Here is a 56,571-nt window from a genome sequence, read left to right on the forward strand (position 1 = left end):
CCGACGATGCCGTCGATCGGGGCAACGATCGAGCGGCGCTTCAACGCCAGTTCGACAGTGGTGAGCGCCAGTTGCGCCGTTTCCTCGGCGATCTGTGCGTCCAGAACCTCCAGGCGCGAGAAACTGCGCAGGTTGCGGTAGGAATCCGCCTTCTCGCGGGCGCTGCGCAGCAGGACCTCGGCCTGATCGCGCAGGACAACCTGCTCCTCGTCGTCGAGCCTTGCCAGAACCTGGCCCTTCTTCACCTCGTCGCCTGAGGAAACGAGGATCTCGTTGATGGTGCCGGTCGCCTGCGGCATGACCGTGACCGACTGGATCGCCTCGCCATCGCCGATGGCCGCAAGCCTGTCATTGACGGTGCCCGTGCCGACGGGGCTGATGGCGACCAGTACAGGTTGGCCGGCATTGCCACCTTTCGGGGTGGCCTGCGCTGCATCGCCCTCGCCCGCCGGCTCGCCGTGAGCCTCGGACGCGGCAGGATTGATCACGGCCACGGCGGCTTCCGGAACGCCCATGGACACCAGGGTGCGGGCGGCATCCGCCGAAAGGTAGACCCACAGACAGAGCCCTCCCAGCAGAACAAATACCGAAAGCAGAAGCTGGTTTCCGAAGCGCATTAAAATCTCCGCATGAACGCGATCCAATCAGCCCGGAGTATCACCGTTTGGCGACGCCCGCGCAACGCTTGGCGGCCAGCGTTACCAATTTGTAATCCAACAGCTTATCACGAAAACGTCACCCCGGACACATTGCGATAATTTCAGTCGGTGGCGGGGGCATCTGCTCGCCTATTCATCCGAACACGGCCACGATTGCATCCTGCTGCCGCGATTAAGGGAATGAAAGCAGAACATCTCTTCTGGCCTTTCGGGTCCGAATCACTACATTGGCCGCATGAGTAACGTTTACGACGACATTCCGTTCTTCGACGAGGAGCCGGAACCGCGCCGCACCAAGCCGTCCGCGCCTGCGCCAGCACCCGCCGCATCCCCTGCAGCCGGGGGGCTTGGCATTGCCGCGCGCGCCATGGCAGCCCGAGACCAGAACCGGCCTGCGCCCGACTATCTCTCCGGCCTCAATCCCGAGCAGCGTGAGGCCGTCGAGACGCTGGACGGGCCTGTGCTGGTGCTTGCCGGCGCCGGCACCGGCAAGACACGCGTTCTGACCACGCGCATAGCTCACATTCTTGAGACCAACCGTGCCTTCCCGAGCCAGATCCTCGCGGTGACCTTCACCAACAAGGCGGCCCGCGAGATGAAGGAGCGTATCGGCGTTCTGGTCGGCGGCGCGGTCGAGGGCATGCCCTGGCTTGGCACCTTCCACTCGATCGGCGTGAAAATCCTCAGGCGGCATGCGGAACTTGCCGGGCTGCGCTCCGACTTCACCATTCTCGACACCGACGACGTGGTGCGGCTGATCAAGCAGCTGATCCAGGCCGAAGGTCTGGACGACAAGCGCTGGCCGGCAAAACAGTTCGCCGGCATGATCGACGGCTGGAAGAACAAGGGGCTGACGCCGAAGGACATTCCCGAGGGCGATGCCCGCGCCTTCGCAAACGGCAAGGGCCGCGAACTCTATGCTGCCTATCAGGCACGGTTGAGAACGCTCAACGCCTGCGATTTCGGCGATCTCCTTCTGCATCCGATCGCGCTCTTCCGCGCCAATCCGGACATCCTGAAGGACTATAACGAACGGTTCCGCTATATCCTTGTCGACGAGTATCAGGACACCAATACCGCCCAGTACATGTGGCTGAGGCTTTTGGCGCAGCGGCCGAAGGGCGTGGCACAGAACGTCTGCTGCGTCGGCGACGACGATCAGTCGATCTACGGCTGGCGCGGCGCGGAAGTGGACAACATCCTGCGCTTCGAGAAGGATTTCCTTGGCGCCAAGGTGATCAAGCTGGAGCGCAACTATCGCTCCACCGAGCATATTCTCGGCGCCGCCGGCCACCTGATCGCCCATAACGAAGGCCGGCTTGGCAAGACACTGTTCACCGACCGGGTCGATCCGGACGACGAGAAGGTGCAGGTGCACGCCGCCTGGGACAGTGAAGAGGAAGCCCGCGCCGTCGGCGAGGAGATCGAGCGGCTGCAGCGCGGCGATGCCGACGGCAAGAAGCATGCGCTGAACAACATGTCCATCCTCGTGCGCGCCTCCTTCCAGATGCGCGAGTTCGAAGACCGGTTCGTGACACTCGGCCTCAACTACCGCGTCATCGGCGGCCCGCGCTTCTACGAGCGGCTCGAGATCCGCGATGCGATGGCCTATTTCCGGCTTGTTTGCCAGCCGGCCGACGACCTCGCCTTCGAGCGCATCGTCAACACACCGAAGCGCGGCCTCGGCGACACGACGGTGCGCAACCTGCACGATTATGCGCGTGCCCGCGACATTCCTATGTTGTCCGCGGCAAGCGACATCATAGAGACGGACGAGCTGAAGCCAAAGGCACGCAAGGCGCTTTTCGACGTCATCCAATCGTTCAGGAACTGGCAGGAAAAGCTTGAAACGGTACCGCATATCGAGCTTGCCGAGCAGATCCTCGAAGAGTCGGGCTATACCGACATGTGGAAGAACGACAAGTCGGCGGAAGCCCCGGGCCGGCTCGAAAACCTGAAGGAGCTGATCCGCTCCATGGAAGCGTTCGAGAGCATGCGCAGCTTCCTCGAGCACGTCTCGCTGGTCATGGATACCGAGCAGAACGAGAACCTCGACGCCGTCTCGATCATGACGCTGCATTCCGCCAAGGGGCTGGAATTCGACACCGTGTTCTTGCCCGGCTGGGAAGAAGGCCTGTTTCCGCACCAGCGGTCGCTGGACGAAGGCGGCCGCTCGGGGCTGGAAGAGGAACGCCGCCTCGCCTATGTCGGTATCACCCGTGCCAAGCATCGCTGCCACATCTGGTTCGTTTCCAACCGCCGCATCCACGGCCTGTGGCAGTCGACCCTGCCGTCGCGCTTCCTCGACGAACTGCCGGCGAGCCATGTGGACGTTGCTTCGTCCGACACCAGCTATGGCGGCTATGGCGGGCGTGGCGGATACGGCCAGTCGCGCTTCGACAAGGCCGAGCCCTTCGCCAACAATTATTCGACCCCGGGCTGGAAGCGCGCGCAACAGAACCAGACCAGCGCCACGCGCGACAACTGGGGTACGCGCTCCGGCCATGCCGTCGAGCGCATTGGTTATGGCGAGAGCGGCCCACGCGGCCGCACGATCGACGGCGAACTGGTGGCAAAGTCAGTGGCGGCCACGCCGTCCAAATTCTCCGCCGGCGACCGCGTCTTCCACATCAAGTTCGGCAACGGCAATGTGGCAAGCGTCGAGGGCAACAAGCTGACGATCGATTTCGACAAGGCCGGCCAGAAACGCGTGTTGGACGGGTTCGTGGAGAAGGTGTGAGGTTGAGCGTGTCCAATCCATCCTGTGTGATCGCCCCTGCCCGCCGGCCCGAGGACATTGACGCGATCGCCACGTTGTTTCGCGCCTACGCTGCCTCGCTTCCCATCGATCTCGGATACCAGGGTTTCGAGGCAGAACTGTCCAGCCTTCCTGGAAAGTATGCTCCTCCGGCCGGTGAGTTGCTGCTCGCTCGCGGTCACGACGGCCAAATTCATGGTTGCATCGCTTTCCGGGCGCTGGACGCGTCAGGCCGCTGCGAGATGAAGCGGCTCTACGTGGCTGAAAGCGGCCGGGGCATGGGCATCGGCAGCGCGCTGGTGGATGCAGCGGTCGACCGGGCAAGGCAGAACGGCTACCGGACCATGGTGCTCGACACACTTCCCAGCATGGAAAGCGCGATCCGCCTCTATCTCAGCCGCGACTTCGTACCGATCGACGCCTACTACGAAACACCTGTTGCCGGCACCATTTTCTTCGAAAAGCAGCTTGGCGACTGAAGGTGGTACGCCAAGGGCTTTCACAGCCAGCGAGGCATCCGCTCCGCTTGGGTGGGCGGACACCAAACTGGCTGGCGGGGCAAGTTCAGAGTGAGGCCTAGGAGACCTCTGTCCACGCCTACACCTCGAGAAACCCCACCACCTCCGTCACCCTTCCGGCCTCATCCAGCCGTGCCACGTCCATCCCGCGCGCGACGGTCTTCTTGTCCGGGGAGACGAGGTTCCAGGAGAAACGGGTGAACCGGCCGTGGCCGTCGGGCGTGCCGGAAAGTTCGAAGCGGTGGCCAGGGAAATGGCTGCGGGCGGCGGCGATCATGGCGGAAATGCCGTCAGGCCCCTCACCTTGCATCAGCGGATCGGCGTAGCGGGCATTGGCCGTCCAGCTCTCAGCAAGGGTGCGGACGCGGGCAGCGTCATCGGCTTCGTTCCAGAGAGCGAGATAAGCGTTCGCGATAGCGAGATTGTCGGTCATGGTCGTATTCCTTTCGTTGATCACGCACCAAGGCTGGCCGAGCCGCGAAGGCAGAACAATTACCTCGCAGGTAATCGCATTCCGCTTTTCCTCTGCTAGGGTCTGTCCATGACCCAGAGGAACACCGCAACCAGCACACCAACCACCAGGACCGCCGTCGGCCACGTTCTGCGCGAATGGCGGGCGAGACGCCGCATGAGCCAGCTCGACCTGGCGCTCGACGCGGAGATTTCGGCACGGCACCTGAGCTTCGTGGAAAGCGGACGCTCCTCGCCAAGCCGCGACCTACTGGCGAGACTGGCTGAGCGGCTTGCCATGCCGCTTCGCGCCCAGAACCGGCTGATGCTTTCGGCCGGTTACGCGCCAGCCCATGCGGAGACCGCGTTCGACGCGCCGGAAATGGGCGAGATCCGCGCGACGGTGTCGGCGATCCTCGACGGTCACATGCCCTTCCCGGCCATCGCCGTCGACAGCCGCTGGACTCTGATGCAGGCGAATGGGGCGGCGGCGGCGCTGTTCGAAGGGATAGACCCTGCCATGCTTGCGCCGCCGCTCAACGTGCTGCGGCTGAGCCTTCATCCGCAGGGCCTCGCACCGCGGATCGTCAATCTGGCGGAATGGCGCCACCATGTTCTGGAACGGCTGAGGGTGCAGGTGGAAGCTTCGGACGATCCCTTCCTGTCCGAACTCCTTGGCGAGCTTGCCGCCTATCCGGCACCGGCTACGTCAACGGCGCATCCCCCGCATTCGCTGCTCGCCGTGCCGCTTGAACTGAAGATGCCGGGAAGCGACCGGGTGCTGCGGTTCATCTCGACGACAACCGTATTCAGCACCGCCACCAGCGTCACCCTCTCGGAACTGGCACTGGAGTGTTTCTATCCCGCCGACGCCGAGACGCGGATGGCACTGATGCAACCACAAGAAAACCGGAGGAGCGACCGATGAGCGTCACCTATCTGATCGAGTTCGACGTAAAGCCGGCCGAGCGGGAACGCTTCCTGCAATTGCTGGGCGGCGTACTGGACGCCATGCGTCACGAAGCGATGTTTGTCGACGCGGCGCTACACGCTGATCCTGCAAACGACAACCGCTTCCTGCTGCACGAGACCTGGAAGAGCCATGAGGACGTGCTCACCGTGCAGCTCGCCCGACCCTATCGCGAGGCGTGGCACGCAGCTTTGCCGGACCTGCTGGCAGGCGAGCGGAAGATTTCCATGTGGCAGAAGCTGCGCGACGACCAGCAGGTCGCTTCCGCCTAGCACCGCGTCTGGCGCGCCGAAAAGTCGGCGCGCGCCTTCTCGATCGTGGCGTGGTGCTTCTCCGCCCAGATCCAGACGCCGCAGAATGCGGCACCCAGGCTACGGCCAAGTTCTGTCAGCGCGTAATCGACATGCGGCGGGATGACCGGGTGGACGGTGCGGGAGACGAGACCGTCGCGCTCCATGTCGCGCAGCGTCTTCGTCAGCATCTTCTGGCTGATGCCGCCCACATGCCGGCCAACCTCGGTAAAGCGGAGCGTGCCGTGCTCCTCCAGCGTTTCGAGGATGAGCATAGTCCATTTGTCTGCCACCTGGCCGATAATGCCGCGCACCAGCTCCTCGATCATCGGATCGATTTCCTCCGGGATCTCGTGGCTTTCCTCGTGACTTTTTTCGCCCGCGATCGACTGGCTCACAGTCACTCTCCTTTGGGTATGTATAGAACTATCAGGTGCCTTCTTCCGAAAGGAGAGCATCGGCAATATCTTGCCCTCACGCAACCCCCGAGAGGACAAGAACCATGAAGACGACCGGCAACACCATTCTCATCACCGGCGGCAATTCGGGCATTGGCCGGGCGCTGGCCGAGGCTTTCCACCAGCTGGGAAACAAGGTCATCATCTCCGGCCGCCGGCAGGACACGCTGGACGAGGTGACGGCCGCCAATCCCGGCATGGCCGCGCTGCCCGTGGACATGGGCGACGCAGCGGGCATCAAGGCCTTCGCGGAACAGGTGCTGCGTGAGCATCCCGGCCTCAACGTGGTGCTTCACAGTGCCGGCATCATGAAACGTGAGGATCTGAGCCAGGCACCGGACTATCTGGCGACGGCGGAGGAGACGATCGCCACAAATCTGCTCGGCCTGATCCGGCTGACGGCGGCGCTCCTGCCCCATCTCGTCGGCCAGAAGGATGCAGCGCTCGTGACCGTCTCATCCGGTCTTGCCTTCGTGCCGCTGGCGACAACGCCGACCTACTCCGCCACCAAGGCCGCCATCCACTCCTATTCGATGGGCATCCGCCATCAGCTGAATGACACGCCCGTCCAGGTGATCGAGATCGCCCCGCCCTATGTCCGCACCGGACTGATGGGCGAGCGCCAGGCGAACGATCAGAACGCCATGCCGCTCGAGGATTTCATCACGGAAGTCATGGCCATCCTCACGAACCAGCCGGAAGTCGAGGAAGTCATCGTCGAGCGCTGCAGGCCGCTGCGCCATGCGGCGGAGAACGGCAAGGTGCGCGACATGTTCGACATGCTCGTCTCGCTCAACCACTGATCCCACAGGGAGCGTTGCGTCTCCGCCCCTCGCGGGCTAGGTCTTAGCTCAACGACACGAGGAGGCCGGCCCGCATGTTCCTGACCAACCGGGATATCATCGAACTCACGGCGTGGCGGCAGAAGCTGCACGCCATGCCGGAAGTGTCCGGCGCGGAGGTGGAGACGGCAGCCGAAGTCACGGCCTTCCTTGGCACCATGGGACCGGACACGGTGATCGCCGGTCTCGGCGGAACCGGCGTGGCGGCAGTCTTCGAGGGGAAGGACGACGGGCCGACCGTGCTTTTCCGCTGCGAGCTCGACGCGCTGCCGATCGAGGAGATTTCAGACCTGCCGCACCGCTCCCGCCTTGCCGGCAAGGGGCACATGTGCGGTCATGACGGCCACATGGCGACGATGGCCGCACTGGCGCGGGGCCTCTCCAGGGAGCGGCCGAAGCGTGGTCGCGTCGTGCTTCTGTTCCAGCCGGCGGAGGAAACCGGTGCCGGAGCCGCCGCGGTGATTGCCGATCCGAAGTTTGCCGGAATCACGCCGGACTACGCGTTCTCGCTGCACAACATGCCGGGCCTTCCCTTTGGCCATGTGTGGCTGAAGGACGGTATCGCCAACTGCGCCTCGCGCGGCCTGAAGATCGTTCTCACCGGCAAGACTGCGCATGCCTCAGCGCCCGAAACCGGCACTTCGCCGATGCGGGCGATATCGAGCCTGATGCCGGCGCTGACGGCCCTGAGCGGCGGCAGCCTCGACGGCGGGGATTTCGTGCTGGCCACCGTCACCCATGCGGTACTCGGCGAAGAGGCCTTCGGCATCGCGCCGGGGCATGGGGAGATCTGGGTGACGCTGCGGACCATGACGGACGGGCAGATGCAGGCGCTGACGGATGATGCGGAAAAACTTGTGCGACAGGCGGCAGAGAATGACGGGCTCGACGTCGAGATGACCTATCACGACATCTTCGGCCATTGCGACAACAATCCCGACGCCGCGAAGATCCTGCGGGCGGCGCTGGAGGCGGAAAACGTATCGCACGAAGCGGGGGACACCTTCCGGGCCTCGGAGGATTTCGGCCGTTTCGGCGCGGTGTCGAAATCGGCGATGTTCTTCCTCGGCGCTGGCGAAAGCCATCCGGCCGTCCACAATCCGAACTACGACTTCCCGGACGATCTGATCCCGATCGGCGCCCGCATCTTCATGCGGACGGCGCGCGATCTTCTGGGCTAGCCGTTGTTACCCTTAAACAGATTGACCAGCAGGTTGTTGCCCCTGCCGGGACGGCGGCCGTCATATTCCGGCACGATGACCATGTGGGTAATCTCGCCGCGACGGTAGGCCGCCAGAAACTTGTCATAGTGCTTGAATGCGACGCAGCCGTGGGAATCCCCCGGTGCAGAGCGCAGCAGGTAGGTATGCGCCAGGAGACCGGTGCGGCCCTGAGGGTGCTTGCCATCGACGGATGTCAGACGGATCGCAGCGACACCATGAAAGGGCTTTTCGCGCATCGACAGCCTGTAGGTACCGGGGGGCGTCGGCCCCTTCATCTTCACATGGGTATATTTCGGGTTGTCGCGCATCTTGCCGATGCCCGAATGGGCTTCGAGCTTCGTTCCGTTCGGCATGTGCACGACGCCGTTGCTGATGTCGTAGATTGCAACCTTCTTGGTGCCCAGATCCGGCCACGGAACGGATTTGGCGGACGGCTTGACCGGGTTGTCGGGCCGCGCGTAGGCCAACACGGTGGGCGCAGGCTCTTCGGCTTCCTCGGCCGGAGCCGGCCGGCCGGGCTTTGCCGGCTTCGCAAGTCTTGCCACAGCCATCGCCTCGAGCGCCTTGGCGGCGGTCTCCGGGCGGGAAACGGGCAGAGGTCCTTCCGCCGGAAGCGTGTCGTCCATCAGGGCGGCAACCTCCGCAGTACGGCCGGCCTCTTCCGCCTCGATGGCGGCGGTTTCGACAGCACTTTCGTCGGAGAGCGCCTCGTCCATCGGCTGGACTGTGGGGATAGATGCCGTCGTGACCTGGATGTCAGCCCTATTCACACGTGGCGCAAGCGCCACCGTCTGGTTCATCGCCGCGTCCAGCATCTGCCTGACGACTGAAGCCTCGGGACGCGCCTCGGCAAGTGCCGCAAACTTCTCGTTCTCGGCAGCGGAGGCGAAAGCGGCACCGAGCGTGGTGGTCAGCACCTGCCGATCCGGACGCTGCGACACCACGGCAGCAAGACTTGCGCCCTCCAGACGGCCTGCCTTGGGAGCGGTCGGCTGCTGGTACAGACGGGAGAACTTGTTGATCCTGAGGGTCGGGTCTTCGGCTTCGGCCGGTTCTGCAGGCTCGGCCTCAGCGACCGGTCCCAGCGACAGCGCGAGATTGAATGACGGCCGCTCCGTCTTGAAGGACGGCGCCAGACTGCTGACGGTTGTGGTTGCCGCAAAGACCCAGATACCGCCGAGCGCGGCGGCGCCGAGGATCATTTTGCCCGCGAAGGCGAAACGGGAGTTCCGCTTGCGGCGCTGGGGCTTTTTTGGAGATGGAAAGACATTATCGAACGTGTCGATCTCTAGCGCCATGATACTCGTTACCCAGTCATTCTGCCAAAGCCGCACGTGCGACCATGTTCACATTCGTTGAACAGCAACCCTCAGGCCTCATGCCGCTCGGCGACTGGATTAGAGAATGACGAAATATGGTAACCAATATCTTTACGCCTGCCCCGAAATGATAGGCGGCCATCTAGATGGCAATGCTGCCGGAAGTTTAGCGGAAATGCGGCGAGGAAGTGGCCTAATGCAAAAAGGTGGTTTCCCCGCACCACATGACGGTGTGAAGAGGTGACCTATGCCACGGACAAGGAGTGCACTTGTCTCGGGGCACCGACACATTATGGTGCCGCCGCATAGTTCTCACATCCCATCATTTCAGGGCCCTTCCTGCGGGCACTCACTTCATACGAAAAACCTTTTTTGAATGCCTGCTTTTCCCCCGCCTTCCTATTCGGCGAAGACCCTTGCTGCCACGGAACAGTTTCCCGACTGTTTGGCATCTGCAGCGCAAGACCTTCTGCAAACCCATCTCGATCTTCCACGCGAGGTCCACTACGTTGCGGACCTACCGCGCTGGATGCTCAGCCAGGTGACCGTGGCCATACATTTCGAGCATCGTCTTGACCCCGCTCGCCCTCCGATTTCACCCAACAACCTCGTGGAGGCGGTGAAGACAGCACGTATCGCAAGCCGCAATACGATTCACGGCTTCCTTCAGGAGATGCGGCGTTACTCTTTCGTCGAGCCCCTGCCGTGCGACGACAAGAGGCGACGGACGGTTCAGGCCACGGCCATGAGCGAACAGCTTATTCGGCGATACTTCGATATTCACCTGCGAGCTCTCGACAGGGTCGACGACGGCGGGCGTTACGCGCTGTCCTGTCAGTTTCCGGACCTGTTGTCTCTCGCCCAGCCTCGGTTCGCACGACTGCTTCTGGCGTGCGAAGGCTGGCACAGGCCGCCTCAGAGTATCGTCAAGTTCGTTCGCTCGGACTCCGGAAGCAGCGTTCTGCACGATCTGGTCAGCACAGTGCCGTCTTTGCCGGATGATGCGAAATCACCTATCTGGGTAGGCAACGTGTCACCAGGTGCATTGTCCGCGCGATATCGCATCTCGAAAACGCACACCGCCCGGCTTTTCAGATCAGCCAAGAGCGCTGACCTGATCGGCTGGGCGAACAGGAGCAACCGGGGCGAATGCTGGGTTTCACCGGCGCTCGTCCGCGCCTACCGCCTTTGGCAGGCGGAAAAGCTTGCGGCCGTTTCCCAGGCCTTCAATGAGACTTGCCGCATCGGCAGCATTGCATCACCGCTCGCGTAACGATGCGACAGTAAGACGGGGCGTTCAGACGCCCCGTCCACCGATCATTCATGGATGGTATACGAACCCATCTCGCAAAGGTTTTCAGTGTCGGTGGTCGTGTCCAGGTCCGATCCTTCCTCGAACTCGAACTTCATATCGTACGTGCAGACAGCGCGACCGTCGGCGATGGTGATTTCGATGCTTTCGCCGGGGTTCAGCACGTCCTGTCCGAAAACGTCGTCTTCCCATTCCTGAACACCGACCGGCGAGGAGTAGAAGTGCGTCAGGACCGAGTTCGTTGCATTCTTCAGCGTGAACACGAGGTCTTCTGCCTTTGCGGGAATTGTTGCGCACAGGAAGACTGCCGACGCTACGACAGCGAACTTAAACTTATTCATGATTTCAATCCGTTGAGAGTTTACTTGGCGAAGCTTCGTGGGTATCCCTAGCGGAGTGTCGCGCAAATCGGAAGCCGTCCGCCGTGCCATTTTTGGGACTATCTGCGTCATGATCCGGTAGCATCCGGATCGGCTTCAGTAAGCTGGGCTGGCACGCATTGCAGATGCAAGCTTGCCCGCCCTCCTGTTGATCGATTGAAGCCCGGAGGCCCTTTGGGTCACCAGCAGCCTATTGATGATCTTGCGATACGGCACTTTTCTCGTCGCATAACCTTGCAACGCTTCTCCGGCAGGGTCTTTAATCCACCCACGGTCCCTGGAAGGAGAAGCCAATCATGAAAGCCCTGTTGCTGGTAGATATCCAGAACGGCTTCTGCCCTGGTGGCAATCTGCCGGTGCCCGACGGCGACGAGGTCGTGGCCGTGGTGAACCGCCTGATCGAGGAAGGCGGTTACGACGTAATCGTCGCCTCCCAGGACTGGCACCCCGCCAACCACGGCAGTTTTGCCTCCCAGCATCCCGGCCGCAGGCCGTTCGAGATGGGAAAGCTTTGCGGCCAACCGCAAATGCTGTGGCCGGATCACTGCGTTCAGGGCACCCCGGACGCGGAATTCCACGCCGACCTCAACACGGGAGAGATCGACTACATCCAGCAGAAGGGCGAGAACCCGGCGATCGACAGCTACTCCGCCTTTCGCGACAACGACAAGGCAGCAGTAACGGCACTGGCAGGCTATCTGCGGGCCCAGGGCATCAAGGAACTCGATGTCTGCGGCCTGGCGACCGATTATTGCGTCAAGTTCTCCGCACTCGACGCCGTGGACATGCTGCCGGGTGTCCAGATCTGCTTCATCGAGGATGCCAGCCGCGGCATTGAACCCGAGGGCGTGAGGGCCGCGATCGACGAGATGCGCGCCAAGGGCGTCGGCGTCGTCAGGAGCGAGCAGATCTTCAAGGACTAGGCAGCGCCCGCTCCGTCCTTCCAGCAGAAGCTTCAGTGGAATCGATCGATACATCAGCGCAATTGAATTGCGCTGATCCCTGCGCATGCCTAAAGGCTGTGACGAGGAAGGATCCCCCATGAACCGTAGCGATTTCAAAGAAGGCCTGAGAGGCGGTGCCATCATCGCGTTGTCCTCGGCCCCATTCGGCGTTCTCTTCGGCGCCGTCGCCATCGACAATGGCCTGAGCTTCCTCGAAACGCTGCTGATGAGCGCCACCGTCTATGCGGGCGCCAGCCAGCTCGTCGGGATAGAGTTGTTCGGCCAAAACGTCGAGCCGTGGCTTGTCGTACTCTCGGTCTTCGCGGTCAATTTCCGCCATATTCTCTATTCGGCGGCAATCGCCAAATACATCCGGCACTACACTCCGCTCCAGAAGGCTCTCGCCTTCTTCCTGCTTGTCGATCCGCAGTTCGCCGACAGCATTCGGCGTGGCGAAAGCGGACAGGGCGTCAGCTTCTCCTGGTATTTCGGCTTCGGCGCGGTGATCTATGTCTGCTGGAGCATCTCGACGATGATCGGCGCCTGGTTTGGGAAGATGATCGGCAACCCCGCCTCCATCGGCATCGACATCCTGCTGCCGGTCTACTTCCTCGGCATGGTGCTGGCATTCCGCAGCCGCTGGGGCTTCTTTCCCGTGGTAATCGCCAGTGCCATCGGCTCCGTGGCCGCCTATCACTTCGTCGGTTCGCCCTGGCATGTGAGCCTTGGCGCCGCCGCCGGAATCCTCGTGGCGACGGTTCTCCCGCTCGACACTTCGAGCACGCGCGAACTGCCGCAGGAAAGCGAGGGCTGACCATGGGGGAAACGCTCGATACAGGGACCGTCCTGCTGATTCTGGCCGCCGCTGTCGCCACCTATCTGACACGCATTGGCGGCTACGTGCTGATCACGCGGATGAAGGCGATCCCCCAGCGCATGGAGGCGGCGCTGAATGCGGTGCCGGCCGCAGTTCTCACGACGCTCGTGGCGCCGGCATTCTTCAACGGCGGTTGGGACGTGAAGATCGCGCTGCTGGTGGCGCTTGCAGTGGCTATGCGCCACCCCGGCCTGATCATGCTCGGCGCAGGCTGGGCGGCAGTCATGGTCTGCCGCCACCTGTTCGGCCTCTAAGCCGTATCGACTAGGCGAGCGGCTCCGTCGCCCGCACCAGCCAGTCGCGCACCGCCGCATCCTCGATCAACGGCGTCAGCTTCTCGCGCGTCTTGGCGTGATAGGCGTCGAGCCATTCGCGTTCCTCGGCCGTCATGAGTTCCGGCAGGATAAGGCGGCGATCGATCGGGCACCATGTCAGCGTTTCGAAGGCAAGCATCGGCATGTCGCCGCCCGCGACCTCCTCGGCGTCCTTCACATGGATCAGGTTTTCGATGCGGATGCCGTAATGGCCGGGACGGTAATAGCCCGGCTCGTTGGAGAGCATCATGCCGGGCAGCAGTTCCTGGGTCGAAAGCCGCGATATGCGCTGCGGACCTTCATGGACCGAAAGAAACGAACCCACGCCATGGCCGGTGCCATGGGCGAAGTCACCGCCCGCCTTCCAGAGCGCGATGCGCGCCAGCGGATCGAGATCGCAACCGCGCGTGCCCTTCGGAAAGCGCGCCGTGCTGATGGCGATCATGCCCTTGAGTACCAGCGTGAAGAAGCGCTTGCGGTCTTCCGGCACCTCGCCGATCGCCACCGTGCGGGTGATATCCGTCGTGCCGTTGATGTACTGGGCGCCGGAATCGATCAGGAACAGCTCGCCCTCGTTGAGCAGCCGGTCGGTTTCCGTCGTCACGCGGTAGTGCATGATCGCCGCATGTTCGCCGGCACCCGAAATGGTGTCGAAGGAGATATCCTTGAGCGGGTTCTGCATCCGCTCTCCCACCCTGACGCGGGCCCCCTCCAGCGCATGGACCGTCTGGATCTCCCTGACGCTACCCGTCGGCTGCTGGTCAAGCCAGTAGAGGAATTCGACGACGGCAGCACCATCCTGCAGATGCGCCTTCGCCGCGCCATCCAGTTCCGTGCGGTTCTTACATGCGCGCGGCAGTTTTGCCGGATCGGAAGCCTCGATGACCTTGCCGCCGGCATCGTGAATGGCGACGCCGAGGGCAAGCGGTGCAAGGTCGGGATCGAGCAGGATCGGGCCACGCTTGGCAAATACCGCCAACCGTGCGGAAAACTCTTCCGGAGGCCGCTGCTCGCTGATTTGCGCCAGATAGGCACGTGTTTCGATATTCGTCTTGCGCGCGTCGAGAAAAAGCTCCGGCTTGCCTTCGGCAGGAACGATGGCGCGCGCCAGCGGGTGTGGCGTATGCGGCACGTCGTTGCCGCGAATATTGAAGATCCAGGCAACGGAGGATGGATCGGTGATCAGCACGGCGGCCGCACCTCTTTCCTTCACCTGCGCGGAGATACCGGCGATCTTTTCGCTGGCCAGTGTCCCGGCATGCTCCGCCTTATGGATCGCGACTGCACCCATCGGCTCAGCGGGCCGGTCGCTCCAGATCGCATCCACAGGGTTCGACGGAACGAAGACCAGCGACCCGCCGATCTCGGCCAGCGCCTTTTCAAGGCGCCGGACCTCGGCGGTGGTGTGCAGCCATGGGTCGATACCGAGGCGGAACCCCTTCGAACCATTATGCGACAGCCACAAATGCGGCGGCTCGTTGACGAGGTCGCCGCCGGTGAAGACGCTGCCGTCCACCTGCTCCTTGAGCTGCGTCGTATAGCGCCCGTCGACGAAGACGACCGCCTGCGACCGGGTGATCAGCGCGATGCCCGCCGAGCCGGTGAAGCCGGTCAGCCATGACAGGCGCTCGGCGGATGCGGGCACATACTCACCCTGATACTCGTCGGCCCGCGGCACGAGAAAGCCGTCGATGCCGAGATCGGCGAAGCGGGACCGAAGGGTCCTCACGCGTTCGGGGCCGAACTGCGGAGCTGACTTGGTTTCGAAGGATTGGAACATGGGTGCTTTCCGGATGATCTGAATTCAGCGGGAGGTGACGTGATACTAGCCGATCGGGAACAGGATTCGCCAGAGCAAGGCGCAAATGCCTTTCGATTGTGCAGCTGCTAACAAGCACTGATGAGCAGAAGAGCATGCCATGCGCGTGGCGCATAACACCATTGATGCAGCCCCTCTGACTAACCCGAAACGAAGCGCTTATATTCCAATCATCGAACGGGCGCCGAACAAGGCCCGTGACAAAAGGAATATCACAATGGCCACCTCAATCTTTCGCACTGCCTTCGAACGCATCGTTGCAGCGCGTGAGCGTCAGGCCAGCCGCTACGTAAACGGCGCACTGATGAGCCTGGACGACCAGACCCTGAAGGGCATGGGCACCAGCCGCGAAGAGCTTCGCCGCAAGGGCGCAGCCCCTTACGTATTCTAATCAAACGGCCGGCAGAGGGTTCTCCCTCCCCCTTCTCCTGCCCTTGGAATACGGCATACCCGCTTGAGCTCTCCTCCCAGGCTCGCGGGGTCGATCAGGATCTCCTGATCGCAAGGCGACACCTCACGGTGTCGCCTTTTTCTTTGGATTTCATAACGGCAAGACGGCGCAGGATTGCACAAAATGCAATGCTGCGCCGCAACATAAGGAATATTAGAAACTGCCGTGGCGCAGGTGAATCGTCACCCAGCCATTTCGCCAGATGGTGTGGACGTGCCTCAGCCGGACACCGTTGTAGGCCGCGAGCACCTTCCACCGCTGCTCCGCCAATATTCCCGACAGGACCACCGAGCCGCCAGGCGCCAGATTGGCCGCAAGCTGCGGCGCCATCTTCATCAGCGGCCGGGCAAGAATATTGGCGATGATGAGATCGAACGGCCCTTCTTCGGCAAATGCCGGCGAGTGGAAGCCCGGCGCTGTCTCCAGGCGGATTCCGGAGGCGATGCCGTTGCGGCGGACGTTCTCCTTGGCAACCGCGACCGCGATCGGATCGATGTCGGTCGCGAGAATCGGAATGTTGCGAATTTTTCTGAGGCCGAGTGCGAGCACTCCGCTTCCTGTACCAAGGTCGAGGGCGCGACGAATCGGCCGCGAGCGGGCGACAGCCTCGATCATTTCAAGGCAGCCGGCCGTGGTTCCGTGATGGCCGGTACCGAAGGCTTGGCCCGCATCGATCTCGATGGCGATGTCGTTAGCCTTCACCTTGCTGCGGTCATGGGAGCCGTGGACCAGGAACCGCCCTGCCCGCACGGGCTTCAGCCCTTCGAGCGACTTGGCGATCCAGTCGACGTCCGGGATGACCTCCCTCTCGATGGCTGCGTCGGGATAGGCGTGGGAGAGACCATCGACCATCCGCCGAAGGATATCGTCTTCCTCATCGGTCATCATGTAGACCGAGGCTTCCCAGATGTCGCGTTTCTCGTCCACCTCGGTAGTACCGACGGCGAGATCCTCCTCTCCGAAAACCTCGGACAGGATATCGAGAATGCGCGCGGCATCCTTTTCAGTCGCGGTGACGTAGAGGCGGATCTCGCTCAAGGGACGGTTCTTTCGGACGATTTCAGGTGAAGGACGGATGCCATAAAGGGCGCACGCCTTCAACCGCCAACCGCTTGCCTCAGCCGCTGATCAGGTTTTCGAGCTTCTTGATCGCAGTTTCAGGGTTTTCCCCGTAGGAAATGGTCCCGGCAAAACGACCGCCCGCGTCAAGCAGGAAGACAGATGCGGTGTGGTCCATCGTGTAGTCGCCGTCCGGCTGTTTCTCGTCCAGCGGCACCTTCTTGAAATAGACCTTGAAGCCCTTCGCCATCTCCGTGACTTTCTCCGGCGGGCCGGAAATGCCGATGATGCGGTCGCTGACATTGGAGATGTACTGGTCAAGAAGCTCAGGCGTATCACGCTCCGGATCGATGCTGACCAGATAGCCGCCAAGCTTCGTGCCGTCCGGATCGACCTGCTTCATCCAGCCGTTCAGTTCAAAGATCGTCGTGGGGCAGACTTCCGGGCAATGCGTGAAACCGAAGAACAGCGCCGTCGGCTTCTGTCGGAAGGCCTCTTCCGTGATGGGTTGGCCATTCTGCGCCACGAGCTGGAAGGGAACGCCGAAGGGACCTTCCGCGATCTGCTCCTTGCTTCGCGTCACTTCGAAGGTAAGCCATGCCAGCACGCCGCCTAGCACGACGACGGCGGCCCAAAGGATGATGCGCAGCGTTCTCATGTCTTCTCTCTTAATTGCCGGTTCACACGCTCGACAGGGTTTCGATTAAGACAAAGCCACCGAGCGGGCAAATCAATAGCGCGTTGGAAGGCCCGGCGCGCTGATTTGTCTCAAATCGAGCGGGCGTCAGATCGAGACGTCAGAGGCAAAAGGAATATCAGAGGCAGGTCGAAAGTCCGGCTTCGCCGAGCGTCAGAAGCATGGTCGAGCCGTACTGCATCCAGCCATAGAAGGCCGCGGCGAACAGCCCCGTCCCCATCAGGGAGGCGAGGAGCAAAAGCGGGAGACGATGGGCCGGGGTCAAAACCTGTTCCATAGCTTCATCCTAGCGCCAAACCTTCCCGACTGGAAGTGGCCGCGTCCGCAGGATTGTTAGCCGAAGTTTAACATCTCCCCGGCATGCTGTTGGCGCGAAGGTGGATTCCGGTCAACGTTGCCTCCCGGCACGAGCATGACCAGAACCACACCGACATGACGTCATCGAGATCTTCTCGCCTCCGCATCGCATCCGAACAAATCATGGCAGCCTGAATGGCGGCATCCGCGGAAAACTGCGGGCCCATTGGCAGGTGGGGGAAAAGATATGAGCAACGCCATCAAGCAATCGGGAGCCTATCTCGAGATCGTCTCCTTCCATCTCGGAGACCAGGAATTCTGCATCGACATCATGGCAATCCGCGAAATCCGCGGCTGGGCGCCGGTCACCCCGATGCCGCACACACCGCCTTACGTGCTGGGTCTCATCAACCTGCGCGGCGCAGTGATCCCGGTTATCGACATGGCCTGCCGCCTCGGCATGAAGATGACCGAACCTTCCGAGCGTTCGGCGATCATCGTCACCGACATCGCCGGCAAGCTGGTCGGCCTGCTCGTCGAACAGGTCTCCGACATGATGACCATCAAGAGCGAAGACCTGCAGCCTGCGCCGGAAATCATTCCGGAAGCGCAGCGCGCCTTCTGCCGCGGCATCGTGGCGCTGGAAAAGACCATGGTCTGCTTCCTCAACCTCGACACGGTCATCGCCGACGAACTGACGCGCGAAGCCGCCTGACACGACCAAAACCCAGCGAACGGCCCCGAGACCGGGGCCGCTCGCAGATGTTACAGCGCCATTTTCTGCACAACTAAGTCTTGTGCACTTCTGGAACCTTAGTCACCTGCTGCCAGTTCTCCTATCGTTGCGAGGGACATCGCTGAACCTAGGGAGAAAACAAATGAACAAAGCCGTAGCACTTGCACTCGCCACCGCTCTGTCCACAGCATCGCTGGGCGGTATTGCATTCGCACAGACCACATCGTCGACGACGCCGATGGCCGCGGACGACATGATCACCATCGTTGAGATCACGGAAGACTCCGACAGCAACGATGCTACCACTCAGATTCCGGAAGAATTCCGAAATCCGAGCAGCGACGTGACCACGAAGGCTCAGGCTGAAATCCAGGCCGACCCAGCCCTGATGACAGCGCTTGAAGACAAGAGCGTCGAGCTTGAAAACGTTGTGGCCATCGATACCGCAGCGAATGGCGGCAAGATCGTCTACGTGAAGTAATCAGACCATATTTCGTTTAACGGTAAGGGCCCGCCACGCGGGTTCTTATTGTTTTAAGCGTGCCCTTCTGATCGGCTATCCTCATCCGCAATATTGAGCCTAGGTTGGGGCAACGGCGGGCCGGAGATCGCCTAGGGGGAAGACATGACCGGGAATGCGGACGCAATCGTCATCGGAGCCGGCCTTTCAGGACTTGTCGCGGCGACGGAACTGGCCGACGCCGGACGGTCCGTCATCATCGTGGATCAGGAGCCGCAACAGAATATTGGCGCCCAGGCCTTCTGGTCGCTCGGCGGGCTGTTCCTGGTCGGCTCCCCGGAACAGCGGCGCATGGGCATCCGCGACAACTTCGATCTGGCCCGGCAGGACTGGTTCGGCTCCGCCGGCTTCGATCGGCCGGAAGACTACTGGCCAAGGGCATGGGCGGAATCCTATCTCGCTTTCGCCGCCGCAGAAAAGCGCGACTGGCTGCGCGGGATGGGACATCGCTTCTTTCCGGTCGTCGGCTGGGCAGAACGGGGCGGTTGGTCAGCAACCAGCCACGGCAACTCCGTCCCGCGCTTCCACATCACCTGGGGCACCGGGCCAGGCGTCGTCGAGCCGTTCGAGCGACGGGCGAGAGAGGCCGAGACATCCGGCAGGATCCGCTTCCTCTGGCGCCACCGGGTCGACCGGCTGGTGATGACGAATGGTACAGTAACAGGCGTTGCCGGCAGCATCCTTGTGCCCAGCGATGCACTTCGCGGCGCCGAAACCTCAAGGACACCGGTCGGTGACTTCGAGCTGCAGGCGCAGGCAGTCATCGTCGCATCGGGCGGCATCGGCGGCGACCACGACCTCGTCCGCAAGAACTGGCCAGCCCGGCTTGGCACCCCGCCGAAAACCATGGTCTCGGGCGTGCCCAAACACGTGGACGGCCGGATGCTCGCCATCACCGAGGCTGCCGGCGGCAGGGTCATCAACAGGGACCGCATGTGGCACTACACGGAGGGTCTGCGGAACTGGAACCCCGTCTGGCAGAACCACGGCATACGCGTCCTGCCGGGCCCTTCCTCCATGTGGTTCGACGCGACCGGCAGGCGCCTGCCGGCACCCTTCTATCCGGGCTACGATACGCTCGGCACGCTGCAGCACATTCTCTCGACCGGTTACGACTATAGCTGGTTCATCCTCAACCAGAGCATCATCCGCAAGGAATTCGCGCTTTCCGGTTCCGAGCAGAACCCGGACCTCACCGGCCGCGACTGGCGACTGACCGCGCGGCGAGCCATCGGCAGGCGAGCCACCGGCCCGGTCGAGGCATTCAAGGAGAAGGGTGAGGACTTCGTGGTCGCAAACAGCCTCGAGGAACTGGTCAAGGGAATGAAACGCATCGCGGAAAACGACCTTCTGAACCACGCCCAGATCGAACGGGAGATCGCGGCTCGGGACCGGCAGATGGACAATCCCTACGCAAAGGACTTGCAGGTGATCGGCATCCACAATGCGCGCCGCTCGCTGGGAGACAAATTGGTGCGGACGGCAAGACCGCATCGCATCCTCGATCCCGCCCAAGGTCCGCTGATCGCGGTCAGGCTCAATATCCTCACCCGCAAGACCCTTGGTGGTCTTGAGACGGACCTCTCCGCCCGCGTTCTCGGCTCCGATGGCTCAACGGTGCCGGGTCTCTATGCGGTGGGGGAAGCAGCCGGCTTCGGTGGTGGCGGCATGCACGGTTACCGGGCTTTGGAAGGGACGTTCCTCGGCGGTTGCCTTTTCTCCGGCCGCACCGCCGGGAGGGCCGCAGGGGCGGCAACCGGTTGAAGCCTCAAGGCTTGCCGTTCGTCCAGTTCACCTGCTCGCCATAGAGCGGTACGGTCGAAATCGCCATCTTCGCCGAACCTTCGATGATCTGCCGCGAATGGGCGAGGTAGATCAGCGTGTCGTTCGTCTTGTCGTAGATGCGTTTGACGAGCAGATCCTTCCAAATTAGTGAACGGCCCTGGCGGAACACTTCCTCGCCTTCCCTCGAAAGGTCGATGTCGCCGATCTCCACGGGACCGGTCTGGCGGCAGGAGATCGAGCTGTTCGAAGGATCTTCGAACCAGTTGCCTTGCTTGAGCCGGTCGATGATCGAGCGATCGAAATAGGTCACATGGCAGGTGACGCCCTTCACCTCGGGATCGGCCACAGCCTCGACGATGATGTCGTTGCCGATCCAGTCGACACCGACCTTGCCGACCACCTCGGCCAGCGCATGGGCGGCAAACAGACCGGACGCAATCACGGCTACGGATGCAAGAAGGGGCAGGCGCTTCATCGGGCGGCACTCCAGTAAACGATCTGTGATCTGAAATAAGGTGCCGCGCCGGCGATACAAGCAGAAGGCGTGGAGATCGTTATTTCAGGCGGCAGGTGCATGGCGCGTAGCCGCCGTCGAACAGGCGGCCGACCTTCATGCCTATCATTGCCGGGATATCGCGCACATGGGCAACGCCAAGCGAATTGCCGATGGCAATCGCAGCGCGGGCGCAGACATGGGCATCTTCAGCGGCATTGTGGTGGGCGAACTGCAGCCCGAGATGCGCCGCCAGCACATTGAGCCTGTGCGACCCGAGCTGTGGCCACACTTTCTGGGACATCTTCACGCTGCAGACATAGGAAAGTTCGGGATAGCTGCGCCGATAGAGATCAAGGCAGGCGCGCCAGACGCTGAAATCGAAGGCAGCGTTATGGGCGATCATCGTCGCGTCGCGAAAGTCGTCGGCGAACTCGTCCATGACGTCCGGAAATTCCGGCGCATCCTCGACGTGCTCGGGACGGATGCCGTGGATCGCGATGTTGAAGGAGGAAAAGCGCATGCCGTGCGGGCGGATCATCCGCTCTTCAACGCGCACCACCTCGCCATCCTCGATCCAGGCCAGCCCGACGGAGCAGGCACTGCCGCGGGTTTCGTTCGCAGTCTCGAAGTCGATGGCGATGGTTTTCAATATCAGTCCCCGATGCTCGCCGACTTCTAACGTCCGATCCGTGATTCGGCAAAGATCACCACACGCCGCACCTATTGACGGTGATCCCCTTGTCTGCGACCTTCGCTCCATGATCGGCAGTTCAACTCATAGCCACCTTACCGTAACCATCCGCCCTGCAGGGCGCGTGGCGGGTTTGGCGAGTTAGCCGTTCATCCGTCCACCACCCTGCCGAATGATGGCAGGGTCGGATTGGTCCGCTCTGCCTCGGCGAAAGACCAAGGAGAGCAAACATGTCAGGTCTTGATATTCCACCACCTTTGGATCCCGATGCGCGATGGCCTGAGGGCCTGTCGATCCGCGCTCGTACGCCTGCCGATGCCGAAGAAATCGCCGCTCTGCACAATTTATCCGGCTATCGCTACGGGACGTTGCGCACGCCCCACCACACGCCGGATGAGATCCGCAACGGGATCGAAGGTCATTCTGCCAATTCCTTCAGTCTTGTCGCCGAACTGGACGGTCACATCGTTGGCGATTGCGGACTGACCCGTTTTGCCAACCACCGGCGAGCGCACGCCGGCAGCATCGGCATGGGTGTTCACGATGCCTATCGGTGCCGCGGGGTTGGTCGCGCGCTGGTCGGCGAGATCCTCGCCATTGCCGACCGATGGCTAAACCTCAAGCGAATCGAGCTGACGGTCTATACAGACAACGAACCCGCGTTGGGGCTCTATCGGAACTTCGGCTTCGAGGTTGAAGGGCATCTCAAGACTTTCGGCTTCCGCGATGGCCGTTATGTCGATGCTTACTCGATGGCCCGCCTCAGAACGTAGCGCTCACCCTCCGATGAAGACCAGCCACTCGTCCTCGGTCATCACCTCGACGCCGAGCTCCCTTGCCTTGTCGAGCTTGGAGCCGGCGCCGGGACCAGCGACGACATAATCGGTTTTCTTTGACACCGAACCCGCCACCTTGGCGCCGAGGCTTTCGGCCCGTGCCTTGGCTTCGTCGCGCGTAAACCGCTCCAGAGAGCCGGTGAAGACCACAGTCTTGCCGGTGACGGGGCTGCCGGAAGCGGCAACCTGTTCGGCTGCCTGCGGTGTCACTTCTTCGAGAAGGTCACCGACGACCTTGAGATTGCGGGGCTCCTTGAAGAACTCGACAATGGCACGGGCGACGATCTCGCCTATGCCCTCGATATTGTTCAGGTCTTTCCAGGCGTCTCCGGAAAGGTCGCCAGCATCCTTCATCGCCTCGGCGAAGGCATCGTAAGTGCCGTATTGACGGGCCAGAAGCTTGGCCGTCGTCTCGCCCACGTGGCGAATACCGAGCGCATAGATGAAACGGTTGAGCGCGATCGAGCGGCGCTCGTCGATCGCGTCGAACAGCTTCCTCACGCTGACCCTGCCAAAACCTTCGATGTTCTCGAGCTTGGCCAGCGGCGAGGCGTCCTGCCGCTTCTTCAGCGTGAAAATCTCGGGAGCGGTGCGGATCTGCAGGGCGGGGTCGTCGCTCTCGAAGAAGAAATCGACCTGCTTGGCGCCAAGCCCCTCGATATCGTAGGCGTTGCGCGAAACGAAGTGTTTCAGGTGCTCGGTTGCCTGGGCCCGGCAGACGAAGCCTCCGGTGCAGCGGGTGACCGAATCGAGCTTGCCGGTCTTTTCGTTTTTCTCCCGCACCGCGTGACTGCCGCAGACCGGGCATTTCTTCGGGAACTCATATGGCACGGCCTCCGCCGGCCGCTTTTCCATCACCACGTCGAGCACCTGCGGGATCACGTCCCCTGCCCGCTGAACGATGACGGTGTCGCCGATGCGGATGTCGTGGCCTTCCTCGCGGATGCGTTCGCCGGAATTGCCGATGCCCTCGATATAGTCGGCATTGTGCAACGTCGCGTTGGTGACGACGACGCCGCCGACGGTGATCGGGGTCAACCGTGCGACGGGCGTCAGCGCGCCGGTGCGGCCAACCTGGATGTCGATGTTTTCGACGGTCGTGAACGCTTGCTCGGCCGGGAATTTATGGGCCGTCGCCCAGCGTGGCGAACGCGAACGGAAACCGAGACGAGCCTGCAGGTCAAGGCGGTCGACCTTGTAGACGACGCCGTCGATGTCATAGTCGAGGTCCGGGCGGGCAAGGCCGATGTCGTGGTAGTGGGCAAGAATGTCTTCGAGCGAGCAGAGCCTTTTCATCAAAGGGTTCACCGGAAAACCCCAGTCTCGAAAAGTCTGCACCATGTCGTACTGGGTCTTGGGCAGGTCGTTGGGCTCGGAAATCTCGCCCCAGGCATAGGCGAAGAAGCGCAGCTTTCGGCTTTCCGTCACCTTGGCGTCGAGCTGGCGCAGAGAGCCTGCCGCGGTATTGCGCGGGTTGACGTAAAGCTGCTTGCCCTGCGCCTCCATCTCGGCGTTGAGCGCCAGGAAATCGCTCTTGGCCATGTAGACCTCGCCGCGGATCTCCACGACCGCCGGCACGCCCTTTGGCAACCGGTTGGGGATTTCCTTGATGGTCTTGACGTTGGCGGTGACGTTTTCGCCGGTCGTCCCGTCGCCGCGCGTGGCCGCGTTGACAAGAATGCCGTCCTCGTAGCGGATCGACATGGATAGCCCATCGATCTTCGGCTCTGCGGTAAACGCGATCGAATTGTCCGGCAGCTGACCGAGGAAGCGGTAGACGGAATTGACGAAGTCGCGCACGTCCTCATCGGAAAACGTGTTGTCGAGCGACAGCATCGGTCGCGAATGGGTGATCGGCGCAAAAGTGGGCAGCGGCGCGGCACCGACCTTGATCGACGGTGAGTCGGATCGGATGAGCTGCGGAAAGCGCTCCTCGATGGCGCTGTTGCGGCGCTTCAGCGCGTCGTAGGCCGCATCCGAGATCTCGGGCGCGTCCTTTGCGTGATAGAGCTCGTCGTGATGGGCGAGCTCGCGCGCCAGCCGCTCAAGTTCGGCAGCGGCCGCCTGTTCGGTCAGGGTTTCAACGGGCGTCTGCTCGGCAGCCATGCGATCTCACTCCACGGTCGGGGAGTCGCTTTGTAGAGCAAATCACGGGTCGGGGAAAAGGGAGCAAACGAGACTATCCGTTGCCAGCCAGCAGCCGGGCGGCAGCCGCTCTCGCCTCCTCGGTCACCGAGGCGCCGGCAAGCATGCGGGCGATCTCTTCGGTACGATGCTCCGGCTCCATCGTGGCGACGCGCGTGGCGATCTTGTCCGAGCCGTCCGCAGTCGGCCCTTTGGAGATGAGCAGATGCGTCGCAGCCCTTGCGGCGACCTGCGGCGCATGGGTTACGGAGAGCACCTGTACCGTACCCGACAGCCGCTTCAGCCTCTGGCCGATGGCATCCGCCACCGCCCCGCCGACGCCCGTGTCGATTTCGTCGAAGACGAGGGTGGGCGCGGACCCCCTATCTGCAAGCGCGACCTTCAGCGCCAGCAGGAAACGCGAGAGTTCGCCACCGGACGCGACCTTCATGATCGGCCCCGGACGCGTGCCCGGGTTGGTCTGGACATGGAATTCGACGATATCGATTCCCTCGGCGGTCGCCGATTCGGCATCGCTCGCCACATCCACCATGAAACGTGCCCGCTCCAGCTTCAGCGCAGGCAGTTCCGCCATCACCGCCTCGGCAATCGCGGCGGCTCCATGACCACGCTTTTCGGAGAGAGCTGCTGCTGCCCGGTCATACTCGACCTTGGTCGTCCCGGCCTGCTTTTCCAGCTCGCCGAGTTTTTCCTCGCCAGCATCGAGATCTGCGAGATCCGCGACCATCTTCTCGGCAAGCGCCGGCAGATCTACGACTGCCACGGAGTATTTCCGCCCGGCCGCGCGCAGCGCGAACAGGCGCTCCTCGACCCGCTCCAGTTCACGCGGATCAAATTCGGTCTTGCGAAGTGCCGCTTCCACTTCCATCTGCGCGTTGGAGAGATGGTTGAGGGCAGCGTCGAGAAGCTCGACCGTCTCTTCCAGGAGACCAGGCGCCTCGTGGCTCTTGCGCTCGAGACGCCGCACCATGGAAGCGATCAGCGGCACGGGCGAGCCATTGCCGTTCAGGAATTCCGAGGCCTCGGAAATATCACCTGCGATTCGCTCCGCCTTCTGCATCTGCGATCGTTTGTCGGCGAGTTCGTCCTCCTCGCCGTCGCGCGGGCTCAAGCCTTCAAGCTCCTCGACGGACGCGCGGATGTAATCCGCCTCGCGGGCCGCCGCCTCGACCTTCGCCCTGTGCGTCTTGAAAGCGCGTTCGGCATCCTTCCAGGTCCGGTAGAGGATGCCGACCTGCTGGACCTCTTCCGTCAGGCCTGCGAAGGCATCGAGAAGAGAGCGATGGGTGTTGGTATCCGTCAATGCCCGGTCGTCATGCTGACCGTGAATTTCAACGAGCAACTGCCCGGCCTGTCGCATCAACTGGACGCTGACGGGCTGATCGTTGACCGAGGCGCGCGTTCGCCCGTCGGCATTCTGGATGCGTCGGAAGATCAGGTCGCCATCGTCGTCGATGCCGTTTTCACGCAGAAACAACCGGGCTGGATGCTGCACGGGCACATCGAAGACGGCCGTGATCTGCCCCTTGTCTTCCCCATGGCGCACAAGCCCGCCATCGCCGCGCCCGCCAAGGGCCAGCGACAGGCTGTCGAGAAGAATGGATTTGCCGGCGCCGGTCTCACCGGTCAGCACCGAGAGGCCGGACTCAAAGGCGAGGTCCAGCCGCTCGATCAGGACGATATCGCGGATCGAAAGCTGGACCAGCATATCTCAGACCTCAGGCCCCGATGAGCTTTGCCCCGGCGCGCGATATCCAGGAGCCACGGTTCTCGCGCGGTTCGACACCGCCGGTCTGCAGCAGCTTGTAGGAATCCGCGTACCACTGGCTGTCCGGATAGTTACGTCCCAGAACCGCCGCGGCCGTCTGCGCTTCTTCGACGATACCCATGGCATAGTAGGTCTCGACCAGACGGGCGAGAGCCTCTTCGACCTGGTTGGTGGTCGGATAGTTTTCCACGACGTTCCGGAACCGCTGGATTCCCGCGAGATATTCCTTGCGCTCGAGATAGTAGCGCCCGACCTGCATTTCCTTGCCGGCGAGCTGGTCGCGAGCGAATCGGATCTTTGCCTGTGCATCCTCGACATATTCCGAATCAGGATAGTCGTTGACCACCTTGGACATGGCGTCGATGGTCTGCGTGGCGGCGCGCTGATCCTGGGTCACATTACGGATCTGCTTCGAATAGGACAGGCCAACCAGATACTGGACGTAAGCCGAATCTTCAGAGTTCGGATACTGCCGGAGATAACGGTTGCCGGTCGTCACCGCATCGTCATTCTGGCCGAGGCGCTGCTTGGCGAACGTGCTCATGACGAGCGCCTTGCGGCCCCATTCGGTGAATGGATGCTGGCGATCGATGGAATCGAACTTGCGGCTGGCTTCCGCGATATTGCCGGCCTTCATGTTGGCCAGGCCCTGATTGTACAGAACCTCCGGCGGATCGGTCTCCATGCCGAGCTTGGTGATGTCGATGTCCTTGTCGGACTGGCAGGCCGTAACGGCCACACCCGCGCACGCCAACGTCATGGACATGAACGCGATTCGCGCCGTTTTTCTCATTCCAACAGACTTCGCATAAGTCATTCGACAGTTCCCGATCGTCACGCGCACAAATGCCACTGCTCAAGCTGGCCTTCTAGCCTTACAAGCAGGCGCAGGGCAACGCAATGCGGGGGCATTAACGCAATTTTGTGGCACATTTCTATTTGAGGTCAACGATGTTCCAGCAGATAGGCAGGTCCTCAACTTCCTGACGCCACAAAAGAAAAGGCCGCTCGCGGTGGAGCGGCCCAGTTGGACTGGATGGTTTTGATCAGGCGAGCCAGGCTGCCAGCGCAGGCTCCTTGACCGGCACAAACTCGCCGGCCCGGACGCGGTTGCTGCGCACCGGAGCCTCCACAATCTCGTAAGCCGTCGGATCGCTCAACAGTGCCTTCAATGCATTGGCATTCATCTTGTGGCCGCCGCGATAGGAGCGGTAGCAGCCGATGAACTGTGCGCCTGCAAGAGCGAGGTCACCCACGGCATCCAGCGTCTTGTGGCGAACGAATTCGTCCTTCGCGTAGCGCAGGCCCTCAACGTTGACGATGGTATCGTCGTCGGAGATCACGACGGAATTCTCAAGCGACGAACCGAGCGCATAGCCAGCTGCCCAGAGACGCTCGACATCGCGCATGAAGCCGAAAGTACGCGCACGGGACAGTTCTTCCTTGAAGGAGGCCGCAGTCAGTTCGCCCTTCCAGCTCTGACGACCGATCAACGGCGTCGGGAAATCAATCTCCACCTCGAAGCGAGTGCCGTCGTAAGGGCGGAATTCCGACCACGAAGCACCGGCGTCGATTCGGACAGGCTTGACGATACGGATATAGCGGCGCTTGACGCCAAGGCTGACGATCCCTACCTGCTCGATCGCGTCGATAAAGGGATAGGAGCTGCCGTCCATGATCGGCATCTCGCCCGCATCCACATCGACAACGATGTTGTCGATGCCGAGCGCGTAGAGAGCGGCCATCACGTGTTCGATCGTGGCAATCCACTTTGCCGGCGAGCTTCCCAGTACGGTGCAAAGATCGGTCGGGCCAACATGCGAGGAAACAGCGCGATATTCGACCGTATTGCCATCTTCGAGGCTACGGCTGAATACAATGCCCGAACCCGCTTCGGCCGGCTGGAAGGTAAGGGTAACCGGAGCTCCCGAATGCACGCCGGTTCCCGTCAAGGTAACGGGGGCTGCAATAGTGGTTTGAAAACCCAGAAGTCCGACAGTCATTCTTGTGTGCCTTTACTGAACCCGACCATTAACGCCGGCCAGGCTTAAATCCGCGACCGACGAAAGCTGTGGCCATTCATCGGCATTTCTCAGCGTCTTTCATACGCAGCCTGCCGGCACAATCCAAATCACTGTTCGTTTCGGATTGTAACGTTCTTAACAGACGGAATTAATTGAGATTTTCAGGCCTCATCGACGCCTGTGCAAAAGGCCCGAATCCTGTCGATCCGGGCCTTTCTGCAATCTTTGGCTATGACGACGTCAGTTCTGCTGGCGACGCAGGAAGGCAGGGATTTCCAACTGGTCGTCCTCGTGGTGAGAGGCAGCCTGCGGAACTGCGCGGCCGTGGTCATCCAGCTGGCCACGACGAGGAGCGTAGAGGCTTGCCTCGGCCGACAGCGGGCGACGCTGCTGCGATGCCGCAGAAGGCGCCGGAGCGGTCATGTCGGATGCGACCCGATCTTCCTCTTCGCGGCGACCAAGCGAGTTGGTGATCCGCTTCAGGAGGCCCATCGGACCACGCTCTTCCTGGACATGCTGTACCGGCTGAGCGCGGCGATCCATCTCGGCCTTCACGACCGGGGGAAAGTCTTCGACCCGCGGCATGCGGACAGGCTCGGCTGCCATCGGCATCGACGGTGCAACCGGCTCATGGTGAGACGGCTGAAGCATGCGCGGTGCCGGCTGGCTGACAGCCGGGGCTGCCTGGGCCTGCATCACCGGAGCCTGAGCGGGGCGAAGCACAGGGGCTTCGGCCGGTGCTGCGGCGAAGATCCGGCTCTGCGGGCGAAACTCGGCTTCGGCCTGCTGAGCAACAACATGCTGAGCTACCGGTTGCGGAGCGATGGGCTGGCTTGCCCGGGCAATTGCCAGTTCGCGTTCCAGTTCGGCTTCTGCCTGGCGGATGGTCTCGGCGATCGGATCAACCGCCTTAGGTGCCTGCATGACTGGGGCAGGCTGTACAGCGGCCGGAGCAGGAGCAACGGCCGCCGAAGGACGGATAACCGGTCTTGCCACAGCGGCGGCCGGACGGGAATCGGCCAGGCGCACGTCGCCGTGACCCATTGCGCGATCGATGCCAGTTGCAACGACCGACACGCGGATGAGGCCTTCCAGAGCTTCATCGAAGGTCGCGCCGAGGATGATGTTGGCATCCGGATCGACTTCTTCGCGGATACGGGTTGCCGCTTCGTCGACTTCGAAGAGCGTGAGATCGCGACCGCCGGTGATGGAGATCAGCAGGCCCTGTGCGCCCTTCATCGAGGTTTCGTCGAGGAGCGGGTTGGCGATTGCAGCCTCTGCAGCCTGCATGGCGCGGCCCGGACCCGAAGCTTCGCCGGTGCCCATCATCGCACGGCCCATCTCGCGCATCACGGAACGAACGTCGGCGAAGTCGAGGTTGATAAGGCCTTCCTTGACCATCAGGTCGGTGATGCAGGCAACGCCCGAGTAGAGCACCTGGTCGGCCATCGCGAATGCGTCGGCGAAGGTGGTCTTGTCGTTGGCGATGCGGAAGAGGTTCTGGTTAGGAATGACGATCAGCGTATCGACAGACTTCTGCAGTTCCTGGATGCCCTGCTCGGCAAGGCGCATGCGGCGCTGGCCTTCGAAGTGGAACGGCTTGGTCACGACGCCAACGGTCAGGATGCCCTTGTTGCGCGCGGCCTGGGCAACGACCGGAGCCGCACCCGTGCCCGTGCCGCCGCCCATGCCGGCGGTGACGAAGCACATGTGCGTTCCATGCAGGTGGTCGATGATCTCGTCGAGGCACTCTTCAGCGGCAGCGCGACCGACTTCCGGCTGCGAGCCGGCGCCGAGACCTTCGGTGACCTGAGCACCCATCTGGATGATCCGCTCAGCCTTGGTCATGGTCAGCGCCTGGGCGTCGGTGTTGGCGACGACGAAGTCGACGCCCTCGAGGCCGGCGGAGATCATGTTGTTGACAGCGTTGCCGCCACCACCACCGACACCGAAGACGGTGATCCGGGGCTTCAGCTCGGTGATATCAGGCTTCTGCAGCTTGATGGTCATTTTACCCGTTCCTTTTAACTCTGGCCGCATCGCCTACGGCCGATTCATTGCATCTCTTCATGACGCCACCCGCGCGGGGCGAAGCGTCAAAAACTCTCTTTCAGCCATTGGCCCATGCGGGCTATCCGGCCATTTCCATTGCCGAGGGAGCTGATCAGGCCACCCTGCGACGCATGTGTTTCCATGCCCGCGACCTGCGGGTAGATCATCAATCCGACTGCCGTGGAGAAAGCCGGTCCCTTTGCCGCAACAGGCAGGCCGGAGACGCCCATCGGGCGCCCGATCCGCACGTTGCGGGCGAGAATGCGGCGTGCCGTTTCCGGCATGCCTGTAAGCTGGCTTGCACCGCCGGTCAGCACGATGCGCTTGCCGACGACCGGGCTGAAACCGGACTTCTGGATCCGGTCACGGATCAGCTCCAGCGTTTCCTCGATGCGTGCACGGACAATCCGGCTGACGAGCGAACGCGGCACCTGGGTCGGCAGATCGCGGTCATCTTCGCCGATCGGCGGAATTGCGATCATTTCGCGTTCGTCGGCGCCGTTGGAAAGCGCAGAACCATGAACCACCTTCAGGCGCTCCGCATCCTCGATGCGGGTGGAAAGACCACGGGCCAGGTCGGTTGTGACATGGTGACCGCCGAGGCTGAGCGCGTCCGTATGGACAAGCTTGCCTTCGGCGAAGACGGAGATCGTCGTCGTGCCGCCGCCCATGTCGATTGCCGCGCAGCCGAGTTCGACTTCGTCGTCGACGAGTGCAGCAAGACCGCTGGCGTAAGGCGTGGCGACCATGCCCTCGACAGACAGATGGGCGCGATTGACGCAGAGTTCGATGTTCTTGAGCGTGGCACGCTCGGACGAGACCACATGCATGTCGACGCCGAGCACGTCACCGAACATGCCGAGCGGGTCGCGAATGCCGCGCTCGCCATCCAGCGAGTAACCGGTTGCCAGCGAGTGAAGGATCGCACGATCCTGCCGCTGCGATTGATGGCTCGCCGAAATCAGCACCTTGCGGAGATCGGCGCCTTCGACTTCCTGGCCGCCAAGGTCGATCGTTGCCGTATAGACATCGCTCGTGAGCCGGCCGGCCGAAATATTGATGATCAGGCTGTCGACTGTAAGGCCGGCCATGCGCTCGGCAGCATCGACGGCCAGGCGAACGACGCTTTCAGCAGCATCGAGATCAGCGATAACGCCGCACTTCATGCCGCGCGACCGCTGGTGGCCGATGCCGATGATTTCGATATTGTGGGTACGCCCCGGCAGCACCAAGCTCTCCTGGCACGGCGTCAGGCGACCGATCATGCAGACGACCTTGGTCGAGCCGATATCCAGAACGGTAACGATGTGGCTGCGCTTGGACGACAGCGGCTTGAGGCGTGGCAGAAAATGTCCGGAACCGAAAAGGCTCATGACTGTGCTCCTGCCTTCTTGAGGGCCTTGGTACGAGCGTCGAGCACTTCCTTGCGGCGTTCCAGCGCGCCTTGCGAGAGCTGCACGGCGGTGCGGTCGTCGAGACGCAGGTCTACGGCAGCGATATCGCGATCGAGGATGCCTTGCTCCGATTCCAGCCTGGAGAGAACCGCCAAGGCCTTGTGGATGCCCTGCTCCGGCAACTTCAGGACGACGCCGTTATCCAGGTGCAGATCCCAGCGACGTCCGGCGACGCGAACATAGGCACGCACCCGGCTCTTGAGCTCCGGCCAGCCGGCCAGTTCCTGCTCGAAGGCTGAAGCCCTCGTCTCGGCGTCGCGGCCGACGAACAGCGGCAGCGTCGCAAATTTCCCGTCCCGCAGGGAGGTGATGATGTTGCCGTTGCGCTCGATCAGCGAAAGCTCCGTCCCGTGCTGCCAGATGCCGAAGGCCTGGCGCTCTTTCAACATGACTTCAATTGTCTTCGGATAGACCTTGCGGACCTCGGCATACTCGACCCAGGGAAGCTCCGAGAGCTTCTTGCGGGCAACCTCGATATCCATCGCCACGAGAGAGGTCGTGCCGTCGAGACCGAGGAGCTGAAGAATGTCGATTTCCGACGTCTGCTCATTGCCTGAGACGCGAACGTCTTCGATGGCAAAGCCGGCCGAGGCCGTCACAGCCTGCGCAACCGTTTCCGAGTGGCCGCCGACGGACATGCCGTAAAGGCTGACCGAACCGAGGAAGGCGAACGTGGAGAAGGTGCCGACATGGCGAGGAATATTGATGCGACCGGTGGCAAGGCTCACGGCAAAGCGAACGACGCGACGCAGCGGACGCGGCAGGACGCGGCGATCATCCCCGCCATAGGACTGGGACGACTGCCCCATGGAACCAACAGACCTTTTGCCGCTCAACGCTGACACGATGCGTCCTCCACAATCCAACGGACGAGATCACCGAACGAGTGGCCGGCATATGCGGCCATTTCAGGCACCAGCGATGTGGGGGTCATGCCAGGCTGAGTATTGACCTCCAGCCAGATAACCTCCCCCTCTTCTGAGAAGCGGTCGTCGTAGCGGAAGTCGGACCGACTCACGCCGCGGCAGCCCATCGCCTGATGCGCCTTAAGGGCCAATAATTGGATCTTTTGGTAAACATCTGATGAAATTTGCGCCGGAATGACATGCTTCGAGCCGCCAGCGGCATATTTCGCGTCGTAATCGTAGAATGCGCCGGACTGCGGAACGACCTCGGTCACGCCGAGCGCGACATCACCCATGACGCCGCAGGTCAGTTCACGTCCGGCGATATAGCGCTCCACCATGACGCGGTCGCCGTAGCGCCATTCATCAGACAGCAGAACCTGCGGCGGATGCGACTGCCCTTCCTTGACGATAACCACACCGAAGGAGGAACCTTCCCGCACAGGCTTCACAACATAGGGCGGCTCGATGGGATGCCGATTGCCGATATCGAACCGGCTCATCACCAGAGCCTCCGCCACCGGAATACCGGCAGCCTTCGCTACGTGCTTGGCCTGCCCCTTATCCATGGCAAGCGCCGAAGCGAGCACGCCAGAATGCGTGTAAGGGATTTCGAGATATTCGAGGATGCCTTGAATTGTGCCGTCTTCGCCGAAAGGGCCATGCAGCGCATTAAAGGCCACGTCAGGCCTCAACTCGGAGAGAACGACTGCGACATTGCGATCGACATCGACGCGCGTAACGCGAAAGCCTTCAGCCTCCAGCGCATCGGCGCAATCCTTCCCTGAAGACAGGCTGACGGGCCGTTCGGAGGAGAACCCTCCCATCAAAACAGCCACATGCTTGTCACTCATCGACGACCTCCGGAAAAAGTCCGTATCTTTGCCACAACTGGCTTGCGCCAACCTGTCCCCGAACTGATTCCGGTCCCACGCGGCTTGTTATCGATACTGCCCGGATATGGTTAACAAACCGTTTACTTTCGTTAACGACACCCGGAAACGCGTGGAATTTCAAGCACTCGGGCAGACGGCTTGAATCTGATTCAGGACATTAAACAAGACTTCCAACCCTCTGGGGCGGCGTCGCTTTTGAACAATTTCAGGAGAACATGCCCAACCGCGTCTTCTTGCGCGCCGGTGGTTCCCGGGGGACAGCGCCGTTTAAGCACGGCGCATGAACACGCCGAGCAGCAGCATTTCCCGTTCAAACTGATTCCGGCCCCCTAAACATCCGCTACCGGACCATTTGATCTCGATATTTCAAGATCTTGCCCAGGGTGGACCGGCCAATACAGGCTTGTTGCCGGTCCAGTTCATGGCCTTCCCCGCTTACGAGTCATGAGGACGAGCGCGCGGCAGGCCGAGCCGAAACTTCATATCCGGCCTCGACAGAATGTGACGGCGTTTATTGCGCCTTGGCTATTTCGACCGCCGGAATATTGCGTTAAGGCATGCCCGGCCCTCCCAAGAGCCCCCCTAAACCAATTGAATTGGAATTCGGCATGACAAACGCGATACCCGATGTATCGTCGTCCGCTGAACCGTTAGAGCCTGTTGCATTGAATTCCCCTGCACGAGTCCTGACGGCCAGCCTGGTCGGCACGACGATCGAGTTTTTCGACTTCTATGTTTACGCCACGGCCGCGGTTCTGGTCTTCCCGGCGCTGTTCTTCCCGAACAGCGACCCAACCACCGCGCTTCTGGCCTCCTTCGCCACCTTCTCGATCGCCTTCTTCGCGCGCCCGCTGGGCGCCGTGGTGTTCGGTCACTTCGGCGACCGCATCGGCCGCAAGACGACGCTGGTTGCCGCGCTCCTGACCATGGGCGTATCCACCGTCATCATTGGCTTGCTGCCAACCTATGAACAGATCGGCGTGATAGCGCCGCTGCTGCTGGCATTGTGCCGTTTCGGCCAGGGCTTCGGCCTCGGCGGCGAATGGGGCGGTGCTGTGCTGCTTGCCACCGAAAACGCCCCTCCCGGCAAGCGCAGCTGGTACGGCATGTTTCCTCAGCTTGGTGCTCCGGTCGGGCTGTTCCTGTCATCCGGCGTATTCTGGCTGTTGCTGCACGTCATCAGCCAGGAAGCGCTGTTGAGCTGGGGCTGGCGCGTGCCGTTCCTCGCCTCGATCATCCTGATCGCCATCGGTCTTTGGGTTCGCCTGTCGATCACCGAGACTCCGGCCTTCCAGAAAACGATCGACAGCGATGAGCGCGTCGATGTGCCGGTTGCCGAGCTGTTCCGCAACCATAAGCGCAGCCTGGTCCTCGGTACCTTCGTTGCACTCGCCACCTTCGTACTGTTCTACATCGGCTCCGCCTACCTGTTGTCCTACAACATCAAGGTTCTGCAGATGTCGTTCATCGATGCGCTGGAAGTGCAGCTCCTCGGCTCTGTCGTCTTCGGTCTGGTCATCCCCGTGATCGGCAAGCTCGGCGACCGCTACGGCCGGCGGGAAATGCTGCTCCTGACCACCGTGCTGATCGGCATTTTCTCCTTCTTCCTGCCGGCACTGATGACCAACGGCGTGGCGACGATCTTCGTCTTCGTGACTGTCGCGATGGTTCTGATGGGCATGACCTATGGGCTGATCGGCACGGCGCTCGCCGCGCCCTTCCCGACCGCAGTCCGCTATACGGGATCGTCGATCACCTTCAACTTCGCCGGCATCTTCGGTGCCTCGCTGGCCCCCTATATCGCCACCTACCTGCAGGTGAACCACGGCATGACCTCTGTCGGCTACTACCTCGGCCTTGCAGCCGTCGTAACGCTGGTGTGTATCCTGCTGTCGGGCAAGGACGAAGTCTGAGCCAGGCACTGATCAACGATCAAAAAGCCCGCGACGCCATTGGCCTCGCGGGCTTTTTTTGTTTCGGCGACTCGCCGGCACGGCGTAGCCACGGGCGGCGGTCAAAACAAAGCCGGTCTGGCCGAAGCTGCTACTGCTGCTATGCTGCGGTCTCAGGGCTCATGAAACGTACGCAGGTTTCCTGCCGAGGTCCGGCCAAAAACGATATGGGAGGTGACGAAGCATGTTCAGCAGGCGTTCCCTGGTCATGACGATGCTCGGCGGCGCGACGGCCTATGCGCTGCCCCGTCCCACCTTCGCCGCCGCGCCAGCTACCGATGTGACATTTCTGGTGATCAACGACATTCATGCATGCCGGATGGGCGACACGCTGAGCCCCGGCTGCCTGGACGAGGGCAAGACGGACGAAAACCTGCTGCGCCATATTCGGGCGCTCAACGGCATCACCTCCGGGCGATGGCCGGAAGCGATGGACAGCATGCCGACCGGATTGAGGAGCGCCGGCCAGCCGATCGCCTCCCCGCGTGGCGTCGTCGCCTGTGGCGATCTGACGGACGACGGCGGCGGTCAAACCGCCGAGCGCTCCGAAGGGACGCAGATCAGGCAGTTCTCGCAACGCTACCAGCAAGGCAGCGGCGACGACCGTATCCACTTTCCCGTCTATGTCGGCCTTGGCAATCACGATCTCGACCAGGACGGCCGACCGCCTGACCTCGACTGGTATCGCGATGAGCTACGCGACTATGTACGCCTCAACCACAAGCCGAGTGCATTCTTCAAGGCGCCGCACCCCGCCGACAACTACCACGAGGCGTCAGACAGCTATTCCTGGAACTGGCAGGGCCTGCATCTCGTACAAATGCAGCGCTTTGCCGGCGACACCCGCAAGGGTGCGGCCAGCGCGCTTGCCTGGCTTGCCGCCGACCTCAAAAGCTTTGCCGCCGACGGGCGCCCTGTCGTCCTGTTCCAGCACTACGGTTGGGACCACTTCTCGCTGGAGCGCTGGGACCCTGCGGCCAGAACCTTCGACGCCGATGGCAGCGGAGATCCGCATTGGTGGTCGGACGAGGAACGCCATGCCTTCATCGCGGCACTAGGCGGCTACAATGTCGCGGCAATTTTCCACGGCCATGAGCATGATACACCGATGATCTACACGGCCGACGGCTTCGACATCGTCAAGGCGACGGCTGCATACAAGGGCGGTTTCGCGCTGGTGCGCATCACCGACGACTTCATGGACGTGGTCCTCGGTCAGGCATCCGGCGGTGACGGTTCGGTTGCCTTCATCGCTGCCCACAGCAAGCTGCTCGCCTGACCCCGCCAAAGCGTAGCATGGGCGAGATCAACCCCTGTCCGAACTACTCGGTCGTCGCCCCCTGGAACGGCTTCACCTCGCGCCCAGGCATGAAAATGCCGAGCCGCTTGATTTCCCATTCCAGCTTGATCGCGGAATTCTCGAATACCCGCTGCCGGACCATCTCGCCCAGATATTCGAGATCGTAGCCGCTGGCGTGGCCGGTATTGATCATGAAGTTGCAGTGAAGCGCCGACATCTGCGCACCGCCGCAGACGAGCCCGCGGCAGCCGGCTTCGTCGATCAGCTTCCAGGCGGAATGGCCCTCGGGGTTCTTGAAGGTCGAGCCCCCGGTCTTCTCCTTGACCGGCTGGACCGTCTCGCGATGCTGGCGAACCGCGTCCATGTCGTGCCTGATCTTGGCTCGGTCTTCCGTGTAACCCTCGAAAATCGCGTGCGTGAAGATCAGGTCCGCCGGAGCCTTCGAATGGCGGTAGCTGTAGCCCATGTCGGCCTTGCTCAGCACATGCCTGTTGCCGCTCCGGTCCACAGCGTGAACCTCGACGACGCGGTCGGCGGTTTCGGTGCCGTTTGCGCCCGCATTCATGCGCAGCGCACCACCAAGCGAACCCGGAATGCCGTAGAAGAAGGCAAAGCCGCCAATTCCGTTGTCCATTGCCATCGCCGCAATGTGCTTGTCGGGGCAGATGGCGCCTGCCTTGATGCGGTTTTCGCCTTCGAGATCGACCTGGCCGAAACCCTTGGCCGAAAGACGCAGGACGACACCGGGAATTCCGCCGTCGCGAACCAGGAGGTTGGAGCCCACGCCGACCACGGTCAGCGGCACATCCTCCGGCAGAATCTTCAGGAAGGTAACGAGATCATCGACGTCGTGCGGCTGGAACATCAGCTCGGCCAGACCGCCTGCCTGGAACCAGGTGACCCGATCCATAGGCGCATCCGGCGTCAGCCGCCCGCGAATATCCTTGACGCCATCTCCCAGCGACGCCAGCAATTTTTCCCCATGCACCTGTTTCATAACTACTGTCCCGAAAAGCTTTCCAGTTCCTTGGGCAAGGCTGCCGCCCATTGTGTAATATTGCCAGCTCCCAGAAGAACCACGAAATCACCCGGGTTCGCAATGCCCGCGATCAACGGAACAAGCTCGCCCTGTCCTTCTATATGGCGCGCATCGCGGTGGCCACCGGCTCGGATCTGGGCAACCAGGGTCTCCGAGTTGGCACCTTCGATCGGTTCTTCGCCTGCCGCATAGACCGGCGCCAGGATAACGCTGTCGGCGTCGTTGAAGCAGGTGGCGAAATCGTCGAACAAGCTCGACAGGCGCGTGTAGCGGTGTGGCTGGTGAACGGCGACGACACGACCCGAGCAGGCCTCGCGAGCTGCGCGCAGGACCGCCTTGATCTCCACCGGATGGTGGCCGTAATCGTCGAAGATGGAGACGCCGTTCCAGTCACCCGTCAGCGTGAAGCGACGCTTGACGCCGCCGAAAGCGGCAAGCCCCTTGCGGATATCCTCTTCGGAGATGCCCAGACGGTTCGCAACAGCGATCGCGGCGGTGGCGTTCGAGATGTTGTGGCGGCCAGGCATGGGCAGCGCCAGTTCCTTGAACGAGAACACCCGGCCGGTGCGGCGGCGACGGATTTCCACGTCGAAGATCGACTTCGTGCCTTCCATCCGGATATTGGAGAAGCGCACATCGGCCTGGGGGTTCTCGCCATAGGTGATGATCTTGCGGTCCTCGATTCGGCCCGCCAGCGCCTGCACTTCCGGGTGATCGATGCACAGCACGCCGAAGCCGTAGAATGGCACGTTCTCGACATACTGCCGGAAGGCGGCACGCACGGCATCGAAGCTGCCGTAGTGATCGAGATGCTCGGGATCGATATTGGTGACGACTGCGACGTCTGCGGGAAGCTTCAGGAAGGTGCCGTCCGATTCGTCGGCCTCCACCACCATCCACTCGCCCTCGCCCATGCGGGCGTTGGTGCCGTAGGCATTGATGATGCCGCCGTTGATGACAGTCGGGTCAAGCCCGCCCGCATCGAGAAGCGTCGCCACCATCGACGTCGTGGTCGTCTTGCCGTGTGTGCCGCCGATGGCGATCGCATTGCGGAAGCGCATCAGCTCCGCCAGCATTTCGGCACGACGGACGATGGGCAGGAACTTCTCGCGCGCTGCAATAAGTTCGGGATTGTTCTTCCTGATCGCGGTCGAGACCACGACAACTTCCGCGTCACCGAGGTTCTCCGCCTGATGACCGACGAAGACCGGTATGCCCTTGTCTCGAAGACGCTGGACATTGGCGCCATCCGCCTGGTCGGATCCCTGTACCCGGTGGCCGAGGTTATGAAGCACCTCGGCGATGCCGCTCATGCCGATCCCGCCGATGCCGATGAAATGGACGAGCCCTATGGCCTTCGGCATCTTCATGAACGCACTCCTTTGAATTCCGCAACCGTTTGACGCTCGGAAATAGCCACTACGAGGTCTGCGAGCAAGGCTGCTGCGTTCGGATGCCCTGCCTGTTTTGCGGCAATGGCCATTTTTTCGAGCCGTTCCGGCTCATTCATGGCACCGGATATCAGTTGCGCCAGACGCTCCGGGGACAATTCAGACTGCGGCACAACCTGCGCTCCGTCCTTGGCCACAAGGGCTGCCGCATTCGCCGCCTGGTCATGATCAAGCGCGTGGGGATAGGGCACGAAAATCGCGGGCCGGCCGACAACAGCCACCTCCGAAACGGTCGATGCGCCGGATCTGCATATGACCAGGTGGGCGCCGGCGATACGCTGCGCCATATCGCCGAAGAAGGGCGACACGTCGGCCGGTACATCCAGTTTCTCATAGGCCGCGACTACGGCCCGGTGGTCTTCCTTGCGGGCCTGCTGGGTTACACGGAGGCGAGCCCGCAACGCCGGATCGAGCAATTCGATGGCCGCAGGGATGGCGGACGAAAAGAACTGCGCCCCCTGGCTGCCGCCAAAGACCAGAAGATGGAAAGTGTCAGCGCCGACCGAAGGCGCATAAGCCGTGCCACTGGCCTGAAGAACGGCGGGTCGAACCGGGTTTCCCGTCGTCACAGTCCTGGCGGCATGGGAACCTGAGCCTTCCGGCAGAAAGCCGCCGGCGATCGCCTGAACGCGCGTTGAGAGAGCCTTGTTGGCGCGACCCATCACGGCATTCTGCTCGTGGATGATCGAGGGCACGCCCATCGAGGTTGCCGCAAGAAGCGGCGGCACAGTCGGATAGCCGCCGAAGCCGACCACGGCGAGGGGCTTCAGTCGGGCAACCAGCCGGCGCGCGGCGCGAAGGCCGCTCCAGAGCGTCCAGCCCGTGCGAAGCATCAAGATCGGGTTCTTCGATCCAAAGGTCGCCGATGGCACGACATGGATCTCGTCGGCGGGAAAGGTACCGGCAAAGCGCTCGGCGCGGCTGTCGGTGACGAGATGGACCGAATAGCCGCGCGCCTTCAGCTCATGGCCGAGCGCTTCGGCAGGAAAGACATGGCCGCCGGTTCCCCCGGCGGCAAGAAGGATGATCCCATTGCTCATGCCACTACTCCGCAGGAACGCCGGCCACGCGGAAGAGGCTGCGCTCCTGTGCCCGCTTTTCGGGACGATGGCGGGTCAGCGCCAGGATGAAGCCCGCCGTGATGCAGATCGCGATCATGGACGATCCGCCGTAGGAAATCAGAGGCAGCGTCATACCCTTGGCGGGCATCAGTTCAAGGTTCACGCCGATGTTGATCATCGACTGGATGCCGATCTGCAGCACGAGGCCCGCAACGGCAAAGCGCGTGAAGTCGTTGCGCTCCTTGAACGCATGGTTGAGGCCACGCAACACGATGAAGGCGAAGATCGCCACGAGCACCATGCAGAACAATATGCCGAATTCTTCCGCCGCGACGGAGAAGATGAAGTCCGTGTGGCTGTCCGGGATGATGCGCTTGATGATCCCTTCGCCCGGCCCCTGCCCGAACCAGTCGCCGCGAATGATCGCATCACGCGCAGTGTCGACCTGGAAGGTGTCACCCTCCCCGGTCAGAAAGCGGTCAATACGGCCGGTGACGTGCGGCAACATGTAATAGGCCGTGGCGAAACCTCCGACCCCCAGCACGCCGAGCACCATGATCCACAGCCAGGGCATGCCGGCCATGAAGAACATGCCGCCCCAGACGACGGACGTCAGGATGGTCTGGCCGAGGTCCGGCTGGGCAACCAGGAGGGCGCCGACAATGCCGAACAGGATGATGGCGAAGAGGTTGCCGGGGACTTCCGGCTGACGCGCATGTTCCGCGAAGAGCCAGGCGCAGACGACAACGAAAGCCGGCTTCATGAACTCAGACGGCTGGATCGAGAAGCTGCCGATCGAAATCCAGCGGCGGGACCCCTTCACCTCGACACCGAAGAACAGGGCCAGAACCATCATCAGCAGCGAGATGGCAAGCAGGATGATGGCGGTGCGCCGGATCTGCCTCGGACTGAGGAAGGAAAGGCCGATCATCACCACCAGAGACGGCACGACGAAGATCGCGTGACGCTCCACGAAGTGGAAGCTGTCGAGACCGAGCCGTTCGGCGACCTGAGGCGATGCGGCAAAGGATAGCATGAACCCGATGCCCATTAGCAGCACGAAGGCCGCCAGGAAGAAGCGATCGATCGTCCAGAACCAGTCCGCCAGGGGTCCACGGTCGGCGCGGCTTACCATAGTTAGCTCCCCTTTTTTGTTTCGATCAGCATGGTGACACCGTCGAGCCCGGCGACATTGTTCACGAAGGCATCCCCGCGAACCTCGAAATTCTTGTACTGGTCGAAGCTCGCGCAGGCCGGCGACAGCATCACCACCGAGGCCTCGTCATCCGCCGCAGCATCAGAGCTGGCATGCGCGACGGCTTGCTCCAGCGTCCCGGAAATCTCGTAAGGCACGTCATCCCCGAGCGTTGCCGCGAATGCAGGCGCAGCTTCTCCGATCAGATACGCTTTGACGATACGCGGGAAGAGTGGTGCGAGGCTTGCGATGCCGCCATCCTTCGGCAGCCCGCCGGCAATCCAGTAGATGCGGTCGTAGCTCGACAGCGCCGGCGCGGCAGCCTCAGCATTGGTCGCCTTGGAATCGTTGACGAAGACGACTTGTCCACGCCGCGCGACCGGCTGCATGCGATGCTTGAGGCCTGGGAAGGATTTCAGCCCCGCCCGAATTTCGTCGGCGCTGACGCCGACCGCAAGGCAGGCCGCGATGGCGGCCGCAGCATTCTGAGCGTTGTGGCTGCCTCTCAAGGTGGCGATGCCGTCGAGGTCGGCAAACCGAGCGCTGGAGCCGCCCTTGGCATCGATGATGCGGCTGCCTTCGGCATAAAGGCCATCGACCACGACGTTGCGCTTGGAAATTCGACGCACCGCGACGCCGGCTCGCTCGACACGATCGGCGATGAGCGCGCAGAAGCTGTCATCGACGCCGATGATGGCTGTCCGGCTTCCCGCCACCAGCCGCTCCTTGATATCGGCATAATGCTGCATCGTGCCGTGGCGGTCGAGGTGATCGGGCGTCAGGTTGAGGAGGATGCCCGCGGTCGGGTTGAGCGTCGGCGCAAGATCGATCTGGTAGGACGAGCACTCGACCACGTAATAGCGCTCGGCCTTCGGCGGATCGAGGGTTAGGACCGCACGACCGATATTGCCGCCGAGCTGCGTGTCCCTGCCGCTTGCCGTCAGGATGTGAGCGATCAGCGCCGTCGTGGTCGACTTGCCGTTGGTGCCTGTAATGGCAATGAAGGGGCAGTCCGGTGCATGGGCCCGCCGTTCGCGCACGAAAAGCTCCACGTCGCCGATGACGTCCACGCCGGCCGCGCGCGCCAGATCGACGCTCCAGTGCGGTTTCGGGTGTGTCAACGGCACGCCGGGCGACAGGACGAATGCCACTTGTGCGGCCCAGTCGATGCTCCGGAGATCGGCAGTAACGATGCCTTCGCCTGCCGCCTTGGCGACACTGTCGGGATTGTCGTCCCAGGCGATCACCTTGGCTCCGCCGGCAACAAGAGCCTGCGCAGTCGCAAGCCCGGAGCCCCCCAGTCCGAAAAGGGCAACCTGTCTGCCGGCAAATGTGGTGACCGGGATCATCGTCTCACCGCAGCTTGAGCGTTGACAGGCCGAGCAGCGCCAGACCGACCGCGATGATCCAGAAGCGGATGACGACCTGGCTTTCCGTCCAGCCCAGCTTCTCGAAATGGTGGTGGATCGGCGCCATGAGGAACACCCGCCGGCCGGTCATCTTGAAGAAGCCGACCTGGATGATGACCGACAGCGTTTCCATGACGAACAGGCCGCCGATGATAGCCATGACGATCTCGTGCTTGGTGGCAACCGCAACGGAGCCGATCAGCCCGCCAAGCGCCAGCGAGCCGGTATCACCCATGAAGATTGCAGCCGGAGGCGCGTTGAACCAGAGGAAACCAAGACCCGCCCCGATCACCGCGCCGAGAATGACGGCCAGCTCTCCCGTGCCGGGCACGAAGTTGATCTGCAGGTAGTTTGCAAAGACACCGTTGCCGGCGAGGTAGGCGATAACCCCGAAGGAGGCCGCAGCGATCATCACCGGCACGATTGCCAATCCATCGAGCCCGTCCGTCAGGTTGACCGCATTGCCGGCACCGACGATCACGAAGGCTCCAAAAAAGACAAAGAATATGCCCAGATCGATCAGGTAGTCCTTGATGAAAGGGAAGGCAATCGAGGACCCGAGTGTGGAATTGGTCGGGCTGCCCGTCGCCAGCGCGATCCGCATCATGAAGAATACCGCGATCGCCGCGATCGCGAATTCGATCCCGAGCCGGGCCTTGCCGGAAAAGCCCTTGTCCGTCTGCTTGGCCACCTTCAGGTAATCGTCATAGAAGCCGATTGCCCCGAAACCGAGGGTCACAAGCAACGTCGCGACGACATAGACGTTCGACAGATCTGCCCAGAGCAGCGATCCGCCGACGATCCCGGCCAGGATCATCAGCCCGCCCATTGTCGGCGTGCCGGCCTTCTTGAAGTGGGTCTGGGGACCATCCGCGCGAATCGGCTGCCCCTTGCCTTGGCGCACGCGCAAAGATGCGATTATCGACGGCCCGAACAGGAACACGATCAGCGCAGAGGTGAAAAGTGCGGCACCGGTGCGGAACGTGATGTACCGGAAGAGATTGAAGAATTGAAACGTGTCCGCCAGTTCCACAAGCCAGATGAGCATTCATGGCCCTTTCTAGAAGCCGTATTAAAATTGGCGCTCCGTGTCCGAAACTGCCGGGTAATTGTCAATAAGTGCCGAGACGATCTTGCCGAAGCCGATGCCGAGTGAGGATTTCACCATCACGACATCCCCCGGCAGAACGGAACGGACTACGAAATCGCGCAGTTCCTCCGTCGTCGGGCGGTATTCAACATGCACGCTCTCGGGCAGGGCATCACGCAACGCAACCATTTCCGCACCGGCGAGCCAGACATGCTCGATACCGGCCGCAAGAATCGGCCCAGCGAGATCCTCGTGGACCTTGGCGGCAAACTCTCCCATTTCCAGCATGTCCCCCAGGACTGCGATCCGCCGGCCGGAAATCTTCGGCTCTGACGCCGCAAGCAAGGCGATCGCGGCCCGCACCGAAGCGGGATTGGCGTTATAGCTCTCGTCGATCAGGGTCAGCATCCCCTCGCCGATACCGAGCCGATGCTGTTCCCCGCGTCCCTTGACAGGGCGCAGTTCGTCGAGTGCCTCGATGGCCTTTGGCAGGTCCGCGCCGACCAGCGCACAGGCGCCGAGCGCAGCCATGGCATTCTCGGCAATGTGACGGCCGGGCGCGCCGATATGAACTTCCAACGTCTCGCCGTTGAGCGTCGCCCAGATCGTGGAACTCTGCCCGTCGCCGTCGAAATCCGCGAGGCGGAAATCCGCCTTCGCATGCTGTCCGAAGGTGTAGATGCGAGCGATGCCGGCTGCTTGCGCCCGTTCTTCCAGGAACGCGAACTGCTTGTTGTCGCGGTTGAGGATTACCGCACCGCCGGGCTCGACGCCTTCGAAGATCTCGGCCTTGGCGGCGGCGATCTCCTCGATGCTCGCGAAATGTCCCATATGCGCTGCGGCGATCGTGGTGATGATCGCCGTGTGCGGGCGCACCATCCTGACCAGAGGGCGGATCTCCCCCGGATGGTTCATGCCGATTTCGAAGATACCGTAATCCGTGTCTTCGGGCATACGGGCGAGCGTCAGCGGCACGCCCCAGTGATTGTTGAAGGAAGCGACGGCCGCATGGACCTTGCCCGAAGGCGACAGTACGTGCCGTAGCATCTCCTTGGTGGTAGTCTTGCCGACCGAACCGGTCACGGCGATGATCTGCGCCTTGCTCCGCTCGCGCGACGCGGTGGCGAGCTTGCCGAGCGCGACAAGCACGTCCTCGACGACGATCATCGGAATGGTGAGCCGCCCCATCGCCGGAAGCTTCGCCTCGCTGACGACGATGACCGATGCGCCATTGGCGACTGCGATGCTTGCGAAATCGTGGCCGTCGACCCGGTCGCCCTTGATGGCGAAGAAGGCTTCGTCCGGGCCAATCGACCGACTGTCGATCGCAATTCCGCTAATGCCTTCGGGCGGCGTGCCCAGAGGCCGGCCGCCCATCGTAGAAACCATCTCGTCGCAGGTCCACAGCCAGCTCAAGATCCCGCCTCCTCCAACGCCTTGCGCACTTCCACATGATCCGAGAACGGCAGCACGACATCTCCTATCGTCTGCCCTTCCTCGTGCCCCTTGCCCGCGACGATGAGCGTGTCGCCGGAAGACAGGAGCGAAACCGCATGGCGGATTGCCTCCGCTCGGTCACCGATCTCGACGGCGCCGGGAGCGGCAGCCATGATTTCCGAGCGGATCACGTCCGGGACCTCCGAGCGAGGGTTGTCGTCCGTGACGATTACAAGATCGGCGAGCCGCGTGGCGATCTCCCCCATGATGGGGCGCTTGCCCTTGTCCCGGTCTCCGCCGCAGCCGAAGACGACGACCACGCGGCCGGTCGTGAACGGCCGGACCGACGACAGGACGTTTTCCAGCGCATCGGGCTTGTGGGCGTAGTCGACATAGGCGAGAGCGCCGTGTCGTGTCTGGCCGACAAGTTCCAGCCGGCCGGCCGCGCCCTGCAGCTTTTCGAGTGCTGCCATGGCTGTGGCGGCAGGCGTGCCTGTGGACATGGCGAGGCCGGCCGCGACCAGCGCATTGGCCACCTGGAAATCGCCTGCAAGCGGAATATCCACCTCGAAGATATCATCCCCGACATGAATTTCGGCCATCTGCTTGTGGCGGAAATGCTCAACCCGCTTGAGGGTGAGATAGTCGCCCCTGCGACCGACGGTCAGCACATTCAATCCCGCAGCCTGCGCCGCCCGGATCGCCTGCTCCGACCATTCGTCGTCCGCGAAGATGACCGCCGGGGCACCTTTCGGCAGCAGCGTATCGAAGAGCCGCATCTTCGCCGCCATGTAGCTTTCCAGCGTCGGATGGTAATCCATGTGGTCGCGGCCAAGATTGGTGAACCCACCGGCAGCAAGCTGGACCCCGTCGAGACGGCTCTGGTCGAGACCGTGGCTCGACGCTTCCATGGCCGCATGGGTGACCCCTTCGGCAGAAAGTTCGGCGAGCAGGGCATGCAGCGCAACCGGATCCGGTGTCGTCAGCGAACCGTATTCGTTGCGCGTGGGAGAGACGATACCCGTCGTGCCGATCTGCGCGGCGGCATAACCCGCGTGGGCCCATATCTGGCGGGTGAAGGATGCGACCGATGTCTTGCCGGCAGTGCCGGTCACCGCAACCATGGTGTTCGGCTGCGTGCCATAGAGCCGTGCAGCGGCAAGCGCCAGGAACCGGCGGGGATTGGAAACGGAAAGGACAGGAATGCCCGCGTCGGACGAATGGCCCGCGACAGCGGCAACGGCACCCCGTCCTGCCGCATCGGCAAGAAAGCCCGTGCCATCAGCCTTGCTGCCCGCAAGGGCTGCGAAAAGCATGCCGGGGACAACCTTTCGGCTGTCGGACGACACACCGGTGACGTCCAGATCACCTACCGCCCCGGCAAGCGTTTCGCTGATTTCCGGGAAATCGTCTCCGGCAAGGTCGCGCAACTTCATCAGCGGTACTTTCATCTCCAGAAGGGCGTGTGATCTCGAATCACCCGCCCGACATTATCGCCTAATAAGACACCAACAGCGCCGATCCATCCTCGCCGAAGCTGGGTTTTACACCGAGAATCGCGGCTGACCTGCTGATGATCTCCTGCACCATCGGGGCAGCATTGAGGCCGGCTGTGCGTCCTCCGCCCTCGCCCGTCTTCGGCTCATCGATGAACGTCAGAACGGCATACTTGGGATCATTGATCGGATAGGCGGCAATAAAGACGTTGAAGTTCTTGTCGTTCGAGTAGCGGCCGTTGACCACCTTTTCGGCTGTACCGGTCTTGCCGCCGACACCGAAGCCCTGCACCAGGGCGCGCTTTCCGGAGCCACGCGTACCATTGTACTCAAAAAGGTAGCGCATTGCGTCGCTCGTCGACGGCTTCATCACCGTCTGTGCAATTGCGTCGGCTTCTTCGCGGGTGCGCGGCAGGAAGGTCGGCGAAATAAGCTTGCCGCCATTCACCAGCGTCGCGACTGCGACGGCCGTCTGAAGAGGTGTCACGGAAACGCCGTGGCCGAAGGAGATCGTCACAGAATGGATCTTCTTCCATTCACGTGGCTGGCTGGGCATCGCCACTTCCGGCAGTTCGGTCTGTGTGCGGCTCAGGAGACCCAGACGCGTCAGGAATTCCTTGTGCCCCTGGATGCCCACGACATCGGCCATCTTGGCCGTGCCGATATTGGATGAGTACTGGAAGACTTCCTGAACCGTCAGCATGCGGCCCTTGCCGTGGAAATCCTTGATGGTGAAACCGCCGATGCGGATCGGATAACGGGCGTCGAAGCTGTCCGTCATCTTCACTTTGCCGGAATCGAGCGCCATCGCCGTGGTGAAGGCCTTGAATGTAGACCCCATCTCGAAGGTGCCGTTCGACATCCGGTTGAGCCAACCCTCTTCGGCTCCGGCGGCCGGATTGTTCGGATCGTAGTCCGGGGCCGAAGCCATGGCGATGACTTCGCCGGTATGTACATCGAGAACGACTGCGCCGGCGCCGATCGCCTGGTATTTCGCGATCGAGGAATAGATCACCTCGCGGACGATGGACTGCACCCGCAGGTCGATCGACAGCTTGACGGGCTCCAGCGGCTGGTCGGAAGTCATCCCGACTGCGGCGAGATCGGCAAGCCCCTGGCTATCGACATAGCGCTCCATGCCGGCAACGCCTCGGTTGTCGATATTGACGTGGCCAACGACGTGGGCCGCGGTGGCACCGCCGGGATAGAACCGCCGTTTTTCGGGGCGGAACCCGATACCGGGGATGCCGAGCGCCAGGATCTGGCCCTGTTGCTTCGGTGTCAGCTGACGACGCAACCACTGGAAGTGGGATTTCGACGACAGCTTTCCATAGATCGACTTGGCATCGAGATCCGGCAGCACTGTCGCAAGCTTCTCGATCACCTCGTCGGCATCGACGATCTTGTGCGGCTCCGCGTAGAGCGACACGGTGCGGATATCGGTGGCGAGCACTTCACCGTTGCGATCCAGGAGGTCCGGGCGGGATGCCATCAGCCGATCGGCCGGCATGATGCTGGACGTCACCTCCGGCTGCGCCACGCCGTACTGGACGAGCCGGCCGCCGATAACGCAGTAGAAGGCCACGAAGCCAACGATGATAAGACCGACCCGATTGCGGGCCTGCGCGGCCTTGCGCTTGCCGACGCCTTCGAAAGCGTTGGACGCGGGTGCTGCCCTTCCCCGGCGCGGCACTGCTGAAAGGTGGGCGCGGCTCTTCAAAACCATGATGCGAGAGAGAAAGGACATCAGCGGTTCACCGATCCGGTTGATATGACATCCACGGGAAAGCCGCCCCGCGGAATAGGAACTGGAATGCCCGACGCAGGTTGCGCTTTCTTGGCCTCGTCGACGCCCTTGAGCGCGGCTGCGACTTCACCGCCGGCGCTTGCAATCAGATCTTCGATTGTCGTTTCGGGCATCGGCAGTTGCGAACGCGGCATCGGCAGTTCGACGGGCATGGCAAGCTGGGTCGGCAGGGTCGGCACAAGCTGCAATTCAGACTGATAGGCGACCATCAGGCGCTCCAGCCGATTGGGCTGCGTCAACAGAGCCCAGTCTGCGCGCAGCAGGTCGATCGTGTCCCGCTCCAGCCGGATCTCGGCTTCAAGGCGCCGCACTTCCTGCAACTTGTCGTCGGCGCGATGCTTGACCGTATAGGTCACCACGGCGGCCGCAGTCATGACTCCGATAAGCACCAGGTCGAAGCTTCTGAGCATGCCTTAGCCCCCCATCTTTGCAAGGCTGGCGAGATCGGGAAGGTCGAAGATGGACAGATCCACAGGACGCGCCGGCGCATCGGTACGCCGGCCGGCCCGGAGCTTCGCGGAACGGGCGCGTGGATTTTGCTCTGCCTCGTCCTCGGTCGCGACAGCAACGCCCTTGCCGACAGGCTCGAAGATCGCCGCCTTCTCTTCGACCATCGGCATGTGCCGCGATCCGGAAGCCCGCCCGGAACGATCGGCGAAGAACTTCTTGACGATGCGGTCTTCGAGCGAATGAAAGGTTACGACGACCAGGCGGCCACCCGGCTTCAGCGCCCGTTCGGCGGCAAACAGCGCTTGCGCCAGTTCGCCAAGCTCATCGTTGACGAAGATGCGCAGCGCCTGGAAGACGCGGGTCGCGGGATGGATCTTGTCCTTGGCCTTGCGTGGATTGACGCTTTCGATGAGGTTTGCGAGATCGCGTGTGGTGGTGAAAGGCTCCGTGGCGCGACGCTTCTCGATCGCCCGCGCGATGCGGCCGGAGTGCTTTTCCTCGCCTAGAAATCCGAAGATGCGAATAAGGTCGCCGACCTTCGTACGATTGACCACGTCGGCGGCGGAAACACCGGCGCCCGACATGCGCATGTCGAGTGGCCCGTTTCTCTGGAAGGAGAAGCCGCGTTCGGCCTCGTCGATCTGCATGGAGGAAACGCCGATATCGAGAACGACGCCGTCCAGCCCCTCGGCTGGCGCATACTCTGCCAGATCGGAGAATTGCGAGTGAATGAGGGATAGCTTGCCGGCACTGGCGTCTACCATGGCCCGCCCGCCTGCGATCGCCGCCGGATCCCTGTCAAGAGCGATCACGCTGGCGCCGGCCAGGAGGATTGCCGATGTGTAGCCGCCTGCGCCGAACGTACCATCCAGGATGACGTGGCCGGGCTGGGGATCAAGCGCCTCCAGCACCTGCGAGAGAAGAACAGGAATGTGGCGAACCGGTCCGCCTTCGGCTTCGGGCTTGCCTCCACCTAGATTCGCCACCATTCCGTTCCCCCGTCCTAAGCGGGACGCTATCCGAAGCGCCCCTCTCTTGCCGCCGCCTGCGCCTCTTGAAACGCCCGCGGCTGCCAAAGTTGAAAATGATCCGAGCGCCCGACGAAGGTAACTTCCGTACTGATGCCCGTGAAGTCCCGGATAAAATCCGTAACCATCAGCCGGCCCTCCGCATCGAGCCTCATGAAGACCCCGCCGCCGTGAACCAGCAGCGACATCCTGTTCGCCTCCGGCGAAAACGGATCGACGGACGCAATCTGCCGCTCGTATCGATCGAGCAGATCCGGACCGCCGATACTGATCGCCGGATAATTGAAATCCTGGAGACAATAAAGCTCCCGAATCCCCCTCTCGCCCAAGACGGACCGAAAGCTCGCCGGAACGGAAACCCGCCCCTTGGCATCGATTCGATTGGTCGCATTCGACAGGAAGCGGTTCATCACTGCAAACGTCCGCTCCGTTGCTCCTCAGGGCAAAACCGCACCCACGGCACACGACTGAACCAGACAAAGCCTCGCCCGCGATACGGATATGCATCCGCTCGTTGGAGCGACCGAACCTCTGTGATTGAGGGGCATTCACTCGCCCCAGAACAGTATGCTTATGGGATAACATGGGACCATATGGGCGTCAATGGGAGGAGGCCCCGCAGCAGGGCCGCAACATCATTTATTTATGTGCTGTTAAGTTTAACAAAGGGTTAGTAACGGACATCTGCAAAGCAGTTCCGGAACCCGGCACAAAGGGATCAAAATAGTCCGCAAGAAATTGAAATAACTTACGTTTCCAATTCATCGACCGCGGGTCGAGCGCCGCATCGACGCTGCCCGTGGCGGAAAAGGAAAAAAGTGCCAGTTGGCCTGTAAGCCGGGTTCTGTAAGGCCCCGATGCGAGCACCGGGACGCGGCAGCCATTCATCTGGGACGATGCTTGCACATCGCCTCGCGCAACCCACCCGGATGACTGGCCTGGAAACCGGCTGTGGGCACCGAAGCGCCTCGCGTCATCCCTATTCGGTCTTGCTCCCGGTGGGGTTTACCGTGCCGTCCCTGTTGCCAGCGACGCGGTGGGCTCTTACCCCACCCTTTCACCCTTACCCCGCCAACTCTGCCGCCCCGGATGGGGCGGTACAGCAGGCGGGGCGGTATACTTTCTGTGGCACTTTCCCTAGGGTCGCCCCCGCCGGACGTTATCCGGCACCGTGTTTCCGTGGAGCCCGGACTTTCCTCACCCTACCGCCTTTCGGCATTGGTAAAGCGCGGCTGCCCGGCCAACTGGCAAGCGGTGAAATAGTCGAGATGGATCAGGAATGCCAGAGGAAACATCAGACGCGCCTCACTTCAGGCATCACGTCAAAAAGTGCGCCGCAAAGTCGCTCGCATAGGCCTCATCGCGGATCGCGCCGTGGAAGACCAGTTCGGCGCCGAGGCGTCCGATCTCGTCGGAACTCTTCGCCGCCGCCCCGCAGCCACCGGACAGGACGCCGATTCTCTCAGAGCCGGACATCGAAATCGCCGGATAACCGGTTGGCGTGAACGAGGTGACGCAGGCAGCCATCGAGGTGCGCGATAGATCGAGCTTCGGCATCAGCCGCTCCATCACCCGCGTGAGGTGCCGGTGCGTGCTTTCGCGGCCACCTGAACGGAACCAGGCGCGGATATCCGCCTCCTGTTCCAGAGCCAGGTCATCGGGATCGCCACCGATCTTCAGGTAGATCTTGCCGTCCGGATAGCGAACCGGCGGCAACAGATAGATGCCGTCGTCGGCCTCGCTCCAGTTCCAGATCAGCGACGGCACCCTGCCCCAGATCTCCATCGCCTCCTCGTCCACCTCATAGAAGGCGACGGTGCGCGCATAGACCTTGAGGTCGAGGCGGCGCGGCAAAAGCGCTTCGTTGATCGAAAAGCCGCCGGCCGCCACCAGAACCTTGTCGGTCGAGTACGCGTTTCCTTCAGCGGTCACCACCGTTGCTTGACGACCCTCGTCGCGAATTGCCGCCACTGTCTCGCGAATGATGGCGCAGCCCTGTCGCTCGGCAAGCAGCGTTTGCGCCTTCACGAGACGGCGCGGGTTGATGTGGCCCGCGCTCTTTGCCTCCCAGACACCTTCGCTCGCCTCGGGAAAGGCGAAGCAGGAGAACCGGCGCCGCAGCGCCATGTCATCGAGAATTTCAGTGGCGATATCCAGGCGCCCGGCGGCCGCCAGCACGTCGCCGACATAGGACGGGGCTTCTGTCCGCTTGGGTCCGACGATCAGGCATCCGGCTTCCGTGTAGAAGCCGATGCCGCTCTGAACGGCAATCTCCTCGTAGCGCGCGATGGATCGGTTCGCCAGACGCGCCCACACCGCGTCGGGGTCGATCGTGCGCGTGATACGGGCCTCGTCGTAATGGCTCGCGAACACACCCGCATGGTTCTGGCAATCGACCGGTTCGCCAGGCCCTATGAGGGCCACCCCATCCGTCCATTGCGACAGATGCCGGGCGGCGGCGGCCCCCATCATCCCTGCCCCGACGATGACGAACTTGAAGTGCTTCGTCATGGATGGCGCTACCTGTATCCTGGTATCATCAGACTTCCGAAGTCGTCCTCGCCCAAGCCTCCTTCGAGCAGCAGGACCGAACCGAGCCGGCCCAGTTCGTCGGACGATTTGGCCGCCACGAAGTTGCCACCCGTCAGGACCGCGACGCGCGACGAACCGGTGAAGCCGGCATAGGGGCGACCGGTCGGCGTAAAGCTCGCCACGCAGGCGGCAGAGGATGTCGGGCATCCGGCAAGTGCAGGCATCAGTTGCAGCGCCGTTTCAATCAATCGCTCGCGCTCGGCCGAATTGCCCGAGGAACGGAACCAGGCCTGCAGGTCCTCAAGGCGGGTGAGATCTCCCGTCTCGATATCCCCGCCCAGCTTGAGGTAGGTCTTTCCGTCCGGATAGCGGACCGGTGGAAGGATGTAGACATGATCCTCCTCGCGATCGGTGAATACGATCGTCGAAGGCATCTTGCCGAACACCTCAAGCGCGGCATCACCCAGTTCGAAGAACACGACCGTGCGTGGCGCCGCCCGCATGTCGAGCGCGCGCGGCAAAAGGTTGTTGATGTTGCTGAAAGCGCCGGCAGCGATCAGGACGCGTTCGGCGTGGTAGGTCTCGCCGGCGGCCTCGACGCACACACGGGACCCCTCGTCGCGAACAGCCGTAACCACCGCGTCGATATGCGACACGCCGCCCCGCCTTGCGAGAACGGTCTGCGCCCGGACGAGCGCGCGAGGATTGATATGGCCCGCGTGCGTGGGCTCGTAATACCCCATGACATGCGAAGGAAAGGCGAATTGCGGAAAGCGAGATTGCAACGACGTGCTCTGCAGCTTTTCGACATCGAGCCCCATCGACCTGGCAATGCCGGTGGCACGATAGAGATAATCTGCGTCGGAACGCGGTTGCGGCCCTGCGAAGAGGCAACCGGCCTCTGAGTAGAAAGGAATTCCGCTAGCATCCTCGATCTCCCGGTAGCGATCGATCGAGCGTTCGGCAAAACTGGCCCAGAGGAGATCGGCGTCGAAGCGACGGGTTATACGCGCCTCGTCGTAGTGGCTGGCGAAGACGCCCGCATGGGACTGGTAGTCCTGCGGCTCTTGGGGACCGATCAGCGCGACGCCATCGGATCGTTGAGAGAGATATCGAGCGGCCGCCGCACCCATCATGCCGCCGCCGATCACGATATACTTGAATTCCACTACCATCCGCCGCCTGCTCGATTCCGGAAAACTCTTTGCCTGTAGAGAGTTCTAACCGTTTCCGGAATCGAATTGCCAGAGTGATTTCACCCTGCTGCCAGTTGGCCTGCCTGCCCGCACGGCCTAAAGTAAGATTGCCAGCGCCGTCACCGTTGGCAATCAGCGGAAGTCAGGCAACGTCCGAACGTGTCGGCCGCTGCGATCTCCAATAGACTGTCCGATGTCGACAGGAAGGCTAGGCTGCCTGCCGCCAGCGTAGGGGTTTGGTCGGTTACGTTCCGCACTCGCACAGGGGGAACGGTCAGGAAGAGGCGAGCAGCGCCTGGACCTTGCCGCAATACTGCTTGGAAACCGGGTTCATACGCTTTGCGCCATGGCCGGCATTGTACTTGAGGATGGTGCCGCAGGTCTCGCCGCCGCCAAGTTCATGCGCTGCCGCCAGATATTTCATACCGAACTCAATGTTCGTTTCCGGATGGTAGAGGTTCTTGACGCTTCCCTTGTAGCCCATCATCCGCGCGGTGGCCGGCTTGATCTGCATAAGCCCCACTTCCCCGGCGCGGCCACGGGCCTTCGGGTTGAAGTTGCTTTCGACTTCGACGACGGCATGGGCCAGATCAACCGGCACGCCGTATTGCTTGGCAAACTTGACGATGATCTTTGAATACGGCTTGGTCGACTTTGCAGCCTCCGACAGTGCATTGCCAGGCGAGGCATAGCCCGACTTGCTGACCTTGGACTGAAGCGCGACGGTCTTGGTCTTGGCCTTTGCCTCGGCCTTGTCCTCACCGGCGAACGAACCCTGAGGAACAGCAACAAGCATCGCAGCGACTGCCGCAGCAGCAACAATAGATCTTTTCATTTTAAGGAAGTCTCTCCGAATTCCAAGATGCTTCCGGCCATGGCAAGCCTCTGCCCGCCCCGTCATTCAGACGCGGCGACAGTGGGAAAGCATCCCATTTCACTGATGTATGTGGCCTCCCGCCCGTCTGGTGGCGGCCACGTCGATGGCTTGATTTTTAAACGCTGCAATGAGGAGATGATGTGGCACCGCAGGTTTTTTATGCAAAACCGCGGGAACCAGACGCCGTGAACGACGTTAGACTTGGTTATACTTCGGCAGCGATGCGATCAGTCTGTGAAGAGTGTCGATCGTCGAAATATCGGCGATGCCGTCAACCTTTTGCGGGCGGAAATGGCGCTGGAAAGCCTCGATAACGCCCTTGGTGCGCTCACAGAAGTTCCCCGTGATTTCAATATCGTAACCATAAAGCGACAACATGGACTGCAGCGCTTCGATGGGTTGCCCCGTCTCGCCTCGCTGGAAGAACCGCCCGCCCCCGACCGGCGCCGGTTCCACCCAGTGACCGATCCCTGCCACGTGCAACTCGGCCCAGGGGAAATTTTCGCCCGGATCAACCTTGCGAATTGGCGCGACATCCGAGTGTCCGAGCACCCGTTCGGGGGCAATCTGCCACCGTTGGCCGCAATCACGACACAATTCGACGACTGCCTGGATCTGCACTGGGGGGAAAAACGGGAGACCGCCCGGATGTCCAGGGTTGGCGATCTCGATACCGATGGCGGCGGAATTGATGTCGCGCTCACCAGACCAGCAGCTCTTGCCCGAATGCCAGGCCCGAGCGCTTTCCGGCACGAGTTGAAGGACGCGCCCGTCCTGATGGACGAAATAGTGACTTGATACCTGGCTGTCGGGATTGCAAAGCCAGGAGTGCGCCTGATCGTCGTCCGGCATGCCGGTATAGTGCAGCACGATCATATCGGGTGCACGTCCGTCGACGCGGGGTCCATGGTTCGGCGACGATGTAACCATTGCGCCGGAAAAATCGGCGACAAACTCACTCATGCAGCGCGGCGCTCTTTCTCAATCGCGGCGTAGGCCGCATTCAGCGCTGCCATACGTTCATTGGCTGCCGCATGCAATGCCGCGGGCACGCCGCGAGCAATCAGCCGGTCGGGATGGTGTTCCGAAACCAGGCGACGATAGATCTTGCGAATTTCGGAAAACTCGTCCCCCGGAGAAACACCGAGTATCAGGTACGGATCGCGTCCCTCGAGATGCACATGGCGGGCCATGATGCGCCGGAAATGTTCTTCGTCGATCCCGAAGATCTCCGCAATCCGGGCAAGGAAGGCCAGTTCCTTTTCATGCACCAATCCATCTGCCTTGGCGATATGGAACAGGCCGT

53 protein-coding genes and 1 other RNA gene (2 of these 54 cut by a window edge) are annotated in these 56,571 nt (G+C 62.1%); 17 read left to right on the top strand and 37 right to left on the bottom strand.

The window, feature by feature from the left end:
• Positions 1–617, bottom strand: the 5' portion of a protein-coding gene (locus tag LH464_RS01060) for an efflux RND transporter periplasmic adaptor subunit (protein ID WP_226784492.1). Its footprint begins 556 nt before the window's first position; 617 of the gene's 1,173 nt are visible here — the first part of the coding sequence; the start codon lies at positions 615–617; its stop codon lies beyond the left edge, outside the window.
• A gap of 277 nt (positions 618–894) precedes the next feature.
• Between LH464_RS01060 and LH464_RS01065 the strand changes: the two genes are divergently transcribed.
• Together LH464_RS01065 and LH464_RS01070 are read left to right on the top strand one after the other, a co-directional pair.
• Entirely contained in the window at positions 895–3,399 is a 2,505-nt protein-coding gene (locus tag LH464_RS01065; protein WP_226784493.1) for an ATP-dependent helicase, read from the top strand.
• Between the two features lie 8 nt (positions 3,400–3,407).
• Positions 3,408–3,896: a GNAT family N-acetyltransferase gene (locus LH464_RS01070; protein WP_226784494.1), complete on the top strand. Its 489-nt coding sequence runs from the start codon at positions 3,408–3,410 to the stop codon at positions 3,894–3,896.
• A gap of 118 nt (positions 3,897–4,014) precedes the next feature.
• Here LH464_RS01070 and LH464_RS01075 read toward each other — a convergent pair whose 3' ends face one another.
• Positions 4,015–4,368: a nuclear transport factor 2 family protein gene (locus LH464_RS01075; protein WP_226784495.1), complete on the bottom strand. Its 354-nt coding sequence runs from the start codon at positions 4,366–4,368 to the stop codon at positions 4,015–4,017.
• A gap of 108 nt (positions 4,369–4,476) precedes the next feature.
• Here LH464_RS01075 and LH464_RS01080 point away from each other — a divergent pair, with 108 nt between their 5' ends.
• Together LH464_RS01080 and LH464_RS01085 are read left to right on the top strand one after the other, a co-directional pair.
• Positions 4,477–5,313, top strand: a complete 837-nt coding sequence (locus LH464_RS01080) for a helix-turn-helix domain-containing protein (RefSeq protein WP_226784496.1) — start codon at positions 4,477–4,479, stop codon at positions 5,311–5,313.
• Entirely contained in the window at positions 5,310–5,627 is a 318-nt protein-coding gene (locus LH464_RS01085; RefSeq protein ID WP_226784497.1) for a putative quinol monooxygenase, read from the top strand. Before LH464_RS01080 ends, LH464_RS01085 begins: the two co-directional genes overlap by 4 nt.
• Here the strand turns inward: LH464_RS01085 and LH464_RS01090 are convergent.
• Positions 5,624–5,974: a winged helix-turn-helix transcriptional regulator gene (locus LH464_RS01090; protein ID WP_390624899.1), complete on the bottom strand. Its 351-nt coding sequence runs from the start codon at positions 5,972–5,974 to the stop codon at positions 5,624–5,626. The genes LH464_RS01085 and LH464_RS01090 overlap by 4 nt on opposite strands.
• A 173-nt stretch (positions 5,975–6,147) precedes the next feature.
• Here LH464_RS01090 and LH464_RS01095 point away from each other — a divergent pair, with 173 nt between their 5' ends.
• Positions 6,148–6,906 carry an SDR family oxidoreductase gene (locus LH464_RS01095; protein WP_226784499.1) on the top strand — a complete coding sequence of 253 codons (759 nt, stop codon included), beginning with the start codon at positions 6,148–6,150 and terminating at the stop codon, positions 6,904–6,906.
• Between the two features lie 74 nt (positions 6,907–6,980).
• On the top strand, positions 6,981–8,126 hold the full coding sequence (locus LH464_RS01100; protein ID WP_226784500.1) for an amidohydrolase: 1,146 nt from the start codon (positions 6,981–6,983) through the stop codon (positions 8,124–8,126).
• Here the strand turns inward: LH464_RS01100 and LH464_RS01105 are convergent.
• Entirely contained in the window at positions 8,123–9,466 is a 1,344-nt protein-coding gene (locus LH464_RS01105; protein ID WP_226784501.1) for a DUF2778 domain-containing protein, read from the bottom strand. The genes LH464_RS01100 and LH464_RS01105 overlap by 4 nt on opposite strands.
• 397 nt (positions 9,467–9,863) lie before the next feature.
• On the opposite strand from LH464_RS01105, the gene LH464_RS01110 reads away from it, so the two are divergent.
• Positions 9,864–10,760: a hypothetical protein gene (locus LH464_RS01110; protein ID WP_226784502.1), complete on the top strand. Its 897-nt coding sequence runs from the start codon at positions 9,864–9,866 to the stop codon at positions 10,758–10,760.
• Between the two features lie 44 nt (positions 10,761–10,804).
• Here the strand turns inward: LH464_RS01110 and LH464_RS01115 are convergent, their stop codons facing one another.
• Positions 10,805–11,140 (bottom strand): hypothetical protein, encoded by a 336-nt coding sequence (locus LH464_RS01115; RefSeq protein ID WP_226784503.1) that lies wholly within the window; start codon positions 11,138–11,140, stop codon positions 10,805–10,807.
• 335 nt (positions 11,141–11,475) lie between these two features.
• On the opposite strand from LH464_RS01115, the gene pncA reads away from it, so the two are divergent.
• The 3 genes from pncA (at position 11,476) to LH464_RS01130 (ending at position 13,254) form a co-directional block, all read left to right on the top strand.
• Positions 11,476–12,102, top strand: a complete 627-nt coding sequence (pncA, locus tag LH464_RS01120; protein WP_226784504.1) for a bifunctional nicotinamidase/pyrazinamidase — start codon at positions 11,476–11,478, stop codon at positions 12,100–12,102.
• Positions 12,103–12,220: 118 nt separating this feature from the next.
• Positions 12,221–12,937 carry an AzlC family ABC transporter permease gene (locus tag LH464_RS01125; RefSeq protein WP_226784505.1) on the top strand — a complete coding sequence of 239 codons (717 nt, stop codon included), beginning with the start codon at positions 12,221–12,223 and terminating at the stop codon, positions 12,935–12,937.
• Between the two features lie 2 nt (positions 12,938–12,939).
• A complete protein-coding gene (locus LH464_RS01130; protein ID WP_226784506.1) occupies positions 12,940–13,254 on the top strand; it encodes an AzlD family protein in 315 nt (104 codons plus the stop codon).
• A gap of 10 nt (positions 13,255–13,264) precedes the next feature.
• Here LH464_RS01130 and LH464_RS01135 read toward each other — a convergent pair whose 3' ends face one another.
• A complete protein-coding gene (locus LH464_RS01135) occupies positions 13,265–15,094 on the bottom strand; it encodes an aminopeptidase P family protein (RefSeq protein ID WP_226784507.1) in 1,830 nt (609 codons plus the stop codon).
• A 256-nt stretch (positions 15,095–15,350) separates the two neighbouring features.
• Between LH464_RS01135 and LH464_RS01140 the strand changes: the two genes are divergently transcribed.
• Positions 15,351–15,524 carry a hypothetical protein gene (locus tag LH464_RS01140; RefSeq protein WP_226784508.1) on the top strand — a complete coding sequence of 58 codons (174 nt, stop codon included), beginning with the start codon at positions 15,351–15,353 and terminating at the stop codon, positions 15,522–15,524.
• 213 nt (positions 15,525–15,737) lie between these two features.
• Here LH464_RS01140 and LH464_RS01145 read toward each other — a convergent pair whose 3' ends face one another.
• From LH464_RS01145 to LH464_RS01155, 3 genes are all read right to left on the bottom strand, one after another.
• Entirely contained in the window at positions 15,738–16,622 is an 885-nt protein-coding gene (locus LH464_RS01145) for a 50S ribosomal protein L11 methyltransferase (RefSeq protein ID WP_226784509.1), read from the bottom strand.
• 79 nt (positions 16,623–16,701) lie between these two features.
• Entirely contained in the window at positions 16,702–17,301 is a 600-nt protein-coding gene (locus LH464_RS01150) for an SCO family protein (RefSeq protein WP_226784510.1), read from the bottom strand.
• A 157-nt stretch (positions 17,302–17,458) separates the two neighbouring features.
• On the bottom strand, positions 17,459–17,617 hold the full coding sequence (locus tag LH464_RS01155) for a hypothetical protein (RefSeq protein WP_226784511.1): 159 nt from the start codon (positions 17,615–17,617) through the stop codon (positions 17,459–17,461).
• A gap of 267 nt (positions 17,618–17,884) precedes the next feature.
• On the opposite strand from LH464_RS01155, the gene LH464_RS01160 reads away from it, so the two are divergent.
• From LH464_RS01160 to LH464_RS01170, 3 genes are all read left to right on the top strand, one after another.
• Positions 17,885–18,352 carry a chemotaxis protein CheW gene (locus LH464_RS01160; RefSeq protein WP_226784512.1) on the top strand — a complete coding sequence of 156 codons (468 nt, stop codon included), beginning with the start codon at positions 17,885–17,887 and terminating at the stop codon, positions 18,350–18,352.
• Positions 18,353–18,515: 163 nt separating this feature from the next.
• Positions 18,516–18,854 carry a hypothetical protein gene (locus LH464_RS01165; protein WP_226784513.1) on the top strand — a complete coding sequence of 113 codons (339 nt, stop codon included), beginning with the start codon at positions 18,516–18,518 and terminating at the stop codon, positions 18,852–18,854.
• A 144-nt stretch (positions 18,855–18,998) separates the two neighbouring features.
• Complete coding sequence (locus LH464_RS01170) at positions 18,999–20,657, top strand: FAD-binding dehydrogenase (RefSeq protein WP_226784514.1); 1,659 nt, start codon at positions 18,999–19,001, stop codon at positions 20,655–20,657.
• A gap of 4 nt (positions 20,658–20,661) precedes the next feature.
• On the opposite strand, the gene LH464_RS01175 is transcribed toward LH464_RS01170, so the two are convergent.
• Positions 20,662–21,153 (bottom strand): CreA family protein, encoded by a 492-nt coding sequence (locus LH464_RS01175; RefSeq protein WP_226784515.1) that lies wholly within the window; start codon positions 21,151–21,153, stop codon positions 20,662–20,664.
• 79 nt (positions 21,154–21,232) lie between these two features.
• Positions 21,233–21,823: a 3'-5' exonuclease gene (locus LH464_RS01180; protein WP_226784516.1), complete on the bottom strand. Its 591-nt coding sequence runs from the start codon at positions 21,821–21,823 to the stop codon at positions 21,233–21,235.
• A gap of 272 nt (positions 21,824–22,095) precedes the next feature.
• Between LH464_RS01180 and LH464_RS01185 the strand changes: the two genes are divergently transcribed.
• Positions 22,096–22,638, top strand: a complete 543-nt coding sequence (locus tag LH464_RS01185) for a GNAT family N-acetyltransferase (RefSeq protein ID WP_226784517.1) — start codon at positions 22,096–22,098, stop codon at positions 22,636–22,638.
• A 3-nt stretch (positions 22,639–22,641) separates the two neighbouring features.
• Here the strand turns inward: LH464_RS01185 and ligA are convergent, their stop codons facing one another.
• From ligA to LH464_RS01225, 8 genes are all read right to left on the bottom strand, one after another.
• Positions 22,642–24,807, bottom strand: coding sequence for an NAD-dependent DNA ligase LigA (gene ligA, locus LH464_RS01190; protein WP_226784518.1), 2,166 nt, complete (start codon positions 24,805–24,807; stop codon positions 22,642–22,644).
• Positions 24,808–24,880: 73 nt separating this feature from the next.
• Complete coding sequence (gene recN, locus LH464_RS01195; protein WP_226784519.1) at positions 24,881–26,554, bottom strand: DNA repair protein RecN; 1,674 nt, start codon at positions 26,552–26,554, stop codon at positions 24,881–24,883.
• Positions 26,555–26,564: 10 nt separating this feature from the next.
• Positions 26,565–27,431: an outer membrane protein assembly factor BamD gene (locus LH464_RS01200; RefSeq protein ID WP_226784520.1), complete on the bottom strand. Its 867-nt coding sequence runs from the start codon at positions 27,429–27,431 to the stop codon at positions 26,565–26,567.
• A 229-nt stretch (positions 27,432–27,660) separates the two neighbouring features.
• Positions 27,661–28,617 carry a UDP-3-O-acyl-N-acetylglucosamine deacetylase gene (gene lpxC, locus LH464_RS01205; protein ID WP_226784521.1) on the bottom strand — a complete coding sequence of 319 codons (957 nt, stop codon included), beginning with the start codon at positions 28,615–28,617 and terminating at the stop codon, positions 27,661–27,663.
• Between the two features lie 261 nt (positions 28,618–28,878).
• Positions 28,879–30,648: a cell division protein FtsZ gene (gene ftsZ / locus LH464_RS01210; protein ID WP_226784522.1), complete on the bottom strand. Its 1,770-nt coding sequence runs from the start codon at positions 30,646–30,648 to the stop codon at positions 28,879–28,881.
• Positions 30,649–30,734: 86 nt separating this feature from the next.
• Positions 30,735–32,063 carry a cell division protein FtsA gene (gene ftsA, locus LH464_RS01215; RefSeq protein ID WP_226784523.1) on the bottom strand — a complete coding sequence of 443 codons (1,329 nt, stop codon included), beginning with the start codon at positions 32,061–32,063 and terminating at the stop codon, positions 30,735–30,737.
• Positions 32,060–32,953 carry a cell division protein FtsQ/DivIB gene (locus LH464_RS01220; RefSeq protein ID WP_226784569.1) on the bottom strand — a complete coding sequence of 298 codons (894 nt, stop codon included), beginning with the start codon at positions 32,951–32,953 and terminating at the stop codon, positions 32,060–32,062. Before LH464_RS01220 ends, ftsA begins: the two co-directional genes overlap by 4 nt.
• Before the next feature lie 23 nt (positions 32,954–32,976).
• Positions 32,977–33,903: a D-alanine--D-alanine ligase gene (locus LH464_RS01225; protein WP_226784524.1), complete on the bottom strand. Its 927-nt coding sequence runs from the start codon at positions 33,901–33,903 to the stop codon at positions 32,977–32,979.
• A 650-nt stretch (positions 33,904–34,553) separates the two neighbouring features.
• On the opposite strand from LH464_RS01225, the gene LH464_RS01230 reads away from it, so the two are divergent.
• Positions 34,554–35,858 carry an MFS transporter gene (locus LH464_RS01230; protein WP_226784525.1) on the top strand — a complete coding sequence of 435 codons (1,305 nt, stop codon included), beginning with the start codon at positions 34,554–34,556 and terminating at the stop codon, positions 35,856–35,858.
• A 223-nt stretch (positions 35,859–36,081) separates the two neighbouring features.
• A complete protein-coding gene (locus LH464_RS01235) occupies positions 36,082–37,176 on the top strand; it encodes a metallophosphoesterase (protein ID WP_226784526.1) in 1,095 nt (364 codons plus the stop codon).
• A 43-nt stretch (positions 37,177–37,219) separates the two neighbouring features.
• Here the strand turns inward: LH464_RS01235 and murB are convergent, their stop codons facing one another.
• From murB to LH464_RS01325, 18 genes are all read right to left on the bottom strand, one after another.
• The gene (gene murB, locus LH464_RS01240) at positions 37,220–38,194 is read right to left on the bottom strand and encodes a UDP-N-acetylmuramate dehydrogenase (protein WP_226784527.1); all 975 of its coding nucleotides are present in this window, start codon (positions 38,192–38,194) and stop codon (positions 37,220–37,222) included.
• Between the two features lie 2 nt (positions 38,195–38,196).
• The gene (gene murC / locus LH464_RS01245; protein ID WP_226784528.1) at positions 38,197–39,606 is read right to left on the bottom strand and encodes a UDP-N-acetylmuramate--L-alanine ligase; all 1,410 of its coding nucleotides are present in this window, start codon (positions 39,604–39,606) and stop codon (positions 38,197–38,199) included.
• Complete coding sequence (gene murG, locus LH464_RS01250) at positions 39,603–40,727, bottom strand: undecaprenyldiphospho-muramoylpentapeptide beta-N-acetylglucosaminyltransferase (RefSeq protein ID WP_226784529.1); 1,125 nt, start codon at positions 40,725–40,727, stop codon at positions 39,603–39,605. Before murG ends, murC begins: the two co-directional genes overlap by 4 nt.
• A 4-nt stretch (positions 40,728–40,731) precedes the next feature.
• Positions 40,732–41,883, bottom strand: a complete 1,152-nt coding sequence (ftsW, locus tag LH464_RS01255; RefSeq protein WP_226784530.1) for a putative lipid II flippase FtsW — start codon at positions 41,881–41,883, stop codon at positions 40,732–40,734.
• A 2-nt stretch (positions 41,884–41,885) separates the two neighbouring features.
• Entirely contained in the window at positions 41,886–43,292 is a 1,407-nt protein-coding gene (gene murD / locus LH464_RS01260) for a UDP-N-acetylmuramoyl-L-alanine--D-glutamate ligase (RefSeq protein ID WP_226784531.1), read from the bottom strand.
• 4 nt (positions 43,293–43,296) lie between these two features.
• The gene (mraY, locus tag LH464_RS01265) at positions 43,297–44,400 is read right to left on the bottom strand and encodes a phospho-N-acetylmuramoyl-pentapeptide-transferase (RefSeq protein ID WP_226784532.1); all 1,104 of its coding nucleotides are present in this window, start codon (positions 44,398–44,400) and stop codon (positions 43,297–43,299) included.
• Positions 44,401–44,424: 24 nt separating this feature from the next.
• Positions 44,425–45,858: a UDP-N-acetylmuramoylalanyl-D-glutamyl-2,6-diaminopimelate--D-alanyl-D-alanine ligase gene (locus LH464_RS01270; RefSeq protein ID WP_226784533.1), complete on the bottom strand. Its 1,434-nt coding sequence runs from the start codon at positions 45,856–45,858 to the stop codon at positions 44,425–44,427.
• A complete protein-coding gene (locus LH464_RS01275; protein WP_226784534.1) occupies positions 45,855–47,315 on the bottom strand; it encodes a UDP-N-acetylmuramoyl-L-alanyl-D-glutamate--2,6-diaminopimelate ligase in 1,461 nt (486 codons plus the stop codon). The genes LH464_RS01270 and LH464_RS01275 overlap by 4 nt, the downstream gene beginning before the upstream one ends.
• Before the next feature lie 61 nt (positions 47,316–47,376).
• Entirely contained in the window at positions 47,377–49,122 is a 1,746-nt protein-coding gene (locus tag LH464_RS01280) for a peptidoglycan D,D-transpeptidase FtsI family protein (protein WP_226784535.1), read from the bottom strand.
• Positions 49,122–49,592, bottom strand: a complete 471-nt coding sequence (gene ftsL, locus LH464_RS01285; protein ID WP_226784536.1) for a cell division protein FtsL — start codon at positions 49,590–49,592, stop codon at positions 49,122–49,124. The genes LH464_RS01280 and ftsL overlap by 1 nt, the downstream gene beginning before the upstream one ends.
• A 3-nt stretch (positions 49,593–49,595) precedes the next feature.
• Entirely contained in the window at positions 49,596–50,621 is a 1,026-nt protein-coding gene (rsmH, locus tag LH464_RS01290; protein ID WP_226784537.1) for a 16S rRNA (cytosine(1402)-N(4))-methyltransferase RsmH, read from the bottom strand.
• Between the two features lie 26 nt (positions 50,622–50,647).
• Positions 50,648–51,070, bottom strand: a complete 423-nt coding sequence (gene mraZ, locus LH464_RS01295; protein WP_226784570.1) for a division/cell wall cluster transcriptional repressor MraZ — start codon at positions 51,068–51,070, stop codon at positions 50,648–50,650.
• A 407-nt stretch (positions 51,071–51,477) separates the two neighbouring features.
• Positions 51,478–51,908, bottom strand: an RNA gene (rnpB, locus tag LH464_RS01300) — RNase P RNA component class A.
• 69 nt (positions 51,909–51,977) lie between these two features.
• Entirely contained in the window at positions 51,978–53,171 is a 1,194-nt protein-coding gene (locus LH464_RS01305) for an FAD-dependent oxidoreductase (RefSeq protein WP_226784538.1), read from the bottom strand.
• A gap of 8 nt (positions 53,172–53,179) precedes the next feature.
• Positions 53,180–54,367: an FAD-dependent oxidoreductase gene (locus LH464_RS01310; RefSeq protein WP_226784539.1), complete on the bottom strand. Its 1,188-nt coding sequence runs from the start codon at positions 54,365–54,367 to the stop codon at positions 53,180–53,182.
• 295 nt (positions 54,368–54,662) lie between these two features.
• On the bottom strand, positions 54,663–55,223 hold the full coding sequence (locus tag LH464_RS01315) for a lytic transglycosylase domain-containing protein (RefSeq protein WP_226784540.1): 561 nt from the start codon (positions 55,221–55,223) through the stop codon (positions 54,663–54,665).
• Between the two features lie 237 nt (positions 55,224–55,460).
• Positions 55,461–56,228 carry an N-acetylmuramoyl-L-alanine amidase gene (locus tag LH464_RS01320; RefSeq protein ID WP_226784541.1) on the bottom strand — a complete coding sequence of 256 codons (768 nt, stop codon included), beginning with the start codon at positions 56,226–56,228 and terminating at the stop codon, positions 55,461–55,463.
• Positions 56,225–56,571, bottom strand: partial view of a J domain-containing protein gene (locus LH464_RS01325; RefSeq protein WP_226784542.1) — the end only. 394 nt of this gene lie beyond the right edge of the window; only the last 347 of its 741 coding nucleotides appear in the window; its start codon lies beyond the right edge, outside the window; the stop codon is at positions 56,225–56,227. The genes LH464_RS01320 and LH464_RS01325 overlap by 4 nt, the downstream gene beginning before the upstream one ends.

Origin of the sequence: Pseudorhizobium xiangyangii (assembly GCF_020531965.1) — a bacterium.
Lineage (GTDB): Bacteria > Pseudomonadota > Alphaproteobacteria > Rhizobiales > Rhizobiaceae > Neorhizobium > Neorhizobium xiangyangii.

Bases quoted from the DNA above. Each gene is read 5' to 3' on its own strand.
- LH464_RS01065 (WP_226784493.1), top strand. From the start codon at position 895: ATGAGTAACGTTTACGACGACATTCCGTTCTTCGACGAGGAGCCGGAA.
- LH464_RS01085 (WP_226784497.1), top strand. From the start codon at position 5,310: ATGAGCGTCACCTATCTGATCGAGTTCGACGTAAAGCCGGCCGAGCGG.
- LH464_RS01140 (WP_226784508.1), top strand. From the start codon at position 15,351: ATGGCCACCTCAATCTTTCGCACTGCCTTCGAACGCATCGTTGCAGCG.
- LH464_RS01160 (WP_226784512.1), top strand. From the start codon at position 17,885: ATGAGCAACGCCATCAAGCAATCGGGAGCCTATCTCGAGATCGTCTCC.
- LH464_RS01080 (WP_226784496.1), top strand. From the start codon at position 4,477: ATGACCCAGAGGAACACCGCAACCAGCACACCAACCACCAGGACCGCC.
- LH464_RS01075 (WP_226784495.1), bottom strand. From the start codon at position 4,368: ATGACCGACAATCTCGCTATCGCGAACGCTTATCTCGCTCTCTGGAAC.
- LH464_RS01100 (WP_226784500.1), top strand. From the start codon at position 6,981: ATGTTCCTGACCAACCGGGATATCATCGAACTCACGGCGTGGCGGCAG.
- murC (WP_226784528.1), bottom strand. From the start codon at position 39,606: ATGAAGATGCCGAAGGCCATAGGGCTCGTCCATTTCATCGGCATCGGC.
- ftsL (WP_226784536.1), bottom strand. From the start codon at position 49,592: ATGCTCAGAAGCTTCGACCTGGTGCTTATCGGAGTCATGACTGCGGCC.
- LH464_RS01170 (WP_226784514.1), top strand. From the start codon at position 18,999: ATGACCGGGAATGCGGACGCAATCGTCATCGGAGCCGGCCTTTCAGGA.
- LH464_RS01320 (WP_226784541.1), bottom strand. From the start codon at position 56,228: ATGAGTGAGTTTGTCGCCGATTTTTCCGGCGCAATGGTTACATCGTCG.
- LH464_RS01310 (WP_226784539.1), bottom strand. From the start codon at position 54,367: ATGGTAGTGGAATTCAAGTATATCGTGATCGGCGGCGGCATGATGGGT.
- LH464_RS01105 (WP_226784501.1), bottom strand. From the start codon at position 9,466: ATGGCGCTAGAGATCGACACGTTCGATAATGTCTTTCCATCTCCAAAA.
- LH464_RS01315 (WP_226784540.1), bottom strand. From the start codon at position 55,223: ATGAAAAGATCTATTGTTGCTGCTGCGGCAGTCGCTGCGATGCTTGTT.
- mraZ (WP_226784570.1), bottom strand. From the start codon at position 51,070: ATGAACCGCTTCCTGTCGAATGCGACCAATCGAATCGATGCCAAGGGG.
- LH464_RS01305 (WP_226784538.1), bottom strand. From the start codon at position 53,171: ATGACGAAGCACTTCAAGTTCGTCATCGTCGGGGCAGGGATGATGGGG.
- LH464_RS01185 (WP_226784517.1), top strand. From the start codon at position 22,096: ATGTCAGGTCTTGATATTCCACCACCTTTGGATCCCGATGCGCGATGG.
- LH464_RS01135 (WP_226784507.1), bottom strand. From the start codon at position 15,094: ATGTTCCAATCCTTCGAAACCAAGTCAGCTCCGCAGTTCGGCCCCGAA.
- murG (WP_226784529.1), bottom strand. From the start codon at position 40,727: ATGAGCAATGGGATCATCCTTCTTGCCGCCGGGGGAACCGGCGGCCAT.
- LH464_RS01280 (WP_226784535.1), bottom strand. From the start codon at position 49,122: ATGTCCTTTCTCTCTCGCATCATGGTTTTGAAGAGCCGCGCCCACCTT.
- murB (WP_226784527.1), bottom strand. From the start codon at position 38,194: ATGAAACAGGTGCATGGGGAAAAATTGCTGGCGTCGCTGGGAGATGGC.
- LH464_RS01125 (WP_226784505.1), top strand. From the start codon at position 12,221: ATGAACCGTAGCGATTTCAAAGAAGGCCTGAGAGGCGGTGCCATCATC.
- LH464_RS01115 (WP_226784503.1), bottom strand. From the start codon at position 11,140: ATGAATAAGTTTAAGTTCGCTGTCGTAGCGTCGGCAGTCTTCCTGTGC.
- LH464_RS01090 (WP_390624899.1), bottom strand. From the start codon at position 5,974: ATGATCGAGGAGCTGGTGCGCGGCATTATCGGCCAGGTGGCAGACAAA.
- ftsW (WP_226784530.1), bottom strand. From the start codon at position 41,883: ATGGTAAGCCGCGCCGACCGTGGACCCCTGGCGGACTGGTTCTGGACG.
- LH464_RS01110 (WP_226784502.1), top strand. From the start codon at position 9,864: ATGCCTGCTTTTCCCCCGCCTTCCTATTCGGCGAAGACCCTTGCTGCC.
- recN (WP_226784519.1), bottom strand. From the start codon at position 26,554: ATGCTGGTCCAGCTTTCGATCCGCGATATCGTCCTGATCGAGCGGCTG.
- LH464_RS01155 (WP_226784511.1), bottom strand. From the start codon at position 17,617: ATGGAACAGGTTTTGACCCCGGCCCATCGTCTCCCGCTTTTGCTCCTC.
- ligA (WP_226784518.1), bottom strand. From the start codon at position 24,807: ATGGCTGCCGAGCAGACGCCCGTTGAAACCCTGACCGAACAGGCGGCC.
- LH464_RS01235 (WP_226784526.1), top strand. From the start codon at position 36,082: ATGTTCAGCAGGCGTTCCCTGGTCATGACGATGCTCGGCGGCGCGACG.
- LH464_RS01095 (WP_226784499.1), top strand. From the start codon at position 6,148: ATGAAGACGACCGGCAACACCATTCTCATCACCGGCGGCAATTCGGGC.
- ftsA (WP_226784523.1), bottom strand. From the start codon at position 32,063: ATGAGCCTTTTCGGTTCCGGACATTTTCTGCCACGCCTCAAGCCGCTG.
- rsmH (WP_226784537.1), bottom strand. From the start codon at position 50,621: ATGGTGGCGAATCTAGGTGGAGGCAAGCCCGAAGCCGAAGGCGGACCG.
- mraY (WP_226784532.1), bottom strand. From the start codon at position 44,400: ATGCTCATCTGGCTTGTGGAACTGGCGGACACGTTTCAATTCTTCAAT.
- LH464_RS01200 (WP_226784520.1), bottom strand. From the start codon at position 27,431: ATGACTTATGCGAAGTCTGTTGGAATGAGAAAAACGGCGCGAATCGCG.
- lpxC (WP_226784521.1), bottom strand. From the start codon at position 28,617: ATGACTGTCGGACTTCTGGGTTTTCAAACCACTATTGCAGCCCCCGTT.
- LH464_RS01225 (WP_226784524.1), bottom strand. From the start codon at position 33,903: ATGAGTGACAAGCATGTGGCTGTTTTGATGGGAGGGTTCTCCTCCGAA.
- LH464_RS01275 (WP_226784534.1), bottom strand. From the start codon at position 47,315: ATGAAGTTGCGCGACCTTGCCGGAGACGATTTCCCGGAAATCAGCGAA.
- LH464_RS01130 (WP_226784506.1), top strand. From the start codon at position 12,940: ATGGGGGAAACGCTCGATACAGGGACCGTCCTGCTGATTCTGGCCGCC.
- ftsZ (WP_226784522.1), bottom strand. From the start codon at position 30,648: ATGACCATCAAGCTGCAGAAGCCTGATATCACCGAGCTGAAGCCCCGG.
- LH464_RS01175 (WP_226784515.1), bottom strand. From the start codon at position 21,153: ATGAAGCGCCTGCCCCTTCTTGCATCCGTAGCCGTGATTGCGTCCGGT.
- pncA (WP_226784504.1), top strand. From the start codon at position 11,476: ATGAAAGCCCTGTTGCTGGTAGATATCCAGAACGGCTTCTGCCCTGGT.
- murD (WP_226784531.1), bottom strand. From the start codon at position 43,292: ATGATCCCGGTCACCACATTTGCCGGCAGACAGGTTGCCCTTTTCGGA.
- LH464_RS01165 (WP_226784513.1), top strand. From the start codon at position 18,516: ATGAACAAAGCCGTAGCACTTGCACTCGCCACCGCTCTGTCCACAGCA.
- LH464_RS01150 (WP_226784510.1), bottom strand. From the start codon at position 17,301: ATGAGAACGCTGCGCATCATCCTTTGGGCCGCCGTCGTCGTGCTAGGC.
- LH464_RS01220 (WP_226784569.1), bottom strand. From the start codon at position 32,953: ATGGGGCAGTCGTCCCAGTCCTATGGCGGGGATGATCGCCGCGTCCTG.
- LH464_RS01230 (WP_226784525.1), top strand. From the start codon at position 34,554: ATGACAAACGCGATACCCGATGTATCGTCGTCCGCTGAACCGTTAGAG.